This is a genomic window from Streptomyces sp. NPDC006872 (assembly GCF_040635845.1).
GTDB lineage: Bacteria > Actinomycetota > Actinomycetes > Streptomycetales > Streptomycetaceae > Streptomyces.
Genome location: NZ_JBEYIL010000012.1, coordinates 1 through 57033, shown reverse-complemented (window position 1 = coordinate 57033; position 57033 = coordinate 1). Strand labels below are relative to the sequence as shown.

General features: G+C 69.9%; 65 protein-coding genes and 2 pseudogenes (1 of these 67 only partly in view). 41 read left to right on the top strand and 26 right to left on the bottom strand.

Features of this window, described 5'->3' with window-relative positions:
* Together ABZ725_RS32000 and ABZ725_RS31995 are read left to right on the top strand one after the other, a co-directional pair.
* Positions 1-168: the 3' portion of a ThiF family adenylyltransferase gene (locus ABZ725_RS32000; protein ID WP_358805978.1), read on the top strand. The gene continues 1470 nt to the left of window position 1, outside the view; 168 of the gene's 1638 nt are visible here — the last part of the coding sequence; the start codon falls outside the window, past its left edge; it ends in the stop codon at positions 166-168.
* 142 nt (positions 169-310) lie between these two features.
* The gene (locus ABZ725_RS31995) at positions 311-1471 is read left to right on the top strand and encodes an HNH endonuclease (RefSeq protein ID WP_358805977.1); all 1161 of its coding nucleotides are present in this window, start codon (positions 311-313) and stop codon (positions 1469-1471) included.
* 397 nt (positions 1472-1868) lie between these two features.
* Here ABZ725_RS31995 and ABZ725_RS31990 read toward each other — a convergent pair whose 3' ends face one another.
* From ABZ725_RS31990 to ABZ725_RS31885, 22 genes are all read right to left on the bottom strand, one after another.
* Positions 1869-5033, bottom strand: coding sequence for a tetratricopeptide repeat protein (locus ABZ725_RS31990; RefSeq protein ID WP_358805976.1), 3165 nt, complete (start codon positions 5031-5033; stop codon positions 1869-1871).
* 691 nt (positions 5034-5724) lie between these two features.
* Positions 5725-6612 carry a hypothetical protein gene (locus ABZ725_RS31985; RefSeq protein ID WP_358805975.1) on the bottom strand — a complete coding sequence of 296 codons (888 nt, stop codon included), beginning with the start codon at positions 6610-6612 and terminating at the stop codon, positions 5725-5727.
* 43 nt (positions 6613-6655) lie between these two features.
* Positions 6656-7030 carry a DUF317 domain-containing protein gene (locus ABZ725_RS31980; protein ID WP_358806215.1) on the bottom strand — a complete coding sequence of 125 codons (375 nt, stop codon included), beginning with the start codon at positions 7028-7030 and terminating at the stop codon, positions 6656-6658.
* A 203-nt stretch (positions 7031-7233) separates the two neighbouring features.
* Positions 7234-8097, bottom strand: coding sequence for a DUF317 domain-containing protein (locus ABZ725_RS31975; RefSeq protein WP_358805974.1), 864 nt, complete (start codon positions 8095-8097; stop codon positions 7234-7236).
* Positions 8098-8142: 45 nt separating this feature from the next.
* A complete protein-coding gene (locus tag ABZ725_RS31970) occupies positions 8143-8826 on the bottom strand; it encodes an HAD family phosphatase (RefSeq protein WP_358805973.1) in 684 nt (227 codons plus the stop codon).
* Positions 8823-9989: an MFS transporter gene (locus ABZ725_RS31965; RefSeq protein WP_358805972.1), complete on the bottom strand. Its 1167-nt coding sequence runs from the start codon at positions 9987-9989 to the stop codon at positions 8823-8825. The genes ABZ725_RS31970 and ABZ725_RS31965 overlap by 4 nt, the downstream gene beginning before the upstream one ends.
* Positions 9986-11212 carry an ATP-grasp domain-containing protein gene (locus ABZ725_RS31960; protein WP_358806214.1) on the bottom strand — a complete coding sequence of 409 codons (1227 nt, stop codon included), beginning with the start codon at positions 11210-11212 and terminating at the stop codon, positions 9986-9988. The genes ABZ725_RS31965 and ABZ725_RS31960 overlap by 4 nt, the downstream gene beginning before the upstream one ends.
* Before the next feature lie 103 nt (positions 11213-11315).
* Positions 11316-11651, bottom strand: coding sequence for a hypothetical protein (locus ABZ725_RS31955; protein ID WP_358806213.1), 336 nt, complete (start codon positions 11649-11651; stop codon positions 11316-11318).
* A 54-nt stretch (positions 11652-11705) separates the two neighbouring features.
* Complete coding sequence (locus ABZ725_RS31950) at positions 11706-12869, bottom strand: MFS transporter (protein WP_358806212.1); 1164 nt, start codon at positions 12867-12869, stop codon at positions 11706-11708.
* A 74-nt stretch (positions 12870-12943) separates the two neighbouring features.
* Positions 12944-13465 (bottom strand): hypothetical protein, encoded by a 522-nt coding sequence (locus ABZ725_RS31945; RefSeq protein WP_358805971.1) that lies wholly within the window; start codon positions 13463-13465, stop codon positions 12944-12946.
* Entirely contained in the window at positions 13462-14349 is an 888-nt protein-coding gene (locus ABZ725_RS31940) for a helix-turn-helix domain-containing protein (protein WP_358805970.1), read from the bottom strand. Before ABZ725_RS31940 ends, ABZ725_RS31945 begins: the two co-directional genes overlap by 4 nt.
* Positions 14350-14377: 28 nt before the next feature.
* Positions 14378-14809, bottom strand: a complete 432-nt coding sequence (locus ABZ725_RS31935; protein ID WP_358805969.1) for a hypothetical protein — start codon at positions 14807-14809, stop codon at positions 14378-14380.
* 9 nt (positions 14810-14818) lie between these two features.
* Positions 14819-15262 carry a hypothetical protein gene (locus ABZ725_RS31930; RefSeq protein WP_358805968.1) on the bottom strand — a complete coding sequence of 148 codons (444 nt, stop codon included), beginning with the start codon at positions 15260-15262 and terminating at the stop codon, positions 14819-14821.
* Positions 15259-15732: a hypothetical protein gene (locus ABZ725_RS31925; RefSeq protein WP_358805967.1), complete on the bottom strand. Its 474-nt coding sequence runs from the start codon at positions 15730-15732 to the stop codon at positions 15259-15261. Before ABZ725_RS31925 ends, ABZ725_RS31930 begins: the two co-directional genes overlap by 4 nt.
* A 112-nt stretch (positions 15733-15844) precedes the next feature.
* A complete protein-coding gene (locus ABZ725_RS31920) occupies positions 15845-16204 on the bottom strand; it encodes an SH3 domain-containing protein (RefSeq protein WP_358805966.1) in 360 nt (119 codons plus the stop codon).
* A 187-nt stretch (positions 16205-16391) separates the two neighbouring features.
* Positions 16392-17114, bottom strand: coding sequence for a hypothetical protein (locus tag ABZ725_RS31915; RefSeq protein ID WP_358805965.1), 723 nt, complete (start codon positions 17112-17114; stop codon positions 16392-16394).
* Positions 17115-17162: 48 nt separating this feature from the next.
* Positions 17163-17861 carry a hypothetical protein gene (locus tag ABZ725_RS31910; RefSeq protein ID WP_358805964.1) on the bottom strand — a complete coding sequence of 233 codons (699 nt, stop codon included), beginning with the start codon at positions 17859-17861 and terminating at the stop codon, positions 17163-17165.
* Between the two features lie 30 nt (positions 17862-17891).
* Positions 17892-18380 (bottom strand): GNAT family N-acetyltransferase, encoded by a 489-nt coding sequence (locus ABZ725_RS31905; RefSeq protein ID WP_358805963.1) that lies wholly within the window; start codon positions 18378-18380, stop codon positions 17892-17894.
* Between the two features lie 127 nt (positions 18381-18507).
* The gene (locus tag ABZ725_RS31900; protein ID WP_358805962.1) at positions 18508-18966 is read right to left on the bottom strand and encodes a hypothetical protein; all 459 of its coding nucleotides are present in this window, start codon (positions 18964-18966) and stop codon (positions 18508-18510) included.
* Positions 18963-19457 carry a hypothetical protein gene (locus ABZ725_RS31895; RefSeq protein ID WP_358805961.1) on the bottom strand — a complete coding sequence of 165 codons (495 nt, stop codon included), beginning with the start codon at positions 19455-19457 and terminating at the stop codon, positions 18963-18965. Before ABZ725_RS31895 ends, ABZ725_RS31900 begins: the two co-directional genes overlap by 4 nt.
* Positions 19454-20098 (bottom strand): DUF4913 domain-containing protein, encoded by a 645-nt coding sequence (locus tag ABZ725_RS31890; protein WP_358805960.1) that lies wholly within the window; start codon positions 20096-20098, stop codon positions 19454-19456. The genes ABZ725_RS31895 and ABZ725_RS31890 overlap by 4 nt, the downstream gene beginning before the upstream one ends.
* 167 nt (positions 20099-20265) lie before the next feature.
* Entirely contained in the window at positions 20266-21021 is a 756-nt protein-coding gene (locus ABZ725_RS31885; RefSeq protein ID WP_358806211.1) for a site-specific DNA-methyltransferase, read from the bottom strand.
* A gap of 535 nt (positions 21022-21556) precedes the next feature.
* Between ABZ725_RS31885 and ABZ725_RS31880 the strand changes: the two genes are divergently transcribed.
* The 34 genes and pseudogenes from ABZ725_RS31880 (at position 21557) to ABZ725_RS31715 (ending at position 47078) form a co-directional block, all read left to right on the top strand.
* Positions 21557-22672 carry a C40 family peptidase gene (locus ABZ725_RS31880; protein ID WP_358805959.1) on the top strand — a complete coding sequence of 372 codons (1116 nt, stop codon included), beginning with the start codon at positions 21557-21559 and terminating at the stop codon, positions 22670-22672.
* A gap of 354 nt (positions 22673-23026) precedes the next feature.
* Positions 23027-23335 (top strand): DUF6112 family protein, encoded by a 309-nt coding sequence (locus ABZ725_RS31875; protein ID WP_358805958.1) that lies wholly within the window; start codon positions 23027-23029, stop codon positions 23333-23335.
* Entirely contained in the window at positions 23335-24018 is a 684-nt protein-coding gene (locus tag ABZ725_RS31870) for a hypothetical protein (protein ID WP_358805957.1), read from the top strand. The genes ABZ725_RS31875 and ABZ725_RS31870 overlap by 1 nt, the downstream gene beginning before the upstream one ends.
* A gap of 42 nt (positions 24019-24060) precedes the next feature.
* Complete coding sequence (locus ABZ725_RS31865; protein WP_358805956.1) at positions 24061-25425, top strand: ATP-binding protein; 1365 nt, start codon at positions 24061-24063, stop codon at positions 25423-25425.
* Between the two features lie 80 nt (positions 25426-25505).
* On the top strand, positions 25506-26978 hold the full coding sequence (locus tag ABZ725_RS31860) for an SCO6880 family protein (protein ID WP_358805955.1): 1473 nt from the start codon (positions 25506-25508) through the stop codon (positions 26976-26978).
* Between the two features lie 255 nt (positions 26979-27233).
* Positions 27234-27722 carry a DUF6238 family protein gene (locus tag ABZ725_RS31855; RefSeq protein ID WP_358805954.1) on the top strand — a complete coding sequence of 163 codons (489 nt, stop codon included), beginning with the start codon at positions 27234-27236 and terminating at the stop codon, positions 27720-27722.
* The gene (locus ABZ725_RS31850; RefSeq protein WP_358805953.1) at positions 27719-29224 is read left to right on the top strand and encodes an ATP-binding protein; all 1506 of its coding nucleotides are present in this window, start codon (positions 27719-27721) and stop codon (positions 29222-29224) included. Before ABZ725_RS31855 ends, ABZ725_RS31850 begins: the two co-directional genes overlap by 4 nt.
* A gap of 767 nt (positions 29225-29991) precedes the next feature.
* Positions 29992-30642: a hypothetical protein gene (locus ABZ725_RS31845; RefSeq protein ID WP_358805952.1), complete on the top strand. Its 651-nt coding sequence runs from the start codon at positions 29992-29994 to the stop codon at positions 30640-30642.
* A gap of 28 nt (positions 30643-30670) precedes the next feature.
* Positions 30671-31195, top strand: coding sequence for a hypothetical protein (locus ABZ725_RS31840; protein ID WP_358805951.1), 525 nt, complete (start codon positions 30671-30673; stop codon positions 31193-31195).
* A gap of 26 nt (positions 31196-31221) precedes the next feature.
* Positions 31222-31392, top strand: coding sequence for a hypothetical protein (locus ABZ725_RS31835; protein WP_358805950.1), 171 nt, complete (start codon positions 31222-31224; stop codon positions 31390-31392).
* A 40-nt stretch (positions 31393-31432) separates the two neighbouring features.
* The gene (locus tag ABZ725_RS31830; RefSeq protein ID WP_358805949.1) at positions 31433-32128 is read left to right on the top strand and encodes a hypothetical protein; all 696 of its coding nucleotides are present in this window, start codon (positions 31433-31435) and stop codon (positions 32126-32128) included.
* Positions 32125-32670, top strand: coding sequence for a hypothetical protein (locus tag ABZ725_RS31825; RefSeq protein WP_358805948.1), 546 nt, complete (start codon positions 32125-32127; stop codon positions 32668-32670). The genes ABZ725_RS31830 and ABZ725_RS31825 overlap by 4 nt, the downstream gene beginning before the upstream one ends.
* Before the next feature lie 5 nt (positions 32671-32675).
* Positions 32676-33302, top strand: coding sequence for a hypothetical protein (locus tag ABZ725_RS31820; RefSeq protein ID WP_358805947.1), 627 nt, complete (start codon positions 32676-32678; stop codon positions 33300-33302).
* 54 nt (positions 33303-33356) lie between these two features.
* Positions 33357-34106: a glycosyltransferase gene (locus ABZ725_RS31815; protein ID WP_358806210.1), complete on the top strand. Its 750-nt coding sequence runs from the start codon at positions 33357-33359 to the stop codon at positions 34104-34106.
* Positions 34106-34633 carry a hypothetical protein gene (locus ABZ725_RS31810; protein ID WP_358805946.1) on the top strand — a complete coding sequence of 176 codons (528 nt, stop codon included), beginning with the start codon at positions 34106-34108 and terminating at the stop codon, positions 34631-34633. The genes ABZ725_RS31815 and ABZ725_RS31810 overlap by 1 nt, the downstream gene beginning before the upstream one ends.
* Positions 34634-34654: 21 nt before the next feature.
* A complete protein-coding gene (locus tag ABZ725_RS31805) occupies positions 34655-34942 on the top strand; it encodes a hypothetical protein (protein ID WP_358805945.1) in 288 nt (95 codons plus the stop codon).
* A gap of 102 nt (positions 34943-35044) precedes the next feature.
* Positions 35045-35830: a hypothetical protein gene (locus ABZ725_RS31800; protein ID WP_358805944.1), complete on the top strand. Its 786-nt coding sequence runs from the start codon at positions 35045-35047 to the stop codon at positions 35828-35830.
* 442 nt (positions 35831-36272) lie between these two features.
* Complete coding sequence (locus ABZ725_RS31795) at positions 36273-36629, top strand: hypothetical protein (protein WP_358805943.1); 357 nt, start codon at positions 36273-36275, stop codon at positions 36627-36629.
* A 119-nt stretch (positions 36630-36748) separates the two neighbouring features.
* Positions 36749-37246, top strand: a complete 498-nt coding sequence (locus tag ABZ725_RS31790; RefSeq protein WP_358805942.1) for a hypothetical protein — start codon at positions 36749-36751, stop codon at positions 37244-37246.
* 158 nt (positions 37247-37404) lie between these two features.
* Positions 37405-37791, top strand: a complete 387-nt coding sequence (locus ABZ725_RS31785; protein WP_358805941.1) for a hypothetical protein — start codon at positions 37405-37407, stop codon at positions 37789-37791.
* A 274-nt stretch (positions 37792-38065) separates the two neighbouring features.
* Positions 38066-38815, top strand: coding sequence for a hypothetical protein (locus ABZ725_RS31780; RefSeq protein WP_358805940.1), 750 nt, complete (start codon positions 38066-38068; stop codon positions 38813-38815).
* Positions 38812-39471 carry a hypothetical protein gene (locus tag ABZ725_RS31775; protein WP_358805939.1) on the top strand — a complete coding sequence of 220 codons (660 nt, stop codon included), beginning with the start codon at positions 38812-38814 and terminating at the stop codon, positions 39469-39471. The genes ABZ725_RS31780 and ABZ725_RS31775 overlap by 4 nt, the downstream gene beginning before the upstream one ends.
* A 33-nt stretch (positions 39472-39504) precedes the next feature.
* On the top strand, positions 39505-39906 hold the full coding sequence (locus ABZ725_RS31770; protein WP_358805938.1) for a hypothetical protein: 402 nt from the start codon (positions 39505-39507) through the stop codon (positions 39904-39906).
* A gap of 43 nt (positions 39907-39949) precedes the next feature.
* Positions 39950-40726, top strand: a complete 777-nt coding sequence (locus ABZ725_RS31765; RefSeq protein ID WP_358805937.1) for a DUF317 domain-containing protein — start codon at positions 39950-39952, stop codon at positions 40724-40726.
* A gap of 271 nt (positions 40727-40997) precedes the next feature.
* The gene (locus ABZ725_RS31760; protein WP_358805936.1) at positions 40998-41387 is read left to right on the top strand and encodes a hypothetical protein; all 390 of its coding nucleotides are present in this window, start codon (positions 40998-41000) and stop codon (positions 41385-41387) included.
* Positions 41384-42199, top strand: coding sequence for a DUF317 domain-containing protein (locus ABZ725_RS31755; RefSeq protein WP_358805935.1), 816 nt, complete (start codon positions 41384-41386; stop codon positions 42197-42199). Before ABZ725_RS31760 ends, ABZ725_RS31755 begins: the two co-directional genes overlap by 4 nt.
* Positions 42200-42257: 58 nt before the next feature.
* Entirely contained in the window at positions 42258-42638 is a 381-nt protein-coding gene (locus tag ABZ725_RS31750; RefSeq protein ID WP_358805934.1) for a hypothetical protein, read from the top strand.
* Complete coding sequence (locus ABZ725_RS31745) at positions 42629-42796, top strand: hypothetical protein (RefSeq protein ID WP_358805933.1); 168 nt, start codon at positions 42629-42631, stop codon at positions 42794-42796. Before ABZ725_RS31750 ends, ABZ725_RS31745 begins: the two co-directional genes overlap by 10 nt.
* Positions 42797-42817: 21 nt before the next feature.
* Positions 42818-42973: pseudogene (locus tag ABZ725_RS31740) on the top strand (DUF317 domain-containing protein); the annotation flags it as partial.
* A gap of 291 nt (positions 42974-43264) precedes the next feature.
* Positions 43265-43495 (top strand): hypothetical protein, encoded by a 231-nt coding sequence (locus ABZ725_RS31735; RefSeq protein WP_358805932.1) that lies wholly within the window; start codon positions 43265-43267, stop codon positions 43493-43495.
* Between the two features lie 17 nt (positions 43496-43512).
* Positions 43513-44106 (top strand): hypothetical protein, encoded by a 594-nt coding sequence (locus ABZ725_RS31730; RefSeq protein WP_358805931.1) that lies wholly within the window; start codon positions 43513-43515, stop codon positions 44104-44106.
* Positions 44107-44111: 5 nt separating this feature from the next.
* On the top strand, positions 44112-44882 hold the full coding sequence (locus ABZ725_RS31725) for a DUF317 domain-containing protein (protein WP_358805930.1): 771 nt from the start codon (positions 44112-44114) through the stop codon (positions 44880-44882).
* Between the two features lie 33 nt (positions 44883-44915).
* Positions 44916-46715: a TraM recognition domain-containing protein gene (locus ABZ725_RS31720; RefSeq protein WP_358805929.1), complete on the top strand. Its 1800-nt coding sequence runs from the start codon at positions 44916-44918 to the stop codon at positions 46713-46715.
* 57 nt (positions 46716-46772) lie between these two features.
* The gene (locus tag ABZ725_RS31715) at positions 46773-47078 is read left to right on the top strand and encodes a hypothetical protein (protein ID WP_358805928.1); all 306 of its coding nucleotides are present in this window, start codon (positions 46773-46775) and stop codon (positions 47076-47078) included.
* A gap of 77 nt (positions 47079-47155) precedes the next feature.
* Here the strand turns inward: ABZ725_RS31715 and ABZ725_RS31710 are convergent, their stop codons facing one another.
* The gene (locus ABZ725_RS31710) at positions 47156-47641 is read right to left on the bottom strand and encodes an NUDIX domain-containing protein (protein WP_358805927.1); all 486 of its coding nucleotides are present in this window, start codon (positions 47639-47641) and stop codon (positions 47156-47158) included.
* A 182-nt stretch (positions 47642-47823) separates the two neighbouring features.
* On the opposite strand from ABZ725_RS31710, the gene ABZ725_RS31705 reads away from it, so the two are divergent.
* From ABZ725_RS31705 to ABZ725_RS31685, 5 genes and pseudogenes are all read left to right on the top strand, one after another.
* Positions 47824-48111 carry a hypothetical protein gene (locus tag ABZ725_RS31705; RefSeq protein WP_358805926.1) on the top strand — a complete coding sequence of 96 codons (288 nt, stop codon included), beginning with the start codon at positions 47824-47826 and terminating at the stop codon, positions 48109-48111.
* A 5-nt stretch (positions 48112-48116) separates the two neighbouring features.
* On the top strand, positions 48117-49376 hold the full coding sequence (locus tag ABZ725_RS31700; protein ID WP_358806209.1) for a DNA cytosine methyltransferase: 1260 nt from the start codon (positions 48117-48119) through the stop codon (positions 49374-49376).
* Complete coding sequence (locus ABZ725_RS31695; protein ID WP_358805925.1) at positions 49376-50500, top strand: DnaB-like helicase N-terminal domain-containing protein; 1125 nt, start codon at positions 49376-49378, stop codon at positions 50498-50500. Before ABZ725_RS31700 ends, ABZ725_RS31695 begins: the two co-directional genes overlap by 1 nt.
* Before the next feature lie 62 nt (positions 50501-50562).
* Positions 50563-51945: a DUF317 domain-containing protein gene (locus ABZ725_RS31690; RefSeq protein WP_358805924.1), complete on the top strand. Its 1383-nt coding sequence runs from the start codon at positions 50563-50565 to the stop codon at positions 51943-51945.
* Positions 51946-52437: 492 nt separating this feature from the next.
* A pseudogene (locus ABZ725_RS31685) lies at positions 52438-53858 on the top strand (NF041680 family putative transposase).
* A 23-nt stretch (positions 53859-53881) separates the two neighbouring features.
* Here ABZ725_RS31685 and ABZ725_RS31680 read toward each other — a convergent pair.
* The 3 genes from ABZ725_RS31680 to ABZ725_RS31670 form a co-directional block, all read right to left on the bottom strand.
* On the bottom strand, positions 53882-54169 hold the full coding sequence (locus tag ABZ725_RS31680) for a hypothetical protein (protein WP_358806208.1): 288 nt from the start codon (positions 54167-54169) through the stop codon (positions 53882-53884).
* A 66-nt stretch (positions 54170-54235) separates the two neighbouring features.
* On the bottom strand, positions 54236-55942 hold the full coding sequence (locus ABZ725_RS31675) for an ISL3 family transposase (RefSeq protein WP_358805923.1): 1707 nt from the start codon (positions 55940-55942) through the stop codon (positions 54236-54238).
* Positions 55943-56093: 151 nt separating this feature from the next.
* On the bottom strand, positions 56094-56705 hold the full coding sequence (locus tag ABZ725_RS31670; RefSeq protein ID WP_358805922.1) for a hypothetical protein: 612 nt from the start codon (positions 56703-56705) through the stop codon (positions 56094-56096).
* Positions 56706-57033 lie beyond the last annotated feature (328 nt).

Genomic DNA, 57033 nt, shown 5'->3' with positions numbered 1-57033 from the left:
TCCGTCCCGACCTTCCACGGCTCCTCAGCGGACCTCGCGGCCGTGGCCGCCACCCTCACAACGTTTCTCGGCATGCACCTCGCCGCGCCGACGTCAGGAACTCACTTGGTCGCTCTTCCGCACGCTCACAGCGGGCCCCATCATCACTTCGTACCCCAAGAGCCGTAGTCTCGGGAACCGCGGGGCGATCGAGTCGAGCTCCCGTACGCCGACGGCAAAGCACGATGGCATCGGAGAAGCGGCATCTTAACGATGAGGCTGTCGAGGACAACCCCGCCCGGGCCGACGCAAACCAGAAAGGACTCCAACCGTGGTGCGCAAGTCCATCCCTGACGTGGAGCGGCTCAAGGTCTGGGTCCGTGCCGGCGGACGCTGCGAACTGTGCGGCACCTACCTCCTTGAGGGCAAACTCACCTACCAGGACTTCACCCTTGGAGAACTCGCCCACATCGTCGGACAGGATGCAACGCCGAATTCGCCTCGCGGCATGAACCCCTTGCCCAAGAACCAGCGTGACTTGGCCGACAACCTGATGCTGCTGTGCCGCGGCGAGCACAACGAAATCGACCGTAAGGGCTCTCTGGATATCATGACAGTTGAGCGGCTGCGACGCATCAAACGCGAACGGGAGGCCTGGATCCGACGGCTGACAGGCCTGAACACCGAAGCCGGCACAGTGGTAATCCGGCTGATCGGACAGGTGCGCGGCCAAGAGGTCGAGCTTACGAAACCCACTGCCACCGATGCCGTCATCCGCTCCGAAGAGCGATTCCCAGAATTTCCGCTCAGCCTGCACGGCGACGGCTTCGAGATCGATCTACGCCATGTGTCCGGCGAGAAGACGGGCGGTCCCGCCTACTGGGAGCAATGCCGGCAGCAGATCGACCGGGTCCTTGAACACAAGCTCGCCGACGCCCTGCGCGAGGACTCGGTGCAGCACGTCAGTGCCTTCGCCTTCGCCCGCTTGCCGCTGCTGGTCCATTTCGGCTCTCGCCTCGACGACACATTCCACGTCTCCATCTACCAGCGGCATCGCAGCACTGAATCCTGGTACTGGCCGAGCACTGCGGAAACGACCGTACACTTCACCACTGAATCTCCCCTCGCCCCTTCGCCCAACACGTCGGAGGGCGTGCTGCTGCTGAACGTCTCCGGCTCCATTCAGGTAGGAGAACTCCCCGGACCGCTCACCACGCTGCCCCGCTGGACGATCAGCCCGCAAAACCTCACTCCGTCTGTCGATGTCATCAATTCGCTCTCCGCACTCGACGATTTCACCTCAGCGCTCCGGCTGCTCCTGTCCGAACTGGAAGCCACCCACAAGGACCTGCAGCGGCTGCACGTACTGGCCGCCGTGCCCGTTTCCGCGGCGGTGGCCCTCGGCCGGGTACACGATGCCAACGTCCACCCCGCCCTCGTAATCTACGACCGCACTGGCGGCCAATACAGTGCGGCGTTGGAAATCGCGTAGATCCGGACCGAGACGAGATCTATGGCCATCTCGAACAGCGGTCGCGCCAGTCCTCGCCGGGGGCAGCCCTGACAGGACAAGTCTCCAACGCGATTTCGACGGCTGGCCCCCCGACCTCACCGCCCTGATCACCGAAAGCGACACCACGCCGGTCCCGCGCCGGACTTTCGCCATCGGCCTTGACGTATGTGCTGCTCGTCCAGGATGGACCTTAACGTGTAGAGACCGGACTTGCGGCCGGTGCCCGCGACGGGGTGCCGGATGGACCCCCACGTGTGGGGACTCGACGTGCGGCTCGCGGACCGGGGGGTCTCGGCCTGCGATGGACCCCCACGGATAGGGACTGGACTCTTGTCGAACTGCATTGCCAGTGCCATACGGTGGCAGGTGGCGATGGTCACAGCTGTGAGCCGGGAGCGGGGCTGGCGTGCTGAGCGCGTAGTCGGTGTACATGTGAGGCGGCCACATCGGCCGGGACTCCGGCGGCTTGCAGCCACCCGAAGATGTTGTTTGCGGTGATCGGGATGAGGGGGTCGTCGGGGCTGAGGAGCCGGCCCGCGTCGCGGAGCATCGTGGTGAGGACCTGGACTGCACCGGCTGGGTCGCCGGCGCGCCCCTGCCACATCGCGAGCCTGTCCTGCACGGCAAGGATGAGCGGGTTGTCGTGGTCGGGGTGACGCCGGATGTGGGTCAGCAACTGCCGGTAGGTGTCGGCAGCGGATGAGGCATCTGTGCTTGTGCTCTGCCATTGATCGAGTGTGTTGAAGGCGGAGCGTGTGCGGGGGTGGCCGGGGCCGAGCACGCGTATCTGTTCGGCGAGGACTTCGTTAAGAGCGGACGTGGCTGCTGCCGTGTCTCCGGCCTGGTGACGCATGACCGCGAGCTGGTGGCGGACACTGAGGTTGTTCGGATGCCCGACGGGCAGATGCTGTTGCTGGTCACGCAGGAGTTGTTCCAGGTCCTGCACAGCTTCCCCGGGGAATCCCGCTTGGCCCCGTTGCAATGCCAGGCTGCAGCGGGAGCTGAAGGTGTCCGGGTGGTGCGGTCCGAAGATCCTCGCACGGTCGGCCACCACTTCCTCGAGGGCTGAGACCGCCTCCGCGTGGTGTCCGGCATTGCCTCGCAGGTGGGCGAAATTGTGGCGAGCGGTGATCACCTCGGGGTGGTCGGGGCCGAGTACCTCCCGCATGTCCGGGATGAGCTTGTTGTAGCCGTCGAAGGCGTTGTCGGATTCTTTCGCCTCTCCCTGCCAGCGGTGCAGGCTTTGCCGGGTGAACAGCACGCGTGGATGCCGCTGGCCGAGCGCGCGTTGTTGATCGGGCAGGAGGGCCTGAAGCGAGGTGACGGCGGCGCCGGCGTCACCCGACTCGCCCTGCCACCGCGCGAGGTTGTGACGGGCGGTGAGCGTGTGCTCGTTGTCGGCGCCGTACTCCTCCTCCATTTGCGGGATCAGCTCCTGGTAGATGCCGATCGCTCCCGTCGCGTCCTCGCATGCGCCCTTCCATTGGGCGAGGTTGTGAAGCGTCGCGAGGATCGCTGAGCGCGTTGCCTGCGTTCGCCTCCGGTCCGCGAGGACCTCCTCGAGTGCGCGGACCGCCCCGAGAACGTCTCCTGCCTCGCCGCGGGTGACGGCCAGATTGTGGCGGATCACCAGCGTGACAGGGTCGTCGGGGCCGTGCAGCTTCGTGTGGCGGTCCTCCAACTCCTCCAGGATTGCCACCGCGTCGCGATGACTCCCGGCCGTGCTCGTCCAGCGGGCGTGCTCCATACGGACGACCACGGTGGACGGGTGATCGCGGCCGAGCCGCTCGTGCGCGAGGTGAGCGAGGGCCGCGAAGTGGCTGACTGCCGAGAGGATGCCGCCGGATTCACCGATGCTGACGCCGTGACGGTGGAAGAGACTGTGCACGGTCTCTTCCTGCCACAGAGGACTCGGCTCGTCGACGTCATGCCCGCTCAGCACATGCGCGCTGGCTCGGAGCCGTAGCGCGTGCTCCTGGTCCTGCTCGACCTCCGGCCAGATGTCCAGCAGAGCATCGGCGCAATCCGGGAGGACGGCCGCCCTGCGCGCTGCACGTGCGTCGTGGGTTTCGGAGGGCGGCTGGTACTCGCGCACGGCACGCTGGATGAGCTGGTGCACGCGTACCAGCCAGTCCGTACGGCCGGCGCCGGCGGACGTGTGGTCGAGAAGATGGAGACGGTCCAGGGTGGCCAATGTGTGTTCGGCGTCGAGTTCATCGGTGTCCCGGCCGGAACCGCTGCCATCGGTGAGGTAGGCGCGGGCGGATTCGGTGGTGAACAGGGCGTCGGGGATGCCGGCCGTGCCGTCGAGGACGGCGGCGAGTTCCATCATCGGGCGGGCCATGCCATGGGTGTGCTCGTCGGCCTGCTCGATGGAGATGTCCCACAGGGCGGCAAGCGAGCGATCGGTGACGCTGCCGCGCACGGCCGGTGTGAGCCGGTCCAGGGTCAGCCGCCGGTCGGCGAGCAACTGCCGGTAGCGGGGGACGGTGCAGGAAGAGTTGTAGTCGAGGTAAGCGGCGGCCCGTGACAGCGCCAGAGGCAAGTGGCCGAGGTCGCCGGCGAGTTCTGCCAAATCGTCGTCGGAGTCAGTCAGGACCGACCGGCGCAGCGTGCCGCGGAGGTGGTGCAAAGCCTCCTGGGGGCTGAAGAGTCCGATCGGCAGGAAGGTGTGACCACTGAGGACGGCGAGATCACTCTCACGGCTTCGCGTGGTGATGACCACCCTGCCCCTGCCGTCTGTCTGCCTGGGCGGCCACAGCCCTTCCAGAACTCCGGGGGAGGGGACGTCGTCCAGCACGATCAGCCAGTCGCACGTGGTGGTACGCAGCCAGTTCACGAACTGCTGCGCCGCGACCAGGGTGTCTTCGCCGTCGGCGGCGAGGCCGAGCGCGCGGGCCGCTTGAGCGTAGGAGCCGACCACGGCCTGGGCCGTGCCGGCCGCCACCCACATCACCACGTCCACCCCTTCGGCAGCGACGGCGTGGCAGTAGTGGGCGGCCAGCGAGGACTTGCCGACACCCCCGGTGCCCGTGACCACCCGCCCCTGCACACGCTGACTGCCGCCCCGAGCGGCGGCACGCTGGTCTGCCTCCAGCGCCCGCGCCAAGCTGTCACCCTCCTCGCGTTCGATGAAGCCGCTGCCCGTTTCGGGCACCAGCCCGAGCCGCAAAGGCGTGCCACGGACCGATCCGTTCCGTGCGCCGGTCAGAGCCTCCCGTATCACCGGGACCGACGCCTCACTTCGTGCAGCCTTGCTGCGCTCGGCGTTGCGGCGCAACACCTCCCACTGCTCAGAAGAACGCGAAGAGCCCGCAGGAGCACGGCTTTCGAGAAACGTGATCAGGAAACGGAAGGGCCGGCCGGCACGCGGAACGCTGCGCCCGCTGAACCATTCGCTGAGTGTGCTCTTGGACAGGGTGATCGCAGGCGTCTGCCGCTTGGCCTGAAGGGAGATCTGCCCGAACGTGAGCTGGGCCGCTTCCCGCAGCGCATCCAACTCCTCGCCCAGGCGCGATGCCGCGGCCGGCCTGTCGACCATGCTGCTCCTCGAGTTCGTTCCGAACGTTCTCCGAACCCTATTACTCGTGCACTTGACCACGGCGTACCTGCTGTTCGGGGCTCAGCACCGTCGCCGAACACCCCGCCGAGCGGGCTGAGTGGTCACTGTCGGCCGCCCGGTCGACGTCGTACCACGAGGGGATACAAACGTGCGTGATCTGTATCGGAAGGCGCGGACCGCTTGGCGGTCACCGCGAACGCGACGGAAGGCGACTGCGGCTGCGTTGAGGTTCGCGACGCAAACCGCGCTGAGGATGATCCTGGAGCACCTACTGGGTTAACCCTCCCAAGTCCCGGCCGGAAGACCGGCCCTGGCGCGTTCTCCCGCACACCGAAATCCGCAGAGCGGCAGAACCTGACAGAGGTGTACCGATTCGCTAGCCACAGTCCAGACCGTTGTGGCCAAGAGCATCGACAGCAAGCCGCTCGTTGAGGCAGCAGCACAGCGGCAACGTCCCCGCCTTTCCGGCCGCGCCAAGGCCAGGCCCTTCAGGAGGCTTGTCGCTGGACATCCGGCCCTCGAAGATGCCGACATGATCCAACTCGTCCACACACCCAACGCCGAGACAGGCCTCCTTGGAGCCAACTTCAGCCGCCGCAACCGCCAAGCAACCGGGTGTGGCCCAGAGGACGGAGCCGCCTCTTGCCGTGTGCCGGGGACAGTGAGTTGCTCACCGTCCCCGGCTCGGCCGCGCCGGATGGGAGGACCGTGGTGGGGCGATGGCTGGCCGGAGGCTCGTGGGGACCGGAGTGGTGAGAGCGCAGCGGCGGGCGGCGGTCTTGACGAGTTGCTGTTGCTGTTCGGCGGGTAGCCCGGCGATGTGGTCGATGCCAGCGGCGAGGGCCGGGCCGAAAGGTGAGCCGACGGGCAGGCCGGCTGCCTGGACGATCTGGGCGGCGGCCTCGGCTTCGATCAGGAGGCCGAATGCCGGTGGGATGCCGAGCAGTTGGGCGGCGTGCTCGCGGGTTCCGGTCAGGGCCTCAGTGAGGGGAAGGTCGTCGTCGAGGACGCTGTCAACGATGTCCAGCCAGAGCGGCATGGCACGGTGGAGGCGGGTGAGGAAGTCGGCGTCGGTGAGCCAGCATCCTCGCGACGGCGCAGGATCGGTGTCGTGCTGCACCGACCGATCCCGTTCAGCGGCGGCCGTAGTGGTCGGGGCGAGTCCGGGAACCCATACGTTTAGGTAGTCCTGGATGGCATGACTCAGGGGCGTGAGGGCCGCGCCGATCCAGGGTGAGATGTCGTCGTGGTGCCAGTCCCGTACGACGCCGTACCCGTCGTGTCCGGGCTGTCTGCCGATGCGGGAGTCCCGCACTGTGAAGGTGCTGTGGTCGGCGAAGGACAGGTACGCGTTGTCGAGGACGCCTTGATCCGGGTGGAGGATGCCCAGGCGCAGTCCGCCGTACTCGCGGTGTCGGATGGTCTGGGCGAATTCGATGCGCAGGCGCAGCGGGGAGTCGGGCGAGATCACCGCGTAGCAGGCGTCGCCGATCACCCGTCGTTCGTGGACGGGCAGGTCGAGGAGTTCGGTGAAGAAGTGTTGGGCGTGCAGGGACAAATACGGTGGTGCTCCTCAACAGCAGAAGGGGGCGCAGGGGCGGTCACCTGTGGCGGTCGGCAGGATGTCCGGAACCCGACAGGCGCATTGGGCCGGTGCTCGGTGCCGAGGCCCCGACGTTCGTGCGCGACGAGGTGGCCAGCGAAGGTGCTCCGCTGAGCGGCAGTCCCGGCTTGTGTCCGACTGAGTCGGTCCGGGCCTCGGGAAGGGTGAGGTGCAGGCGGGCCTCGGCCGGAACGCTCCACACGGCGCGCGCGAGCGGCACGGTGGAGGCCAGGGACGAGGCGAACGCTGCGATCAGGGAGGCGGGGACGGCGGAGGAGAACGTGGACTTCCACAGAGGGTTGTCCGGTGGTCTACCCCAGGCGGACCAGACGGGCGCGGCCGGGTTCTTGCGAAGGTAGGCGTGTTCGAGCACACCATGGCGTCCGAACTGCGGAAACACTGGGTGCCGTCCGTCTTGGCTGTGTGTCTCCACCCGGCGCCGAGCAGTGGCAGGTATACGTCTTGGGGGCGAACGTCGTCTGGCCGCAGCAGGTCGCGTTCGCCCCGAGGGCTGAGCGACACAAGGTCCTTTTGGAGGGCGGGGATTGAAGATCACGAGCAGTGTGCAGCGATGGGTCAGCAGCGAGCGGGGGAACGCGGGGCGACGGCTGCAGCAGGCGGACTGCTGGTGCTCCAGCGCGGCACACTGCGGGCGGTGGGGGCCGGTCTGCGGCGGGTGGCGGCGCGGTGCACGTCGAGTGGGGTCGGCATCGGGGGCCCGGGAGGGGTCACGGGTGTGAGTTGGGCGCGGTCGGTGAGGTAGTGGAGCATCGAGTCCTTCCAGCGCGGCAGGGGCTCGGGGTCGGAGACGCAGGTGGTGAGCGCCGTGACGAGGTGGACGGGGGTGTGGGTGGAGGCGGTGGCGTACCAGCCGGCGGCAGCAGGTCCGCCCTGCAGGTACCAGCGGGCCTGAAGGGTGGTCAGTTCCAGGTCGGCGTCGAGGCGGCCGGTGGTGTACTCCAGGCTCACCAGGCCGTCGGGCGTGCGCACCTCCAGCACGCCCCACCTCGGGTGCTGGATCGCCCAGCCACGCTGGATGAGAGGGGCAACGGCCCGGAAGGCGTCCAGTTCCCCGTCGTCGGCGGGTTCGGGGAGGTAGGCGGCCGGGCCGGTCGTGTAAGCCTCGGCGAGGGCGGTGGTGAAGGCCGTGACAAATTCCGTGGGGCACATGTTGTTGAAGGACGCACCCCACTTCGGCTGGGCGAAGGGGTCCTCGTACGCGGTGATCCGCCAAAGGCCGTCGTCGGGGCCTTCAGGCAGGTAGCCGAGGCGGACCTTGCGGTCGGGGGCCGTGACGTAGACGTTGCCGTTCTCGTCATGCTGCAGGTCCCAGCCCAGGGCGAGCAGCGGGGCCAGGGCGGGGTCACCGGTCCAGGTGGTTCCGGCGAGGTAGCGGGGGGTCACGTAGACGTCGCCGTCGATCTCTTCGGTGTCGGGCACGAAGGTCCTGGGGGTCGGAGTGGGGGGCGAGCGGAGGGGAGGCAGTCAGCAGCTGGTGCCGCGCGGGTATGCGGGTGCGCGGAAGGCCGCAGTTGGGCCGGGGCGGAGCAACTGTGCCTCCAACTGGGCGGGGTGGCCGGTGTAGTGCAGGGTGCGCAGGCCCAGCTCGGCGGCGGCCTGACAGTTGTCCTCGCGGTCGTCGATGAACAGGACACGTGCGGGGTCGTCGATGCCGGTGGCGGCCAGGGCGTGTTTGTAGGCGGCCGGGTCTGGCTTGCACAGACCCAGGCGGGCCGAGTACAGGGCGTCGGTCATCAGTTCGCGCCGCCAGTCGGTGGCGTCAAGGACGTCACTCAGGAAGTGCGGGGCATTGGAGAGGAGCACCATGGGCAGTCCCGGCTGGCGGGCGCGGTGCAGGATGTCGAGGACGCGGTTGTCGGTACGGATCCACATGGCGGTGTCGGTGTCTCGGAGGGTACGCAGCCTGCGTGCGCCGGGGTGGTGGCCGAGGACCTTGGCCCAGTAGGCGAGATCGCTCAGTTCTCCGGCGTCGTAGGCATTCCGGGGAGTCCAGAAGGCGTCCTGGAAGGAGGTGAGTTGGCCGTCGGGCCAGTCGGCGAGGTCGGCGAGCCGGGTCCACATGGGGGTGGTGGGCTGCAGTCCGGCGACGCCGTTGTAGTCGATGATCACGGCGTCCACACGGGCCGGTGTGAGGGGAGTGCTGGTCAAGGGGTGGGGTTCTCCAGGGCTTTGCGGGACAGGACGGCGACGACTGCCGCAAGCAGGGCGGGCAGCATCAGGGCTGTGGTGAGGGAGGTGATGGTGGCGAGTGCGCCGATGAGGGCAGGGCCGGCGAGCAGGCCGGCGTAGCCGGTGACCGAGACGGTGGCGACCGCGCGAGGTCCGCCGTGTCCGGCGGCGGTGATCAGGCTGGGGATGGTGACGGACAGGCCCAGGCCCAATGCCGCCCAGCCGGCCAAAGCCGCCGGGACGGTGGCCAGGGTCACGCCCGCCCCGAGACCGGTCGCGGCAAGAACGGCGCCCGTGCGTACGACCATCGGCGCGCCGAAGCGGGTAGTGAGGCGGTCCCCAGCGAGCCTTCCGGCAGCCATGGCCCCGCTGTAGGTGGCGAACGCGGCGGCGCTGACCGCCGTTGAGGCATCCAGGCTGTGCAGGTGCACGGCTGCCCAGTCCGCGGCAGCCCCCTCCCCCAGCAGGCACGCTGCGGCCAGCGCGCCCAGCAGCCACAAGCGAGCCCGGGGAAGGCACGGCGAGCCCTTCGGGTCCGGCGAACGCCGGGACGTGGCGGGGGTAGTGGGCTCGAGCATGCTGAGGGTGCGGGACGCTGGAGCCATGGCCAGAGCAGCCAAGGCAAGGGCAACGCCGGTAGCAGCGAAGAGCCAGCTGTGGGAGGCGTTGGTGCTGACAGCGGCGAGTGCGGCTCCGCCGAGCGCACCGAGGCTGTAGGAGGCGTGCAAGGACGCCATGATGAAACGTCCAAGACGGTCCTGGCACCGGACCGCCGCGGCGTTCAGAGCCACGTCCAGCACACCGTGCGCGATACCGAACACGAACGCCCCCAGAGCGAGGGTGAGCGGCGTGCGACAGACGCCGATCACCGCCAGGGCGGCGGCGAGGCCGACAGCGCCGCTGGTCAGCAGCAGCGGCTCCCGGGCAGGAGCGGCAAGACGCCCGCCGACGTGAAGGCCGGTGACCATGCCGACGGCGGCGGCGAGCAGGACCAGGGCGAGACCTGCGGTGCTCAGGTCGGCCGCCTGCTGGACGGCCGGCATCCGCGCGCCCCAGACGGCCATCACGACCCCGAGCGCGGCGAAGTACCCCGTCAGCAGCCGGCGGCCATGGACCGGGGCGTGAGCAGTCGTCGTGCTCACGTGGCCGAGTCCTGTGCGGGGACGGCGGTCGGGTGCGGGTCGACCTGGACGGTGAGGTGGCGGTATGCCTCCTGGGAACGGTCCTGGGCCACGTCGGCGGTCGGGCCGGTGGTGATCAGGAACCCGATGCGGGCGGTGAACAGGTCGCCGTCCGGCGGCAGCATCAGCTGGTCGCCGACGTCGCGGTGGAAGTGGGCCCGCTCCAGCCACGGCGTCTGCTCGGCGAAGCCGTCGGTGAGGTGGCGGGCGGTGAGGGTGCCCGGGTGGGCGGGGTAGATCATGCGGATCGCCGCTGCCCGGCTGTGCGTCCGGGTGAGGTCCGGGGCACGTCCGCAGGCGATGTCCGCCGCCACCCGGGCGAGGTCGACGCCGGTGGCGAGGTGCACGAGGTGACCGATCATGTCCCCGCCGAGGCGGGCGTTGACCTCGATCAGCCGGGGGCGGCCGTCGACGAGGCGGAGTTCGACGTGGCTGACGCCGTCGGTGACGCCGAGAGCCTGCACGGCAGCCTGGGCAGTTGGGGCAACAGTGGCCAGCAGCGGGTCGGCGGCGTCGACAGCCTGCGCGATCTCCTCGAAGTACGGCGGGAGTCCTACCGTCTTGCGGGTGACGGCGACCACGGTGGTGGTGCCTTGGTAGGTGACGCATTCGACGCTCACCTCCGGACCGTCGAGGTATTCCTCGACCAGCACCTCGGTGCCCTCGGCCCCGAGGCGGGCGGCCTGGGCAGAGAAGGCGTAGGCGTCCGGCAGTTCTTCGGGGGTGTCGACGCGGATCACGCCGGCGCTCGCTGCACGCGCAGCGGGCTTGAGGACGATTGGGTAGCCGATGTGCTGTGCAGCGCGGGCCGCCTCGTCACCGGTGCGGACGCCGTTCGAGGTTGCCGAGGGCACCGCGTGCCGGGCGAACAGGGCACGGGAGGTGGCCTTGTTGCGGCAGCCCTGCATCACCTCCGGGCCGGGGGTGGGCAGGCCGAGGCGGCGGGCGAGGCGGGCCACGGGCACGAGGTACCACTCGGTCCACGTCATCACCCCGGCCACCGGGTGCCGCTCGGTCAGGGCCAGGGCGGCGGCGGTCAGGGCCGCCTGGTCCGTCGGGTCAGCGACCTCCCAGTCCAGAAGGTAGGGGCGTTCCCACGTCGGTTCGGCATCGGTGATCAGGACGACGTCGTAGTGGGCGGCTACGTTCTCAAGGCAATACGCGCGGTATGCCTCGGCCTCCATGTCAGCGGCGGCGACGATCAGGACGACGGGGCGAAACGGCAACAGAGTGCTCCAAATTGGCGTTGCGGTGAGGGGAGTTGGTCTGGTCTGGTTCGCCGTCGGGTCAGGGGGTACGTCGGCGGCGGAGTCCGAAAGCGCCAGCCCAGTCGGGGTGATCAGCGATCAGCTTGCGTGCGTACAAGGCCGTGAAGTCGTTGTTCAGCCCGCGCAAACCCTGCGGGAGTCGCCAACGCAACGCTTCGAAGAGGGCCTTCAGCCCGATGCGGGTAGCTCCCGCCGCTATCCGGTCTGCGGTGAGCCGCTCCAACGCGCGGTAGACGTAGGGGTGTTCAGTGTCCAAGTCGTGGAACTGCTCCGTGATCGTTCGCCTGTCGATACGAAGGCCAGCAGGCTCGGGAAGCGGCAGGACGTCCTGCTTGACGGCGTGGGACATGGGAATCGGGCAGCCCTCCAGGAAGTCGAACGGGTGGGCGAGGCGGGTGCAAGGTGGAGGTCAGGCAGCTGACGGGCGCAGGTCCGGGAGGGTGCCCAGCCGGGTGAAGGCGGTGGCCAGGCCGATTGCCTGCAGGACGGCGCAGGCCGTGATCGCATGGCCGAGCTGGCTGGGCGGGATGGCGGCAACGAGCAGGCCGGCGACCGGGAAGGGCGTAAGGAGCAGCAGGATCGTCACCGCGAGGGTGTTACCGAAGACGTCGGCGGGGATCAGGTGGGAGCGCAGGGTGCGCAGCACGACGGTCATGCCGCTTTCGCCGGCCATGAAGAGCGCGATCAGCGCCAGACAGGCGGGGTAGGTGTGCGTGAGCGCGAGGGTGAGGCAGGCCGAGGCCGTGATCGTCGCGCAGACGGCCCCGGCGGGCCACAGACCGTAGCGGTCGATGGCGTGGCGGCACAGGGAGATCGCGATCAGGGAGGCTGCGGCGGCGGCCGACCAGAGCAGGCCGACATCGGCGCTGGAGTGGCCGAACTGCTGGACGACGATCACCGGTGCGGCGGCCTGCAGGAGGCCGACAGCAAGGTTGGACAGCGTCAGCCCCGCGACGAGCCAGCCGAGTGCCGGCAGCGCGCGTAGGGTCTGCCAGCCCGTCTTCCATCCCTGCCGTACGGCCGCCGGGGTAGTGGCGTGCTGGTCGGTGTGCTGCTTGGGAGCGAGGGCGGCCGCGAGCAGGGAGAAGGCGGCGGTCGCGGCGAGCATGCCGGTGGCGCCGGTGTGGGCGAGGAGCAGTCCGGCGAGCGCGGGTCCGGCCAGGGTCGCCGTCTGATCGATGCCGAGGAGCACCGACTGCACGCGGTGAGCGCGCGTACCGGCGGCGCGGCTTGCCAGCCCGCCCGCGGTTTCGGCCGCGACGTAGCTGAACTCGGTGAGCACACCGGTGCCGGCGGCGAGCGCCATCACCGTGATGGTCTTCCCCAGCCCGCCCGTCTGGGCCCCAAGGAGCAGCGCGGCGGCCAGGACGAGGGTGGCCCGGGCGGTGGCCGCGAGGCGGAAGACGCGGGTGGTGCCGTGGCGGTCGACCAGGGCACCAGCCACGGCGAAGGCCATCAGCCTCGGCGCCCATTCCAGGGCGAAGGCCAGGCCCGTGAGGGCCGCGGATCCGGTGGTGGCGAGGACCAGCAGGGGGATGCCGTACGTCGTCATGGCGAACGCGGCGGCGTCCATGCTGCGCGGGAGATAGACACTGCGCAGCAGGGGGGAAACCGGTCGGTGGGAGGGCCGGTTTCCGGTACGGGCTCTCACGCAGCGTGCTCCGTCTCATCCGCCGCGTGGGAGGAGCGGGATGCCACGGCGTTAAGGACCTGCGGATGCGTCTGGAGCCAGTCGGCCAGAGTGGTCCGCAGCTGACCAAGCGCGAAGGCCGCCTCGGCGGGGAGGACGGCGCCGTTGTCCCCGAGCAGTTTCAGGGTGTGCTGGACACGGGTGACGAAGCCCCTCGCCGCGCTGGGGTATTGGTGAGTGCGGGACCAGCGGGCGACGGTGTCGTACACCGAGGCGAGGTCCTCGCCTGCTTCGGTGAGCCGGTAGCGGGCCGGTGCGTGGTCGGTGAAGTGCACCAGACCCAGTGCGCGGGCGACGTCGATGGCATAGCGCAGCTGGTGGCGGGTCAGGTCGCCGAAGGTGCCCTGGAGACTGCCGCGTCGGTGGCTGATGGGGCCGTTGTCGTCGATCTCGCTGACCAGCCGGATCAGGGATGGCAGAGACAGGGTGTTGATGACCTGACTGGTGTGCGGGCGGTTGAGGATCGCGGTGCTGGTCATCGTCGCGGGCCTCCTGCTGGAGAGATCGCCAGGGGGCGGGCGGGTACCGGGTGGGAGAAAAGGTTGCCGCGCTGCCACGGTGTGGCCGGGGCCTTGGCCATCTGGCCCAGGGCGGGCGCGGCCGGTGGCGCGAGCATTCGGGACTGGGTGGTCAGCCACGGTCCTGAGCGGGCTGAGGAAGACGGTGTCAGGGCCTGGCCCCACAGGGAGTGGGTAGCTTCGGCGACGGGGTATCCGGCCGCCCACGCGGAGAGGGCCTGGTAGACCGGGGCGAGGGCCCGCCCGCTGGCGGAGAGCTGGTAGTCGCCGGCCGGCGTGGTCGCGGCCAGCCCGTCGTCGATCACCCGGCGCAGCGGCGGGTAGACGCGGCTGAGGCTGTAGGTGGGCATGACCTCGGCGGCCAATGCCTTGGCGCTCGCCGGCCCGCGGGCTTTCAGCGCCCACACCAGCGGCGTGGAATGCCGCGGGCTGATCAGAGCGATCGTGTCCTCGATGTTCTGTGCCACCGCGACCGGCTGCGGCTGAAGCTCGCCGGTGGCCTTGTTCCGAACGAGAGGCTTCTCCAGATGCGTGTCCCCCCAGGCGGCGAGCACAGGCAGGACGGGCATCAGGTCGGCGCCGCGACGGGTCAGTCCATAGGTGACGTGCCGGGGGGTGTGCTCGGTCCGTGCGACAAGACCGGCGTCGACGAGCTTGCCCAGCTTCGGGTGGAGCTGGCCGTCCGCAAGCGGGGCGAGCTTGGCCTTGATCTCGCTGTAGCGCAGCGGCTGGGCGGCGAGGGTCATCAGCACCCACACGCTCCAGTTGGGGGCGAGCATCTGAAGGCTCTCGGTGACGCGGGACAGGTCATTCAGGGTGGTGCGGGACAGACCGGTGGCGGCCAAGGGGGAACTCCTCAGGCGGGGCAATGGGTCAGCGGGTGCGGGCGATGGCACGCGCGGGAGCGGGAACCGGTGCGGCATTGGGGGCGGCCGGCGCGGGCTCGGGCTTCGCGTCGTCCGGGGCGGGGACGCGGTGCAGGCTGGCCAGGACGCCGCTCAGGGCCTTGGCGTGGGCGTCGCGGGCGGCGACGGCGTCGGAGATCCGGCGCGCGCAGTCGAGGATGTGACCTGCCTCGAAGGTGCCGATCTCTCGTTCCGGATCGGCCAGTTGAAGCAGCCGCTGGCGTTGGAAGTCGATGTTGCGCTCGGCGAACTGCAGGTCGGCGAGGCCGGCGATCAGGGCGGCGAGCATGCTGCCATCGGGGTTGAGGCCAGCCAAGGTTTCGAGGTCGGCCAGCGGCTGGGCGTACAGGTCCTCGATGCGCTCGGCAATCGTTTGGGCCGTGACGTCAGGTGCAGGCAATCGGGGCTTTCACGGTCGGGGCCCTCGCACTGCCCCGGCTCGGATGTCAGCCGGGGCAGGCGGAAGGGCGGTGGTGGTCGTCGGCTGCGTGAGCCGTACGGGTCGGCGTGGCACCGGCCCGGGTGGAGGCATGGTGCGCATCAGCTGGCCGAGGGCGGCGACGTAGCCGTTGCGCCCGGCCAGGGCCGCTTCCATCCACTGGGCGTCGAAGCGCAGGTCGTCGGCGGACAGTTCGCTCATGTCGCGATCGGCGGCGGTGGCCTCGTGGACGCGGTCCCGTACCCAGGCCACCTGCTCCTCGGCCACCACGAGGAAGGAGCGCAGCTCCAGCGCCCGCCGCAGTGCCGCGGACGCGTCGCGGCCGAACGCCTGCGTGTACAGCTCACGCACGGGGGCGCCGAACGTCTGCTCCAGCAGGCTGTCCTGGCTGGAGGTCTTGTCGGTCACGCTCACCGGACCGCCCCGCGTACGGGTGCCTGCGCGGTGTCCGGCACAGACGGTGCGGTGGTGGGCAGGGCCGGTCCCCGGCGGGCGGCGGGCGCCGTCCCGCGCCACGCCGGGCTGCGGTTCCCGATCGCCTGAGGGTCAAGGAGGTGGCGCACCGTCATGGCGCGTCCCTCCCGCACGGTGTGCGCGCTGTTCACCGAGTCCGCGAGCCGCATGACGTGTTCGGGCAGCTCGACGAATTCGCCGTCGGGCACCGTGTCGACGTGGTGGGCCAGGGCTTGGGCAAGGGCGTCTTCGGCCCTGTTCAGCACCTGGTGGGCCTCGGTGAGCAGCCCGTGCCAGCGCACGATCGTGATGGCTTCCGGGTGGGCCTGCGGGGCGGCGACTACCGCGCGTCGCAACTCGGCAACCGGCATCTGGAAGCGGGACTGGATCTGCTCGGTCAGGACGCCCAGCACGTCGTCGGCGTCAGGCACAGCACAATTCCTTTCCGTTGGATTCGAGGAGACAGGGCGTGGCATTTCCACGGCCCAACCGCCTTACAGACGAGTGCGATTCAGGGCCGTCCGGGAGAGAGGGGCAGACTGGTTATTCCAGGCACATGCGGACGTCGCGATAGACGTAGGTCCCGGAAACCCAGCCCTTGACGCCGGTGGTCTTGTCGGTGATGTACACCCACTTCGCACCCTTGGTGGTCTTGTGCACCGTGAACTTGTGCGACTTGTAGAGGATGCCGACGGCGGTGGACTTGGTCGTCGCCTTCTTACGGATGGTCACGGCGTTGGTGCCGTGGACCGCCCACGGGAGGTACGGGTTGCTGGTGCAGGATGACGCGGGCACTGCAGTGGCGACGGACGTCGGCGCTGCGGTGGCCACAGAAGCCGACGCGAGGGGCAGGACGAGCGCGCCGAGCAGTGCGGCGGATATAGCAATTCGGGTTGAGCGCATGGGAAATTGAGCTCCATGCCAGCAAGAAGGAACAGAGAATGTAGGCCGGACAGTTGCCTGTGCGGGCCGGATTCAAGAGTCCGGAGAATCCCCGGTTTCACTAACCGGGGATGGAGTGCTATGTTTCGCCGCTGCCGGACGGGAGCGGCGTGAATCGCCCGGAAATCAACGGGCGTTGCTGCAGCCCTCAGCGGCCGGGCCGTCGCGATGGTTCAGATGACACGGCGCGTGCCGCAGCCACAGGCCAGGTGCTCCGGCGCGCGGGAGGCACGGTCGTGGGCAGCGGAACGTCTTCGCCGCTCCAGTGCGCTTCCCACCACGTCGTGGCGGCCTCGAAGGTGGCGAAGCCGCCTTCGCGCAGGGTTCGTGTCCAGGTGTCGGTGTCGACTTCTTCCAGCAGCACCCGGAAGGGCAGGGGGACTCGCTGGTCCAGCGCCCGCAGCAGCACCGTGGTCTGCAGGGGCGCGACGTCCTTGGTGTAGCTGGTCAGGAGGGCGAAGTGATCGCCGTCGCCGCGCAATCGCTCCTCCAGAGCACAAGTAGCGTCGTCGGCGGGCGTGCCGCCCAGGCCCTCGGGCAGCAGGATCTTGTCCTCGGAGCAGCCGCGGGCTATCAGCCAGGACTGGGCGATCGCCGGCAAGGGCAGCGTGGCGTGGTCGAAGCGGAAGGTCTTTGTGGCGGTGTCGCGCTGGAGGTGGAGGGCGACGAGTTGGGCGTCGCCCGGGATGCCCCAGGTGACGGCCCCGTTGTGGAGCACGAAGTAGCTGTGCCGGCCGTCGCTGGTGTGGTGCTTGGCCAGGACGGTGAGCTGGTCCTCGTCGATGCCGATGTGCTGCCAGAACTGTTCGTCGACGGAGTCGTTGACAGCCCTGTAGCCATCGAGACGGAAGTCCGGGGTGTCTTGGGCCATAGATGCTTTCGGATCGATCAGCGGTTGAAGTGGCGGTCGGCGCCCGGGTCAGCGGCGGGGAGCGGAAGAGGCTGACCAGGTTCCGGGACGCTGCGCGGGCGGTGCAGTCGGCGTGGCCGGCCGGTGCGGTGCGGCGAGGAGCGCACGGCCAGTGTCGGTGAGGGTGACGGGCTGCCCGGCGTGCAGCGGATGAGCGTCGTCGCGCACGACGAGACCGGCCGTCTCAAGTCGCTGAAACTGGCTGTAGGCGAGGCGGGTACCGGATGCGGTCACGACCGACAGGCGCTGGGTGAGCAGGTGTTCGCGCAACTTGGCGCCCTGGGCGATGGCCAGCAGGGCCGCGTGATCCGGCGCCGGCAACTCCACCGCCGGACCTGTTCCACCCGAACGAACGGCAGCCTCGATGGGTTCGAGCGCCGCCACGACCTGCTGCTCGCGCTCGTCGCGGGTGGCGGCGGCCTCTTCCAGCGTGGCGACGGTGCGGTTGATGCGCGAGAACAGGGCCTGGTCGACCGCGAACTCCCCGGAGGCCAGCCGTTGGAGCTGAACCCGGTAGAAGGTCACGCCGTGTTCGGCCTGGACCAGAGTCCGGTGGGCGTCGACCAGGCGGCTGCGCGGCTCATCGAGGAGGTCGCGGTCGCGGTGCTGCCACAGCTGGTCGATGCTGTGGCCGACGGCCGCCTCGATGCGGTGATCGAGCGCCGTGAGCGCCTTCTTCGCCGGCGCGGGCGCAGGAGTGGCAGGCATGAAGAGGACCGGTTTCTCGGTGGGGGGCGATCACGACGGCGCATGGCCGACAGGGGTGTCGCCGAGGGGAATGCGGACATCGAGGTGAGAGCCGTCGCGGGTGTGTACGGCGGGACCGAGCCGGGCGAGGAGGCGCAGCATCGGCGTATTGGCGGCGTGAAGGTACGCAGTCAGCGTGTGGGCGCCACTGCGGCGGGCGTGATCGGCGGCGTGCCGGGCCAGCAGGGTGCCAATGCCGCGGCGCTGGTGGGCGACGGCGACCTGCAGTCCGAGATCGACGACGCCCGCCTCGTGACTGACGAGCCCTGCCGAGACCATCGCGAGCGGACGACCCTCGGCGTCGAGGCCGATCCAGACATCGCAGTGGTCCAGCAGCCGGGTGAAGTCGCGATGGGTGACTCGGGTCCGGCCCCAGCGCAGGAGCAGGTTCGCCTCGGAGCAGTCCTGGTGGAGGGAATCAACCAGCGGCCCGTCCGCCTCGGTCGCCGGGTGGATCGTGGCGAGAGATGGCTGGTGCATCAGGGGGCGACGCCCTGCAAGGCGAACAGCACGGCACCGCGCCGGTACCCCTTGACTTCGCGGTCTTCGTCCATGGCGCAGGCGTACACGTTGTTCAGTGCCAGGAGCTTGGTGAGGCGGGTCTGGGTCAGTCCGGCGTACGGGCCGCGCCCGTCGGAGCCTGCCGAGAGGTCGCTGAGCAAGCCGATGAGGTCCGCCCCGTTAGGGCGGGCGGATCGCCAGCGGCGGCGAAGGCGTCACGGCAGGCGTGCAGGATCGTCTCGGGCTCACTCCCGCAGTGCAGCGCGAAGTCCTCCTGGGCTTCAGGAGCCTCGGAGACCGGCGCGCAGCAGCAGGGCTGGGACACCAGCCGGGTCAACTCCACTTCGAGCCGCAGGCGTTCGGCGAGCCGGTGGGCGAAGATGTCGGGTCGTTCGATGGCGAGGACGCTATCTGCGTGGTCGCCGACGAGGGCGTCGAGTGCCTCGTCGAGGTCGTAGCAGTCCCGGGCGATCTCCAAGATGGCCAGGTGATGCTGGTTGGCGGACGGGGGCTCGACAGCCAGCGCCTCGGCGACTCGGTCGAGGACGAAGGACAGGCGGGTCAACGGACAGGGCCTTTCAGGGGAGTGGGCGTGGGTGCGGCTGAGGGAAGGCCGGGCACCGCGTAGGGCGGCGGGCCGGGCTTGGGGATCGGCGGCCGTTGCGTGTCCAGCTGCGGGGAGCGGGCTCGGGCGGCGTGGGTGCGCGCGCCGGCCGGGCTCCGGGCGATACCGAGGCGGGCCCTCGCCGTTTCGTACACGTCGTGCCGGGCGCGCGGGCGTACGGCGACGACGTGGATCTCGGTGCGGTGCGTCGCGCCGGGTGGGGCCGGGCGCTGGGCGTAGACGATTCGCCAGGCGTTGCGGTGATCGAAGTAGAGCTTGCGGCACCCGGTCAGCTCCTCGGTCAGCTTGCCGCCGAACAACTGGGCGTTGACGACTTTCTGAAGCTGGTCGAGGGCCAAGTCGCGGATGTCGCCCGGGGCCTGGAGCAGGTCGGTCAGAGCTCTCGGGTCGAAAGACAGGCCGAAGGCCGGCCGGGGTTCGGGATCGCTCATGCGGCCTGGCCCGGCTCACCGACCGTGAGTGGCTCGTCGGACGGGGAACTCGCCGCCCGTGTGGAGGGTTCGGGGCCTGGCAGCAGGCGGTGGGAGGGCCGGTCCGGGTCGGTCATACACGCGGACAGCGGACCGTCGGGGGCGCGAACGGTGGTCATGGCGTGAGTGAGGAAGTCACGGTGCCACACGAACAGGCCACTGGGTCCGGCTTCGGAGTCCTTGTGCTGCTGGTAGGCCAGCCACAGGGCATGAAGCCAGGCGACGACACAGTCGTGTTCCTGCCACTGCCGGCACCACGGCGTGGCCGTCGTGACCTCCGCGCCGTAGATGGGCATGAGGAAGTCGTCCACCCAGTCGCTCAGACTGTCGAGCTCGTCTTCGTACTCCTCACCGTCCAGTTCCAGGATCGGGCGCGGCTCCGGTGGGACGGGCAGCGTGGGCAAGCCGGCGAACCCCGGCAGGCCGAAGCCGTCGAACGCCTGCGGTCCGGGCTCCGTAGACAGACTGTCGAGCTGCTTGGCCTGCTGCGCCGACTGCTTGAGCAGCTTGCGGACGCTGGCCTCGATGCTTTCCAGATCCGTATCTGGCAACCGGACCGGTTCCACTTCCCCGTCGTCGTTGCGGTCTATAGGTTCAGGCACGAAAGGGTTCTCCTTGAAGCCGCTTCCAATGGACTGGGATGTCGGATCCAACCATCCGGACAATCCCCGGTTTCGCTAACCGGGAATCCAGTGCTATAGCGCCTGAATGCGCATCCGGGAGGAATCGGGGAATTTTGCTTCTGGCTAGGGCAGGTAGCTCGTACGGGTCAGGAAGACAGGACGAAATCATCCTGGTTCAGGGCCTGTTGCAGGGTCTCGGTCAGCCGGTCGGCGGCGATCGTCGCGTAGTGCTCGGTCTTCTCGACGCCGATGAAGTCACGGCCTTCCAGAAGGGCAGCGACACCGGTCGATCCGGAACCGGCGCAGAAGTCGAGCACCGTGCCCTGTTCGGGGCAGATCTTGACGAGCTCACGCATCACCTCGACCGGCTTCTGGGTGATGTGCTGCCGGTTCTTGCCCGACGGCTGCGAGGCCGAGTACAGGCCAGGCAGGTAAACCGGGTTGCGGGAGGCGTCGATGGGCCCCTTGGAGGCCCAGACGATGAACTCGCAGTTCTGAGTGAAGCGACCCTTCTGCGGCCTGGCCTGCGGCTTGTGCCAGGCCAGCACACCGCGCCACAGCCATCCGGCAGCCTGGATCGCATCCGTCGTAGTGGGAAGCTGACGCCAGTCGGTGAACAGGAGAGCGGTGCCGCCGGTACGGGTGAGCCGGTGCGCTTCGGTCATGATCTGCGTCAGCCAGAACCCGTAACTGCGCTGGTCCATGTTCTCGCCGGTGAAGTCCGGCAGGTTGTGGTCGGCGTCGGCAGAGGTGTACTTCTGCTTGGCACTGCGGCTCGTGCGTTCCTTCGCCGTCCGGCCACCGGAGTTGTACGGGGGGTCTGTGATGACGGAATCGACGCAGTCATCCGGCAGTTCTGCGAGGACGCTGAGCGCGTCGCCCTGGTGAAGGGAAAAGGGCAAAGAGATACTCCGGTTTCGGGTCGTGTGAGACGAGGGGGAAGACCGCCGACTCACGCACGTAACCCCGGGTAGGTCGAATGCGGGCAGGACGGCACCGCTGACCTACGAAATCGGGGTGGCGAGAGGAGGAGCCAAAACTGTAAGGCATGATCCCAGGTTGAGACGCATCGCCGCCTCCCCGCCCTCGAAATCAGGGCTTGATCGCCCGCGATTTCGACAACCGGGGATCCGCCCTTACTGTTTTGGAACTGCCCGGCGAACACCGCCGATGGCTCAATCCCCTGTCCCTGCCCTCATGGAGATTTCCCTGTGCCCCGGCACGCATGAGATGACGCCCCGCGCCTCGCGAGCTGAAACCAGCGCTCACGACCTACATCCCCGACTCACCCACTCACATGCCGCGGCGCCCTTTCCACCTCTGCCGCCGCGCGGCCGAGAGCCTTGCTTCGAAGGACGCCCTTGTGACAGCTCCCTACCCTCCCCTGTCCGAACACCGGCTCCCGGACCCTGACTGCCGCTCGGGAGGCGTCCCCGGTTGAAGGGCGTAGCCGCCGGCATCGGCATCATCGTCCTCGCCCCCCTCCTCCTCGCCGGCACAGCCATGCTGATGGCCTCCTCCAGCGAGGCAGCCCAGACCACGTACTCATCCCTCGCTTGCGCGGGCGACGTCGACACCGACGCCGTCGTCGAGCAGGTGACCGAGATCCTCAACGGCGCGTCCGCCAAGCACGTCCGCGTCGAGGGCCTGAGCCTGCCCGAGGTGCAGATCCCCAACGCTCGAACCATCGTGGCCACCGGGATCAGCCTCCACGCGCCGAAGAAGGGCCAGATCATCGCGCTAGCCACCGCGATGCAGGAATCACGGCTGCGCAACCTGAACTCCGGCGACCGCGACTCACTCGGTCTGTTCCAGCAGCGCCCGAGTCAAGGCTGGGGCACCGCCGATCAGATACGCGATCCCGTCTACGCCTCCACCCAGTTCTACGAGCACCTCCTCGCAGTGGACGGCTGGCAGCAGCTGACCGTCACCCAGGCCGCGCAGAAGGTCCAGCTCTCCGCCTACCCCGACGCCTACGCGAAGTGGGAGGAGTTGGCGACCGTGCTGCAGAAGGCGATCGCCGCCACCTTCCCCGACGCCGACCAGGACGCCACGAAGACGGACATCGCCTCCAGCACCGCGTCCTGTACGACGGCCGGGGACGGCTCCGGTTACGGCGCCATCCCCGAAGGGTCCGTGCCGAAGGGCTACTCGATCCCCAAGGACGCCGATCCGAAGGCCCGCAAGGCGATCGCCTGGGCGCTGGCGCAGCTCGGCACGATGTACCAGTGGGGCGGCACCTGCACCGCACCGCACGGACCCGACCCGATGGGCCGCTGCGACTGCAGCTCGCTGACCCAGCAGGCGTACGCTCACGCCGGCATCCAGCTCACCCGCACCACGTACACCCAGATCGACGAAGGCAAGACCGTCTCCCCCAAGTCCCTGAAGCCCGGTGACCTGATCTTCTCCCGCGGCAGCGCCGCCCGCCCCGAACACGTCGGCATGTACATCGGGTCCGGACTTGCGATCGAGGCACCCCGGACCGGAAAGCCCGTTCGCATCACGCCCTTGGCGGACTGGGACATCCTCGCCGCCCGCCGCGTCACCTGACCCCCGGTCGAGGCGCGAACCCATGTGCCGTCGGCATCACCAGTCCAGCGGCGGGAACGCCCACGCGCGGCACGTGAGCCGAATCGACGCCCAGCGCATTGGCTTTCTTCGGCGGATCAGAGCCTGAGCCCAAGCGCCCGCCGAAGCGGGCACGGGCCCGTGCTGTGGCCTCTCACCCGCCTCGGCACGAGCGCTGCTGTGCCCTCATGCGTACGACGCTTCGCATGCGTCGACCAGCTCGGCCGGGCCCCGCATGGCTGCCGCTCCCCTCCCCGAGACCGCCGACTCGTACCGCCTCTTCTTCCCTTCATTGATTCCCGCGCGTCGGCCTCGGCGCGCGCAAGGAGCTTCCCTTTGCACCTGCTCTCCTCCGCCCAGTACCTGGCCTACGACCCCGGCATCACACCCTCGGGCGGTGGCCTGCCCGGCCTCGCCGTGCTCAAGAACGTGGTCAACAGCATCAATCTGTTCGCGATCGTCGCGGTGGTCGGCGCGCTCGCCGTCTCCCTCGGCGTGTGGGCCTGGGGCCACCACACCGGCGGCCACCAGGCGGAGGCCAACGGAAAGAAGGGCGCGGTCGTCTCGGCCGGCGCCGCGCTCGGTCTCGGCGCCGCGAACGGTGTGGTCGCGTTCTTCTCCGCTCTGGGGTCGCAAGTCCACTGATGCCGAAACGACTCCCCTCCCTGTACGGCTACGGCATCGGCTGGTCGACCCGGCAGCGCATCACGGTCAGTGTGATCGGCCTCGCCGTCCTCCTCACCCTCGCCGCCACCGTCGCTGTGTTCACCAGCCGTACCGGATCCAGCAACGGCCACACTGCCACTCCGTCCGCGCGGAGCAGCACCGCCTCTGCGTCCGCCGGCCCGACGGTGTCAGCAGGGGCCGGTTCGGTGGCGAAGCCGCCGCCGGTGGCCGACCCGCTCGCCTTCGCCAAGGCCGCCGCGGCCATGCTGTGGTCGTACGACACCCGCACCACCAGCCGTGATCAGCAGCTCGCCGGGATGAAGGCGTGGCTGACGTCGGAGACGAAGTACGCCGACTGGTCCTCCCTCGCCGCCCAGGTGCCGGATCCGGTCCTGTGGTCGCGGATGGCCGACCAGGACCAGTACGCCACCACCGCTGTAGACGAGGCCCACTACCCGTCCGCGTTCAAGCAGGCCCTGGCAGACGATCCGTCGGCGATCACCGAGGCGTACATCTACGCCGTCACGATCACCGGCAAGCAGCAGATCGTCTGGACGAAGGGCGGCGCCGGCTCCGAGGACCGCTCGATCACCCTCGCCGTGCAGTGTCGGCCCAATGCCGACTGCTACCTGGTCTCCATCTCCCCCCGCGTCGTGCCCTGACACACGCTCCGAGCCCATCGAAGAAAGGAAGGGTGACTCCCCTTGGCCTTCTGCGACCTCCCCCTCGCGGACAAAGTGTGCGCAGTCGGCGACGCGGTCTCCTTCGCCTCCGACCCGGGCGGGGCCATCGGTGACTGGATGGCCAAGAGCTCGGGCGAACTCGCCGCCGCCGGCGCCGACCTGGCCGCCGAAGCGGTCAACACCACCACCCGAGTCGACCTCAACGCCGCATGGTTCCGCGACAACTACGAGATGATCCTGCCGATCGGCCTGATCGTCCTCGTCGCCACCTTCTGCGCCCAGCTCGTCCGCGCCGCGATCCGCCGCGACGGCCAGGCACTCGCTCAGGCGTTCACCGGCACCGCCACGGGTGTGCTGTTCGCCTTCACCGCGATCGCCTTCACCACCGTCGCCGTCGAAGTGGTCGACGCCCTCTCCGACGGCCTCTTCAAAGCGGCGAACCTGTCCATCGACTCCGCCGTACGCCGCATCGTCAAGGTCGCCGCGATCCCTGGCCTGTCGGCGATGGGCTGGCTGGTCGCCGTCTTCGCCGGCATCGGCGCCGCCCTGGGCGCGTTCCTCTACTGGTGCGTGATGATGGTCCGCAAGGTCGGCATCCTGGTGATGGTGACCCTCGCCGTCTTCGCAGGAGCGGGCGGCGGCTGGGAAGTCGCCCGACGCTGGCGCAAGGGCTGGATCGAGGCCACCGCCACCCTCGTCGTCTCCAAGCTCCTGATGACCGTGATCTTCGTGCTCGGCATCGCGGCGATGGGCAAGACCGAGGCCAAGGACGGCGTCGCCGCCCTCGCCGACGTCATGGCCGGCGTCGTCATCATGGCGCTCGTCCTGCTCTGCCCCTACGCGACGTTCAAGTTCGTGCACTGGGCCGCCTCCGAAGGATCGGACGGCGAAACGCTGCACCGCTCTGGCGGAGCCGGCGCGCAGATCGCCCGCCAGCACGCCGAACGTGTCGGACGCAAGGGCGTCGCGATGGCCGCGACCGCTGGAACCGGCGGTTCAGCGGCCGGCGCGGGTGCCGCTCCCCAGGGCCCGGACGCCATTCCGGGTGGCTTCCCCGGAGACATCGCCACCAACTCCACGCCGGACACCGGCAAGGAAGGCGGCAGTCCGGATGCTCTGTCGTCCGGAGACGAGGGAATCACGAGCGGTCTGGAGAAGGCCGTGCAGCCAACGCCGACCAGCCCGCGCGACGACGCCACCGGACACCTCGGCGGAAGCTCTGGACCGGCCTCCGGCGGAGGATCTCCCAACGGCAGCGGCTTCATGTCCGCGTCCGCGTCTCCGGCCGACGCTTCCACACCTCCGCCGCAGGGCGCCCCGTCGGCTCCGCATTCCACGCCTTCGGCCGGAACCGGCACTCCACCGTCTCCGCCCGCCGGCCTCTGAACTGTCCCCACGCCGGGACGGCACACCCGCACTCCCCTTCAGGTGTGTCGTCCTGGCCCCGCGCTCCCGGAACCGGCTCCTTGTCTGAACTCTCCGTCTCCCCGATCACGGTCAAGTTCCCGCACCGCTCACGGCGCGGGATCCTCCTCGGTCTCTCCCTCCCCCAACTCGCCCTTGTCTCCACTGCGTTGGCTCTGCTGCTGATCACGGTGGTGACCACTGGGCTGCTCGGCGCCATCGCCCTGACCCCCCTATGGGCAGTCGTCGCTGCTCTGGTCACCGTCCGCCGCGACGGCAGATCCCTGATCGACTGGGCTCCGATCGTCTCCCGCTACGCCCACCGCCGCCGCACCGGCCAGACGCTGTGGCTGGCCCGGCCGGTCTCCCGTCCCCGCCAGGACGGCGTGCTCCAACTGCCCGGCACCGCTGCCTCCCTGAAGGTCGTCACCCCCGGCGACTCCGCCAACGGCGCAGCGGCTGTCCTCGACCCGCACCAACAGCGGCTCACCGCGATTGCCCGGGTCAGCAGCCGCGCGTACGCTCTGCTCGATCCGGCCACGCAGAACTCGAACGTGGCGGGCTGGGGCCGGGCTCTGGCCGGCATCGCCCGCACCGGACACGTCGCCACCGTGCAGGTGCTGGAACGCACCGTCCCCGACTCCGGCGACGCCCTCGCCCGTCACTGGGCCCAGCACGGCCGCCCCGACACCCCCGTCGCCGGGCAGGTGTACTCCGAACTGGTCGCCTCCGCCGGCCCAGCCGCCGCCCCGCACGAGGCGTACCTGGCCATCAGCCTGGACCTCAAGGCCGCCAAGCGCCTCATCAGCCAGGCCGGTGGCGGGCTCCCCGGCGCCTTCACGGTGCTAGAGCAGACAACTTCGGCCATCGCGCTCGCGGCGCGCAGCGCGGGGCTGACGGTGACGGGCTGGCTGACTGCGAGGGAGATCGCCGCGGTCATCCGCACCGCCTACGACCCGCACGCCCTGTCCGCCCTCCAGCAGTGGTCGCCGAACGGGCGGGCCGAGGCCGACCCTGCTGCTGCCGGGCCGGTTGTCCAGGTCGAGGAGTACGACCGCCTCGGCACCGACACCGCCCGCCACGCCACGTACTGGATCGAGAACTGGCCCCGCACCGAGACCACTCCCGGCTTCCTGCACGGGTTGATGTTCACCGCCGGTGTCCGCCGCAGCCTGTCCCTTATTTACGTGCCGCAGGGGCTTGAGTCCGCGCTGCGCGACGTCCAGCGCAAGAAGGCGGCGATCATCGCCGACGCCAACGAGCGTGCCCGCCGCGGACAGGTGGATTCCGAGGCCGACTCGGTCGAGTACGCGGACGTCAAGGTCCGTGAGCGGCAGCTGATCGCCGGCCATGCCGACGTCGCCCTGACCGGGCTGCTCACCGTCAGCGCCGAAACGGACGCCGCTCTCGACGCCGCGTGCGCGCAGATCGAGACCGCCGCGGTCACCGCCCAGGTCGACCTGCGAAGGCTCTTCTTCCAGCAGCCCGACGCATTCGCCCTCGCCGCTCTGCCGCTCGCCCGCACGGCGCTGTGAAAGTGGTGCCGGATGACGCTCCCGCCGCGACAGACGGCATGGCCCGGACATCGTCTTCCTGCCCCGGCAGAGCCGCCCCGGACTGAGCGCTCCCGGCGAGTACGTCGATTTTCGCCCCGCCCAGACACTCTCCGCCCGGGCCTCCACCAGCCGCTCCGCGCTCACCGGTATATGCCGCTGCCGACCACCACTTCGCTCTCCGGACCACGTTCCCGCCCTCGCTGACCTCGCCGTTCTGCGGCACCAAGGACTCCCTTGAACGCACCCCCCACCACCGACGCGCATCCCTACCTCCGCGCCGCCACCGCCGGCCTGCGCCAGCACACCCGTAGCCACGCCACCTCCTGCGCGCCGGCCGACCGCCTCCACCTGGACACGCTGCACGCCCACCTCACCGCAGCCCACCATCTGCTCGACCAGCTCACCGACACCACCCGGCCCCCGCATCCGGCCGCCGGGCGTCATCTGGCCGCCGCGCACCTACGGTTGTGGCAGGCGACCGCTGCCGTCCACGACGCCTTCCACACCGTGCCCGCTGGCACCGAAGGCTCAGGAACCGAGGAGTGCCAACCCGAGCGGCTCCCCGACGGCCTGCTGGTGCTCACGATCTGCCAGCGGCACCTGGCCGCGTCCCACGCGATCCGCCGCAAGACCACCCCCACCGACCTGGCCACGCCATTGCACGGCCACACCACCAGCTGCACCATCCAGAACCCGCGCCGAATCGAGCACGCCCTGCCATGACCCACCGGCCCGCCCGCCGCGCCTCGGCATCCCCCCTGTTCACCCCCCACGGCACCGACCGGGCCAGCCGCAAGACCGCTCGCCGTCAGCTCGCCGAAGCCGCCGCCAAGGCCCGCGCCGAAGCCACCGCCCACCCGGACGGCAGCGAGCCCGTCGAGCCCGAGATGCCGCCTCCGCTGTACCCACCCCGCGGCCGTCCCGGCCCCGGCTCTGCCCGCGGAGGACGGCTGAAGCTGCCGCAGCACCGCATGACCACCGCCACCGCCAGCGGGGCGTACCCCTTCCTCGCCGAAGGCGGTCTCGGCGCCGAGGGCATCTACATCGGCCGCGACGTCCACGCCGAAGCCAGCTTCACCTTCGACCCCTTCTCCCTGTACGGGCGCCTCGAAGGGTTCACCAACCCCAACATCCTGCTCGCCGGAGTGATCGGCCAGGGCAAGAGCGCGCTGGCCAAGTCCTTCGCCCTGCGCTCCATCGCCCACGGCTACCGCGTCTACGTGCCCTGCGACCCCAAGGGCGAATGGACCCCTGTCGCCTCCGCGCTCGGCGGCACCTCCATCGCCCTCGGCCCCGGCCTGCCCGGCAAACTCAACCCGCTGGACGCCGCCCCACGGCCGGACAGTGTGCCGGAGGCCGACTGGGCAGGGGAGATCCGCAAGCGCCGCCTGCTCCTGCTCGGCTCCCTCGCGCGCACCGTTCTCGGCCGCAACCTGCTGCCGATGGAGCACACCGCGCTCGATGTCGCCCTCGACGCGGTCGTCTCCCAGGCTGCCACCGTCCACCGCACTCCGCTGTTGGGCGACATCGCGGCCACCCTCAATCATCCCGACCAGCTAGATGCCGCCGCTGGGCTCATGTCCGGACGGCTCGGCGAAGCCGCCCGTGACCTCGCCCACGCTATGCGGAGACTGGTCCACGGCGACCTGGCCGGCATGTTCGACGCCCCTTCCACCGTGCGATTCGATCCCACCTCGCCGATGCTGACCATCGACCTGTCCCGGCTCGGCGGCTCCGGCGACGACACCGCCCTCGTCCTCGCCATGACCTGCGCCAGTGCCTGGATGGAATCCGCCCTCACCGACCCGCACGGAGGTCGGCGCTGGATCGTCTACGACGAAGCCTGGCGCCTGATGCGCCACCCCGGACTCCTCCAGCGCATGCAGTCCCAGTGGAAACTCTCCCGCGGCCTGGGCATCGCCAACCTCATGGTCATCCACCGGCTGTCCGACCTGCTCACCGCCGGCGACGCCGGATCACAAGGCCGCGCCCTCGCCGAGGGTCTCCTGGCCGACTGCTCCACCCGCATCATCTACCGCCAGGAAACCGACCAACTCCACGCCGCAGCCTCCCTACTGGGACTGACCACCGTCGAAACCGAGGCCATCGCCCACCTCAACCGCGGCCGCGGGCTCTGGCGGGTCGCCGGACGATCTTTCATCGTCCAACATCAACTCCATCCCCACGAGCTGGCGCTGTTCGATACCGACGCCCGCATGCACTGAAACGCCCCGCCGCTCCGGCAAAAGGAATCCACACTGAACCCTGACTTCGAGCTGTACGACAACGTCGGCCGCACCGGCGAACAGATCGCCGCCTACCACACCCGGTCCGCCACGTCGGACGACCTGCATCGATGGGCCGAGCGCGACGCTCACTCCTTTCGCGCCCAGCACCCCCTGCTGCAGGAGCCCTTTCCCGCCCCGGACCTGAGCCCCTACAGCGCAGCGCTGGCAGCCGCTGAAAGCCCGGCCCAGTTCAGCACGATTCTCAACGGTTTCCTGGACGCCGTCGAGCCATTCCTCAACGAGGTCATCGACCACCTGACGGCAACCGCCAATTGGCGTGCCCAGAACCGCGGAGCCGCCCCGGGCTCACCGCCCCGGCTGCTGAGGGACGCCGCCAGCCGCATCTCGGCCGCAATCGCCATGGCCTCCGACGCCGACCTGCAGATTCTCCGCGCGCACTACGATCCGCCTCCGGACCTCGACGTGCTGACGAAGCAGGCCCGTACTGCCCACAACACTCCGTCGACTCCGCCACCGCCCGGCCCGAAGCCTGGCCCCGGACGGCCACAACGTTGACCACTGCCTCAACTGGATAGTCACCGATCGGTCCCTCCCGCCCCTTCCCTCTGTCGCAAGGAGGCACCCGCCTGTCACGCAACCCCAGTACTTTCGCCACTGCGCTCGCCCAGCACCTGCCCGGGCAGTGGTACCGCAAGTACGAAGGCTTCCCTGCTCCCAAAGACCAACGGCTGCTCGCCGACCGCGTGTGGGATTGCGGCACCCCCAATTCGGCCCTCCAGGACTTCCCCAATGCCCCCATCGCACTCCTCGACGGACCTGAAGAAGAACAGCTCTGCATCATCGAGCGCCCCCGCTACCCCCGCCGGTACCTGGTCGCCCCGCTCGAGCCCGAAGGGTTCAAGCCGCACCACTTCCGCAGAGTCGATGAGCCGAACGGCATCGCTGTCCCGGACGATCCGGTCCGCGCCGCCGCTGCCGTCGCGCGCCGTGTCCTTCCCCGCTACCGCCAGGCCCTGGAGACAGTCCGGGACAACGCGCGAACACAGCCAGAACCCCCACACCGGCCGCACGCCGCCGAAGCCAACCAGACACTCACCCTGATCTGGTACCCAGACGGCGCCGTCGGAGCACCGTACGCGAGCGTCCCGGATGATGCCCGCAGCGTCCTGTACAGCCACCGCTTCCACTACAGCCCGCACGAGTCAGCGTTCCTGCTGCCCGCCTCCCACAGCGACGCCGACCGGGCCATGCTCATCCAGTCCGCCGTCCGGAAGCTCACCGCCCAGGGCATCGGCGTCAACCTCCGCCGCGCCGCACCCGCAGCGCCCACCACCAACCGGCCCTCTGCCCTGCCCGGTCTCCCGCAACCGTCGCAGCCGCCCCGCAGCCGTTGACAACGTCCGCAACCGACCGGAGCCACCCGTGTCCGAACCTGACCAGCGGATGCTCCTGCACGACGTCGCCGACCGCCTCAACGGCGTGTCCGACTGCCTGCCGCTGCCCGACCAACTCGGCCCCCATCCTGCCGTCGGCGAAGTCCTGGACGACGAAGTCCGCAATCTGGCCCGACTGCTGACCTTTCTCTCCGGAGAGACGGCCTTCCGACACCGCGCCACTGCCCGCTCACTGCGCCGACCGCAGACTCCCAACCGCCGCGTGGCACTGGCCCTCGCACGAGCCGCCCAGCCCACGGGCGCAGCGCTTGCCGCCCTCGGCGACGCTGTCCACCGCCTCGGTGTCCTGATCGACCTCACCCATCACGCAGCCGGCCCCGGCCATGCCCAGGCGACAGAGGTTGCCCGGCAAGCGCTCGTCGACAGTGTTGCCTCCGCGCGTGGGCACCTCGCCCACGCGGCCCGGCAACTGCGCACCACCGCCGACGCCCCGACGGCATCCGCCGCAGCGGCCTTGCCCGCACCGTCCCCGGCCTCATCCCGTACCCGCTGACGGTCACCTACTCCGGGCTCGAGATCGTGCCGGAGAAGAAGGACCGCGCCTGGCTCGGCACAGCCAACAGCCCGTCATTCACGTACACGTTCACCTGCTCCGATGTCGCCACCGTCCCCACCACGCCGGGCAGGTCGACGCTGATCGGCTACACCTGTCGCCGCACCGATGCCCACGGCATGACCACCTCCTCGTGACCACGGCCCCCTCAACACCCCACCACATGAGGAACCGCCCTTGCGCATAACCGAGTTCACCCACGCGCTCGCCGACCGTCTGCCCGGCTGGCAGCCCTCCCCCACCTCGGTGCCCACCACCGACGACCCGGCCAGCAACCGAATCTGGGACAGCGGCCCCTTGCCCTACGCCGCGTTCCAAACGGACGACGTCCAGCGCAGCGTCCTGACGCACCACTGGGGCCTGCAGCTGTACGTCATGCCGCGCCCCCACCGCCCGGAGCAGTACCTCGTCCTGCCGATGTTGCCCGCCAACACCAGCCACCAGCACGTCCAGGGTCTCAAAGCTCCGCGCGGCATCGCCGTCCCCGCCGATCCCATCCGGGCCGCAGCCAGGATGCACCGCCGGCTGCTGGCCGACTACCGCTTCGCGTCCCCCACCCCGATCCGGCGCAGCAGCCCCGGCCATCTCCAGGTCCACGTCACCCTCGACGCCCAGCGGCGTCCACGGATCCGCACCGGCTACATCACCGTCTTCATCGAACTGCTCGCACACGGCGGCTTTCTGCTCGACCCCGCCACCGGCGAATGCCACCTGCCGGACACCCTCACCCCCGAGCAGACCCGGCGTCAGCTGATCAAGAGCCTCCAGCGCCTGCGGCACCGCGACTTCCACATCACCGTGCACTCCATCGAGGGCCCGCGCTCCCACCCGCCCCTTCCACGGGGCGACCCGCGCAAGGGAAACCGCCGATGAGCGAGAGCCACGACGCCTTCGTCCACGCCCGCCTGACCACCTGGCGGCGCCGCATCAACGAGACCGCCGTCGGCCTGCTCCCGCCGCAGACCGGCAGCGCGCAAGCTGCACTCGTACCCGTACTGGACCAGCTGGTCGCCGTGTACAACCTGTCCTCCGGCCTCGTCGCCGATCTGCGGCAGTCCACCGACAGCTCCCTCGCAAAGACCGACGCGGGACGTGAGTACCTGACCCAGCTGGCCACCGCCCTCGCGCACAGCAACCGCGCCGCCACCCACCTGAGCACAACGGTGACCGGGCTCGCCGACACCCACCGGCTCACTCCTCGCCCCGGCACCGCTACCCCGGTCGAGAGCCAGCTGAGCATCACCCTCGGCCACGCCGCCGCGCTGCGCAGCCTCCAGCGTGCTCTCGAAGCCGTCACCAACGCGCTCGCTGAGGCTCAACCCGGTTCGGCGTCCTCCCCGATGCCGACTGTCAGCGAGCAGCACCGCCGGGCCGCCGACGCCGGAGGCGCCCATCCCGCACGCCGCCGCCCCTGAAGCACTTGCGTCAACCACCCATCATCCGCACGTCCTTGGAGAACTCCCTGGCCACCCGTTCCTTCATCGCCCGCCCCACCGACACCGGATATGCCCGCGTCTACGTCCACTGGGACGGCTACCCCAGCCACCACCTCCCGCTGCTGCTCGGCGCCCACCAGTACCGTTTCGACGGTGACCTCGACGCCCTGTGCCGGCACCTGATCGACGAGGCACCCGAGGGCTGGTCCCAGCTGGGCACCGACCTCCTCGACGGCGCCCCCGAACCCCTGCGCGCCGAACTCGTCGGCAGCGACGAACACCCCAGCAGGAAGAACGACAACGCCCACGTCATCACCGTCGGCGCAACCGAGCCTGTGCCGTGGACCGTCACCGACAAGTCCCACGGGGGCCTGGACTGGGGGTACGTCCTGCACCCGCATGGCATCGAGGTCATCTCCCTCCACGCGGAAGACCGCGGCCCCGTCGTGGCCTGGGCCACCGACCCGCGGGCCCGGTTCAGCAACGGCACCTACCGCTGGCGCCCCGGCCACCCGATCCCGGCCACCCTGCCACCCCGGGCGACCGCCCCCAGCACACCAGCCACAGCTCCAGCGCCGACCGGCACACCTCGTACCGCGCCCCGCCGCTGACCCCTTCTCGCCCCCTCTGCCGCGGAGAACCTCCTGCACTCCCCCACCGCCAAGATCAGCGTCGTCATCGCCACCCAACTGCGCCCCGACCGGCTCGAACACCTGACGGCCATGTACGAGAGCCTCACCCGGCAGAGTGTGCCCTGGGAGGCCGTGATCGCGCTCGACGGCGCCGACCGCAGACACCTGCCGACGCCCCTCGCCGAGGACTCGCGCGTACGCATCCTCTCGCTACCCCGGCAAGTCGGCGCGGCCTGCGCCCGCAACCTCGCCCTGGGCAGCGTGCGCACCGAGTTCGTCAACTGGGCGGACGACGATGACGAGTTCACCGACGATGCCATGGCCGTACGGTTGCGCACCCTGGAGATGACCGGCCTGGGCTGGTGCGCGGGATACAGCGAGGACCTTCACCCGGACGGCACGACCTCGCTGTGGCGGTGCCCGACACCGCCCGGTCGGCACGAGGCCGGAGACGTGTGGACCTACTGGACGAGGCCCGAGGACACCATCCCGATCGGGCCGACCACGATCCTGGCGCGTACCGATCTCGTACGCGCAGCCCCGATGGGCGGGCTCGTCCAGGGCGAGGACTACATGGCGGCGATCGGCGTCACCTGTCTCGCGCCGGGCATCCTGCTGCCCGTCCCGGTCTACCGCTACCGCAAACACCCAGGTCAGATGACCCGCCAGGACGGCTACGACGTCCTGGAGCCGGGGGCTCGGCGGCATGCGTGGAACTACGGACGCAGCCTGCGAGCCACCGTCTCCGGCCGGGAAACGAGCAATGCAGTTGGGGTGGTCTGATGTCTTCCTCCGTCACCCCAGCCACGCTCGATTATCTGGCCCAGCGTCTGGACGAGCTGGCAGTCCAATTCCCCACCAGCCCGGACGCTGTCGACCTGGTCACACTTACCGACGACATCGGCACGCTGGGCCACCATCTACAGCACGCCATCGAACGCGCGCAGGAACGGTTCACCGCGCCAGAGACGGTCTATCCGCCCGAACGCGTCGCCCTGGTCCGGCTCGCCAGGGCCACCGCCGGTATCGCGCAAGCTCTGGACACACTCGCCGAGGCCCTGACCTATGCCACGACCGGCTTCCAGCGCGCGGCCGTGGAGGACCTCGCCCACTCGCCTCTGCGCAACGACCCCGAGGTCCTGCGGATCATGACGGCCGAGAAATACGTCGCGGCCCGCGCCCGCCTGCGCCACTCCGCCGCCGCCCTGCGCACGACATCCACACCGGCTGGGTCATCCACGCCTCGAACGACCGGGCTACAGACCCAGCCTGCTGCTGCGCCACAGCCACGGCAGCCGAACCGCCACTGAGCCCGTCGAAGGACCCCCGAGATGTCCCCGAACCCTCCTGCCGAGATCCGGCTTGCCTACAGCCGTGCCGCCAGCCTGGTCGCCATCGCCCACGGCGAGCAGTACCGGTGGGCCCACACCGCCCTGGAACAGGCCGGATTCACCAAACGAGACGACGGAAGCTACAGCACGCCAGGCCCCGACGTCCGCGCTGCCACCGCGAAGCTGCTGCCCCTCGCCCACCGCCACCACGCCACCGTGGACGTCAGCCCCCGTCCGTTCCTCGGCGACATCGCCGACCGAATCGCCGCGCAGCTGCCCGGGACGTGAACCGCGCAGGTCGAGATCTACGCCCACCCCGTCTGGCAGGGCGATCTGCTGCCCTGGCTGTGGGACCGCGGTGAACTCGTCCGGACGGTGGAGGACCAGCGGGTGCCATACGCGGCGACGCTCACCAGCGACACCGGCGTCGAACTGCTGCTCGCGGAACGGGGCGAGGATCCCCAGCGCGGCTATCTGGTCGGGGCGCTCGCCTCCCCCCGGGAGTTCGACGACAGCTACGACAACCCCTACGCACCGACCAGCATCGTGCTCCCCTCCCAGCCGGACCTGGCGGCCGAAGCCATCACGGATGCGTTCCTGCCTGCCTACCACCGGGCCCTGCACTCGCGGCGTCTGGACGCCGTGATCACCGCACTGGACGAACTGCGCGCCGCATACGACGGCGTGACGGCGATCTGGGTATCCGGCCGTTCCAGCGACGGCACCCTCCTCGACGGCCACGGACGAAGGGAGGCGAACAGGGTCTTCGCCGAGCGCGCCTGGCGCACCTTCCGTTCCGTCCTCACCCACGCGCCCGGCCTGCTGCAACAGTGCGGTGCCGCGGCCACCGGCCGTTCTGCCGACGCCGATATCGTGGTCCAGCTGAGCGAGGCTCTCGCCTCCAGCCAGGCGGCACTTGATGCCTGGCGGCACGGCCAGAACCCCGCCTCCGTCCAGCCTTCCGCCCGCCTCCTGCCGCCGGCCGAGGTACGGACCCGGCTCGGACTTGAGGCCGTGCCGGCCATCGAGACCTGGCTCGCCCAGCGCGACGCGTTCGTGCGCATCGCCCGCTCGGCCGAGCCCAGCGGCCCCGCCCGGCCGCCCGTCGGCGGGCCCGTTCCCTGCGCCCAGCCCGCCGTACCACGCCCCTCCCATCCACCGGCCCCTCGCCGCTGACCAGCAGAAGGGATCCGTCTCTGTCCGACCACTTCCGCTTCCGTCACCATCCCGAACACGGCTTCGTCGCCACCGCCGCTCCGAGCTTCACCCCCCACCTGGCCGAATGGTTCCTCGTCCGCGAGCAGTTCGAGCCCGTCCCCTTCTCGCCGGGCCTGTACCGGCTCACCGAACCGGAACGGGACGGGCTGCGCCGCACCCAACAGGCCATCCACGACCTGCGCCGCCTCGGCTACCGCGTGCGGGTCGACAGCACCCTCGATCCCGCCCACGCATCAGCTCCACCCCGGCCGACGGCCAGCAACGCCCTGGCCGAACGGCGCTCCCGCATCGCACGGGCCGCCGCCGTACGCCCCTCCCGGATCACAGCCCTGGCCAACGCCGCACCGTCGGCGCCGCCCGCCGCCGGTAAAGCCCCGGCTGCCGGTCAAGGACGGAGCCGGTGAACCTGACCAGCGAGCCGATCCGCATCACCCGCGGCGAAGGCGGAGAGGTCGAAGTCGAAGGACCGTACGACGAGTTCGCCGCAGGCATCCTGGCCCGCGCCGGATTCATGACCTTTCCGACGCTGCGCGGGCAGTGGGTCCGGCTGCCCTTCGACCTCGGCCGCGCCTGGGAGAACGAACACGCCAGCTGGGCGGCCGACATGCTCACCGCCGCCCGCTACCGCGTAGACCTCGACCCGGACCTGCGCCCCGCACCGCCCGCCGCCTCCGAGCCGCCCGCGGCACGCCGCGCGAAGACCGCGATGACCGCCCAGCCCGCTCCACCGGCCGGCGTACGACGACAGCACCGCTGACTCAACGCCCGCGACACGAAGGATGCCGCCCGGACGCTCTTCGCCGAGCAGCACGCATCCACCTGCCGCACCCCCTGACCCACCAGCCCTCGCCCCCGACACAAGGAGAATTCCCGTCCATGGCCGTCCAGAAGATCTGGACCGTTGTCCACGCCTGTGGACACGAGATCACGCACAACCTGTCCGACCGCCCTGCCGACCGGCGCGCCAGTTTCGCCCGCTGGCTCACCGAACGCGACTGCACCGACTGTTGGAAGGCCGCCCGCGACGGCGACAGCGCCGGCAAGGAGGAGTGGCTGGCCGCCAAGCGAATCGAAGAACAGCAGGCCGCTACCGTATGGGCCGAGCAGTTCGAGATGCCGCCGCTGGAGGGCACCGAACGCGCCCAAGGCTGGGGCGAGCGCTCCCGCCACCAGCTGGTCACCCGCGCATACGCCGCCCTGGTCACCGAGGGCACCTGGGACGAGACCGACTGGACCGTCCTGGAGGAGAAGGTCCGTACCGTCACCAGGGCCGGATGGTGGATCGACCAGCGCGATGGCGAGGGCACCGATTTGCCCGAACTCCTCGACGCCGCAACCGAGAACGACCGCCTCACCGAGAACCCGTACCGGTAGCCGACCAGCGGTTGTACCCGACGATCGCCGGTTATCGAAACCGGGGATCCTCCGGAGCATTGACCTTCCACCGCCACCCTGTGCCGCTCGTGGAAGGACCCCCTGCTGTGCCCGACGCTCCCGGCCCCTCGCACATACCAGCCGCTTGGAGACCGTCCTTGGAGCCGCTGACCGCCCGACGGGACATCACCCATGCCCACTTCGCCCCTGGCGACTCCGTCGTGATCCCCACCGGCGTCGCCGACGGCAGGCTGTCGGGCGACGTCATGATGATCGTCGCTCCTTCCTGGCACCTGCCGACGGACGAGGACGGCTGGCGGCTGCGCAACCCCAAGGGCGGCGAGCGCACCTTCATCACCGCTCATCCCCGCTACATGATCCACCTCTCCCGCCACTGCCCCGACTGCCTGATCTACCGGCGCGCCTTGGAGGACTACGTCCTGCCCAAGGTGCCCGTCGGGAGCGGGTCCTTCGACTGCGGCTGGTACTCCCTCACCCACCTCAACCAGCTCGTCCACCTCGCCGACGCCCGAGGTGGCCGGTGACTCTCCCCACCCGCCGCCCCAGAAGGTCCGTGACCCTGCTGCGTGCCGGTGTCGAAGACGCCTCGGCCATCCCGGCACCCCACTGGCCCGCGCAGCTGGCCTCCCGGCCGGCCGGCGGCCGTGTACGACCGAGACCGGCCCGGGCGAGACGGAAGCCTCCGCCGTCTGCGCCTGCCCGCCACCCCGCATCCCCACCAGCCCCGGTCCCCTCCCTACCGCGCCGGTCCCCACCAGCCGCCGGAGATGACCCGCCTGTCCCTTCCCGAGGAGACTTTTGCACGCCCCCGATGACTCTCTCGTCTCATTCGCCGCCGTCCTCGCCGGCGAACTGCCCGGCCAGTGGAGCAGCCAGTACCACCCCGACCGCGGAGACAACGACCACGACGAACTGGCCGTCGATGTCTGGGACATGGACCAGGTCGCCGATGCCATGGCCGAGTACAGTCTCGACCACTGCGCGGTCCTGACCCGGCGCGTGGACGGCACGCGGCTGTTCGTCATGGACCGCGAGGGCCACGACGACGGCTTCCTCATCGCCGCCATGGCGCCCAAGGACCTGCCCATCGAGGCGTTCCGCGACGTTCGCGAGCCCGACGGTATTGCCGTCGACGCGGACCCCTTCCACGCTGCCAAGCACGTCCGGCTGCGCCTGCTGCCCCGCTACGACCAGGCTCTCGCCCAGGTACGGGACAACGCCTCCCGCCTTGCTGCGGCCCTGGCCGACGAGCAGCGCGTCGTGATGACCTGGTCCGGCGAGGACCTCGTCGTCGCCAAGCCCGATCGCGACGACATCGCCCGGGCACTGACCGAGTACGGCTTCACCTTCGACACAAGCCGGAACGTGTTTGTACTGTCCGACGGCGACTCAGCCCGGGTGGCCGCGTCCGTCCGCGCAGCCGGCCACCGTCTGTCCGAGCTGGGTGTCGGCGTCCTCCTGTCCCGCCCGACAGGCCGGGCCGCGCTGGACATCACACCTGCCCAGCGGCCCGCCCCGCCGATTCCGGCCCCGCACCGAACCCGGTGACAGGCCGGGCCCCTGGTGGCGCGCCGGAGTTCTTCGTCCTCAGCTACATCACCATCACCCGCGATCCGCGCACACAGCTCGTCGTCGCCATCGGCGGCGACGAACGCGCGGCCGGCATTCTCCAGACGGCCGGAGGATTCATCGAGGCCCCCGGCCCTCGCGGCCCCTACCACCACCAGCCCCACACCATGGCTGTCGACGAGCAGCGCACCGGCGCCACCGCCGCAGCCCTGGCCCTGCTGCAGGCCGGATACAGCGTCCACCTCGACCCCGCCCTCAACACCCTGAGCAGGCGGGACGAGGACCGGCAGGCCGCCCACCGCTACCTGGACCACCTCGCCGAACGCGCCCGCAACGCCAGCGGCGGCCACGAACTGGCCTCCATCCTCACCGAGATCGTCGCTCCCGACGACGGTGTGCTGCCCCGCCTGCGCGACATCCTGGTGTCTCTCTGGACGCGTCGGAACGACCGCCTCCACGATGCCGGACGCCCAGCGGCCCCCGCCGAGCAGCTGATCGACACGGTCAACGCCCTGTCCCGCCACACCCAGCGGCTCCAAGACATCCGCAACCAGGCCGCCCGTATCCCGGCATCTGCTCCATCCCCCGGCACCACGGCCAAGCCCGTCCCCGCGGCGCCCGGCCGGAGCCGCTGACCGCCCCTCTTCCGCCACAAAAGCATCCACCCGATGGGTAACCGTGCCGACGACGAAGGCACCGACGTCGAGATCTACCGCAAGCCCCTGACCGACACCGTCCACGCCGACACCCCCACCGGCGCCCCCGAACAACTCCTCGCCCTGCTCGACCGGCTCAGCTTCGAACGCAAGACCGTCTCGCCCGCAGGCACCGCGGGCCCGACCTACGCCTGGCACGAGGCCCCGAGCCACCTCAGCGAGGACGAGAAGAAGCGACTGGCCACCCTCGCCGTCCCCCCACTGCTCGCGGCCGGATACGTCGTCCACATCCCCGACTACCTCTTCGACCAAGCCACCCACCTCAGCGCCACGGACGAACTCCGCACCCAGCGAGCGGCACCGGCCACCGCCTCGCCCGCGGCGACCGCCCGGCCCCGCCATACGCGTGGCTGAATCACCCCGGCCCTCGGCCCGTCCCACAGGAGTCCACGCCCCGGTGCCCCAACGTCCGCCGCAGGCCGTCCCGTATGTCCTGGCCTCGCCCGGCTACCTCGCCGGCGGCGGCGACTGGGAACACCTGACCGAGCTGCTGCTGCACGGCCACGGCTGGCGCAACGTGTCCACGATCGACCAGCACACCGCCCTGGCCAGCCCCGACGGACGCCTCCACGTCATCCTCAACCGACGCGCGGACTGGACCTGGACCCTGCACTCCACCTCCCCTGACGGGCAGGACTGGGCAGCGCTCCTCGGCGCGCACATACCCGTCGAGTACATCACCGCCATGGTCAACGCCCTGCTCCAGCCGCCGCCCACCGGCGACCGGGCGGTCCTCGACCCGTTGCGTACAGCGGGCTGGACCGAGCAGGCCACCGGTCCCGGGGCCTCGGCCGTGTCACCGGACGGCCTGGTCCACTTCACCGAGGAACCCGCTCACCCCAGCGCACCAAGACCCTGGCGCGCCACCTGCACCGCCAACGGGTACCGCTGGTGGACAGCCACCTTCAGCACTCACACGCCGCCCGGCATCGTCACCGCGTTCACCCGCAGCCTCGCCAGCGACGATCCGCTGCCGCGAATGGCCATCGGAACACCGCTGTACGGCTGCGGGCCCTACACCCGTCTCACCCCGACACCACACACGTATGAAGACGAGCAGGCGCTGCTCAAGGCCCGGATCGCCGACGTCCGCAGCCGCCACGTCACCGGACCGAGCCCCGCCACACCGCCGCCGAACCCCATCGGACGCACGCAGGCCACCCGCACGCGGTGAGCCTCACCCCTCTCGTCGACGTGCACCGCACCACCACTTTCAGGAGATTTCCGTACCCCGCACCTCCCCTCGCCCCACGCCACCACCGATCACCGTCGAGCGCCGGCCTCGTCTGGCCGTCTTCCTCTTCCGCCGCTACCTGCGCGCCTGCATCGTGCGCGCCCCCGCCCAGGCCCATCAGCTTGCCGGAGGGCGGCCCGAGGCCGCGCTGGATGAATACCGGCGCCTCGGCCACCACACCTGACCCCACCCGTCTGCCTCCAGGAGGCACGTGACCGACCCGACCCTCCACTCAGTCCCCCACGCCCGCGCGATCGCCAAACAGCTCGGCCAGCTCACCAGGCAGCTCGCGCTCGCCCCACCGCGCGAGGCCGCCCACATCCTCGCCACCGTCCTCGACCGCGACGTCGGCATCCTCGGCCACTTCACCCAACTGATGGCCACCGGCTCCCAGTTCGCCAAACGCACCTCCGAGCAAGGCATCCTCCCGCCCGAGGTCTGGCTCGCTGTCGGCCGCGCCGCCAACGAACTCCACGACATCGGCCTCGACCTCGACGAACACACCGAAGCCCTCGACGCCCTCGCCAGCGCCGTGGCACCAGCTCCCACAACGGCGCCGAAGCCGGTGCCGACCGCCATGGTCGTGAGGAGACGCCGGTGAGCAGGAAACAGTGGACCGGCTGGCGCACACCACGCGCCGGAGGCGAACAGGCCGAGCAGCACTACCTCATCGAACCCCGTCATCTCGCCGGCGGCGGCAACCTCGGCCACGTCACCGAGTTCCTGCGCGCCTCCGGCTGGAAGGACTCCTCCCGCCAAGGCGGCCCGTTCGTCTTCGACAGCCCCGACCGCACGATCCGTATCGGCTATGACCCGCACACGCAGCCTGGCGGCTGGACCATCTCCGGCAAGGCCGCCGGTGCTCAGCCGGCGTGGCATGCCACCTTCGGCCGGCAGACCCCGGTGGAGATCGTGGCCGGCGTCACCGACGCCCTCACCCGCCCCCGCTCCGCACACGCGCCCAACGCCTGGGCTCCGCTGGAGCAACAGGGCTGGACCAGTGAGCGCAGCGAGGACCAGTCGTTCACCGCCGTCCATCCCGGCCGGGACACCTGGCTGCAGTACCGTCCCAGCGAGCGTGGCCAGGACCTGTGGTGGGCCGGGGCCCGCGCGGAACACGGGCAGACCTGGGACGCGGTGTTCACTCCCACCACCCCGCTGCAACTCATCGAGGCATTCGCCACGGCGCTGGCCGACCCGCAGCCGGTGATGCGACCGCGCGGACATGTCCCGCCCACGAGCCGGGTGCGCACCACGTCCGTCTCGGTGCTGCCCTCCCAGCTCTCCGCCTGGCAGCAGGCCCGTATCACCGCCGCCCGCGCCGCTACCTGGGCCCGCTTCGCCACCACCGGCGCCCGCAAGCCGTCCCGGACCGCAGGCCCGTACGCCACCGCCGGTGGCCGACGCCGCTGACCCGCCTCGGGCAGCCCTCGCCAGGCGCCCGTTTCCCACCCCCACGCACGAGGAAGTTATGACCGACCTGACCTTTGACGACGCCCTCACCGCCGAAGATATCCACAGGGCTGTCCACAGCCTGGACCGGCTCACCGACCATCTGTGCACCGGCCCGGAGAACACCGAAGCCGCCGCTCTGCTCGGCCCGCTCGTCCACGCCGCCCCCGCCCTCATCGACACCGTCGCCCAGGTCCTGCGTGAGGTCTCCCGGCTCCTGGCCCAGCACGCCGACGTCCCGTGGGACGCGACCGTGACCGACCTGGTGCGCGAGTATCTCGATGCCGCCACGGCCGTCGATCAGCTGCGCAACCCGCTCAGCAAGACACTGAGCCTGCTGGGACCGGCCCCGATCCGTACCGTGCACGGCGATGGCGGGGGGAGCGGTACATGCCGGTGACCGAGCGACAGTTGGCCGGCTTCCGACGCGACCACGAGTCGACGATCCCGCATTCCACCAGTCCCCGGCACCTCGCGGGTCCCGGTGACGCCCGCCACGTCACCCACGCCCTGCTCGCCGCCGGCTGGACCATCACCTCCGACCCGGCTTCCCCCTAGACCGAGGTCACCAGCCCCGACCTGCACGCCCGGCTGCAAGCCGCACCCCAGTTCAACCCGTCCGGCAGCTGGTGGCGCCTCACGGTCGAGCCGCCCAACTCCCGTAGTTGGTATGCCTCGTTCACCCGGCAGGTCCCGGCCGAGATCCTGGCCGGACTCACCGACACGCTCCTCACTCCTGCCCCTGCGAACCCGCCCGATCCGTGGGACCTCTTCCGCACAGCGGGCTGGAACGTCACCCCGAGCGAGAACGGAACCGGCTTCGAGGCCCGCTCGCTCGACCGGCGGGCGGTCGTTGAATACAGCCGCCCCTACGACGACGAGATCTCCTCCTCGTTCTCCTGGCGGATCCGCACCCGGGAGTACCCCGCCGACGCCGCCGAGTCCGCTTTCGACGGTCGCCCGGTCTGGAGCGGCTGGCTCGACGGACACGCCCCCGCGCAGGCCATCGCCGGCTTCGTCGCCGCCTTGACCAGCGCCGAACCGCTGCTGCGCGGCTGGGGCCGGCACAACTGGCACCACGACGTCCAGCACGAGCGAACCAGCCGGACCGGCACGGATGTCGCCGACGCTCACCAGCAGCGCCTCAAGCACATCCAGGCCCAGGCCCGCGCCCCTCGACGCCGTCAGCGACTGGACACCGCCCCCTCCCCGGCTCACGTCGGCGCCTCCAACTCCTCGGCGGCTCGCACCCGATGACTGATGAAAGACCCCCTGTGCCCTCCCCACCCTCCCCTCCGAGCGTCATCCATCAGCAGCGCCTCGACCAGCTCGCCGCGTTCCTCCACACCGGCGAACAGATCCTGGCCGCGTGGGACGCCTACTCCGACCAGCACACCGACCCCGACAGCTGGCCGTACGACGACGAGACCTACGGGCGGCGCGCCGCCCGCCGCGACGCCGACACCTGGAACGCCGCCGCACAGATCCGCCCCTTCGCCCGCGAGCTTGTCTCCACCGCCGAAGTCCAGCTCCAGCAGCTCCCCTCCCGGGCCGTCCAGTCCCACTGGCCGTGGCACCTGGCGAGCGCCGAAGACGCCCTCGACCAGCTCGACGCCTTCGAAAAGGACTACCGCGCCCGCCTCGACGACCTGCCGCCCTCCGCCCGGCCTGGGACAGAGGCGTACGACGACCTCATCGACGCCCGCAACGCCGAAGCATGGCACGCACTCAGCGAACTGACCCTGCACGCCCCCGTGATCCTCGCCATCCACTCGACGACCCAACGCACCCCGCCTCGTCTGGAGGCCGTCGCGCCTCGACCCGCTCCGACGGCCTCCGCTGCTGCGGCGCCCGTGGCACGGAGGTGAGCCGCATGCGTTTCCTGCCTCACGATGCGGCCGACGAACTCCTCGTCACCCCGCCCTGCCTGGCCGGGGGCGGGGACCCGCGCTGGGTCACCGTGGCCCTCCACCAGGCCAGCGAGTGGCGCTACGACCACACTCCGCTCTCCCCGATCGTCCATCTGGTCCGGCCCGACCAGCAGGCCGAATTGAGCCTGTACCCGGACCCGGACGAGCCGTGGTGGACGATCCTCCACGCCCCCACCGACGAACAACCCGCCTGGTACGCCAGGTTCGGGGCGCGCATCCCGGTGGAGATCCTCGCCACGTTCACCGACGCCCTCACCGAGCCCTCCCCCGACGCAGCGGCGGTGAGCGATCCCTTCGAGATCCTGTACGCGGCCGGCTGGCTGGAACACTCCGACGTCTCGGCCTCGTCCCCCGACAGCCCCGTCCGTGTCGAGCGCGCCGGCCAGGGGCAGGGCAGCTGGTTCGTCACCACCTCCCTGCCCGGCGACCCCGACACGGTGATCTGGCACGCCCACCTCGGCGCCGACACCCCGCTCTACCTGGTCGCCGCCTTCACCAGCGCCCTCACCGACCCCGCACCGCTGCGCCGCGACCCGCTCGCCCTCCCCTTCCAGGCCCGTCCCCACCTCCAGACGGCCCCCGCGCCGACGGGCCCGCCGGGCGGGCTGGATCCACTGGAGCAGCGCGTCCAGGACCTCGCCGCCCGCCGCCGGCGTGGCGCGCCCTCGCTGCCGCCGCGCCGGCCGCAGCCGCCACCACGCCGTACGCGCTGACCCGGCCACACCCCTCACTCCGGAATCCCGCCCTTGCCCCACGCCACCCCCGCCTCCTCCAGCAGCGACGGCTACGACCTCGCCTTCAAGGTGCTCCTCGGCGCCCTCGCGATCGCCGTCCCCCTGTCCAACCTCGCCTGGCTGTGCGGCAACCTCGCCACCTGGGCCACCCACTCCGGCCCCTGGGCGCCGTACCAGCCCATCAACGCCCTCCTGCACCCCGACCAGCTCTGGCCCACCGCCGGAGAAACGACCCTGCTCATCGGTGCCCGCATCATCCCCGTCACCGTGATGATCGCCCTCGTCCTCACCGCCGCAGTCGTCTGGTCACGACACAAGAACTCCGGCAGCGGCCGGAAGAAGAAGATCGCCGGCATGGCCAAGGCGAAGGACATCGAGCCGCTGATGGCCCGGGCGATCACCGCCAAGGCCCGCTCCCTGCGCCCCAGCCTGAAGGACACCAAGCACATCGATGCCGCCGACACCGGCATCCTCCTCGGCAACCTCCAGGGCAGCCGCCACGAGGTCCGCATGGGGTACGAGGACGTCGCCGTCGCCATCATGGCGCCCCGCTCCGGCAAGACCACCTCGCTCGCGATCCCCTCAATCCTCGCCGCGCCAGGCCCCGTCCTGCTGACCTCCAACAAGGCCGCCGGCGACGCCTACACCGCCACCCTCGACGCACGGCAAAGGACCGGCCGGACGTGGTCGATGGACCCGCAGCAGATCGCCCACGCCGAACGGGAGATGTGGTGGAACCCGCTCGCCGACGCCAGAACCCTCGACGGCGCAGGCCGACTGGCCGGCCACTTCCTCGCCGCTTCCGTGGACGCCAGCCAGCAAGGCGACTTCTGGTCCAAGGCCGGCAGCAACATCCTGTCGCAGCTGTTCCTCGCCACGGCTCTCGACGAACGGCCCATCACCGACGTCATGCAGTGGCTGGCCTTCCCCGCCGACCGCACCCCTCTCGACATCCTGCGCGACCACCAGTTCACCGCGGTGGCCGCCCAGCTCAAGGGCAGCGTCGAAGGACCGCCCGAAACCCGGGACGGCATCTACGAAACCGCCCGACAGTACGCCGCAGCCCTCCTCAACAGCGACATCGCGGCGTGGGTCACCCCGCAGAAGGCCGTGCCCGAGTTCCGGCCGTCGGAGTTCGTCTCGTCCACGGACACCCTTTACCTCCTGTCGAAGGACGGTGGCGGCGGCGCCAGTGCCCTGATCGCGGCGTGCGCGGACTCCGTCATGCGCGCGGCCACCGCGCAGGCCGAGCGCGCCGGCGGACGGCTCGACCCGCCGATGCTCGCGATCCTCGACGAGGCCGCCAACGTCTGCAAGATCTCCGATCTGCCCGACCTGTACAGCCACTTGGGCTCGCGCGGCATCATCCCCATCACGATCCTGCAGTCCTACCGCCAGGGCCAGAAAGTCTGGGGCGACGCGGGCATGGACGCCATGTGGTCCGCGAGCACCGTCAAGGTGATCGGCTCCGGCATCGACGATCCCGACTTCGCCGACAAGCTCTCCCGACTCATCGGCGACCACGACGTGGAGACCACCTCGACCTCCATCTCCGACTCGGGGAAGTCGACCTCCGTGTCGATGCGGCAGGAACGGATCCTGCCCGCGGACGCGATCCGCGCCCTGTCCAAGGGCACCGCACTGTGCTTCGCCACCGGCATGCGCGCCGCCATGCTCGACCTGCGCCCCTGGTACACGGAACCCGACGCCGACGCACTGACTGCCGCCTCTGCCCGCGCATCGAAGGCCATCACCGCCCGCGCCATCGCCAAGCACGCCCCGCAGCAAAGCGACTACGGCCCCGCCGCCTGACCACCCACCAACGCCCGAGCACTCCGCCGGGCTGCCGCCCTGTACCCAGCCACCGGTATGACCGATAGCCCTCACCGACCACCACACTGTCCGTTCTACGTCCCCAAGCAGTCCACGCGGGGCCAGCTCCTGGCCGTCAAGGACGGCATCGACCAGATGCTCGAACGGCTCGACCTGACCGACGACGCACGCGAAGCCCTTGAAGGAGACCGCGAAGCGGTCACTGCCCTGGCCGAGCGTCTAGCCGACACTCCCACGCCAGCCGGCCCCACACCCAGGCAACTCGACACCACGGACAGCTTCATACCTCTGACCCAGCTGATGGACACCATGTCCCACCCAGCGCAAGAAGACGCCGAATGACGCCCCCCGAAATTCAACCAGCCGCGCCGAACGGCCTCACTGCTGACACGGGTGCAGTCATCAACGGGCGACCAGACTTACAGACCAAGCTCCAGTGGCCGATCGGGGACTCCGTCCTTGATCAAACCGGCTAACAGACCGGCAAGATCACGCGGCCCAAAGATGTCCGACCCTTGGTAGTCGGCGATCTCTGACAGCTGCCACCAGCGGAAACCCGTGATTCCTTCAGCGGCCAACTCGTCACTCGACAACGCTCCGTCCGGCCGGAAGGCAGCAGTGCGGATGAGGAAGTAGTCCTCAATCGCGCCGTCATACCCGCTCACATAGCCGGGCCCGACGACTCTCCGATGCCACACGTGCGGCGGCGTTCCGTCAATCACAAGCCCGATCTCCTCATGCAGCTCGCGGCGCAGCGCCTCCTGAGGTGACTCGCCAGCCTCGATCCCTCCTCCCGGAGCTGCCCAAACCACCATCTCCGACAGCATGAACCTGCACAGCAGGATGCGGTCCTCCCCATCCAGAACGATCGCACGGGCCGCGTGACGCTGGTTCAGCAAAGGCATCGGAGCACCCTACGGGCCGGTCCAAGACCGCCGCAACGCCCCTCGACGGACCGCCTCCAGGCGTCCCCGCCCTCACCCACCGAAAGGTCACGCTCCTGTCTCGATTCTCAATAACTTGTCCATTCCATGGAAACGCGCAGTGGAGGAATATCCGGGACAGCAGTCCGGCGGAATGGGCGGACGTGGTCGCGTTCGACGCAGACATCCGCCAGGGCGACGCCCGCGCGAACGCCTCCGGGAACCGGCTGCTGGGCCAGGCGTTCCTGCACTGCTCCCGTGTCCCGCTCGGCCAAACCCCCATCGACCACATCACCGCCGCGGCGTGGGCTGCGCGCCAGCAAGAACTCGACGACGGTGCCGCCATGGTGGAGGAGCTGGAGCACGGCGTGGTCGACGGCTGCTCTCCCTGGGCCTGCCGCGGAGCCTCCGAGCACGAGCCGGTGCAGGACGACTTCGGACTGGCCTCGTGAGGCGGATCATCCTCGATCTGTTCGCCGGGCCCGGCGGCTGGAGCCACGCCCTCACCGTCCTCGGCGCGCGGGACATCGGCCTGGAGTGGGACGAGTGGGCCTGCAAGACCCGGGCCATGGCGGGGCAGTTGACGATCCGCGCCGACGTCGCCCGCTATCCGACGTGGATCTTCTCCGGCCGGATCCTCGGGCTGATCGCCTCCCCTCCGTGCCAGGCATGGAGCATGGCGGGCAAGCGCCTCGGTCTGGTCGACCAGCCGCTCGTCCACCAGGCCGTCGCCGACCTCGCGGCCGGACGCGACACCCGCGACCAGCTGCTCGGCGCGTGCGCGGACGAACGTTCTCTCCTGGCGGCCGAGCCCATGCGCTACCTGCACGCCCTGAACACCGTGGGCGAGCCCGAGTGGGTGGTCATGGAAGAGGTTCCCGACGTTCTGCCGTTGTGGAAGCAGTACGCGGCCATCTTGCGCGCTTGGGGCTTCTCGGTGTGGGTCGGCATTCTCAACGCCGCTGACTATGGTGTCCCGCAGACCAGGCGGAGGGCGATCTTGCTCGCCTCCCGGGTACGGACCGCTGAGCCGCCACCCCCCACGCATGCACAACTGGCCGAGCCGGAAAGCCTGTTCGGGCCCGGCCGCGCTCGCTGGTTGTCCATGGCGGAGGCTCTCGGCTGGGGCGCCACCGACCGGCCCGTGCCCACTGTGTGCGCGGGCGGCGGACCAAGCGGAGGCCCAGAGCCCTTCCCCTCCGGCTCCCGCAAGACCCTCACCGACGCCCGCGCCCGCGGCACCTGGGCACCTCGCCCCGGCTCCGAGATCGTCCTGGCCTCCCGGCGAGAGGGCTCCGGCTGGACCGCCCGGCACGGCGCCCGCGAGAACCGCCCCGCAGACGCTCCAGCCCCCACGTTCACAGCCGAGGCACACCGCTGGTCGTGGTCACTGCGCAGCAACAACCAGACCAACGCCACCATCCGCCGGTCCGACGAACCCGCCGGCACGCTCTTCTTCGGCCACCGAGCCAGCGAGTGCACCTGGGTCGCCGAGCCCGCCGTCGAGGCAGCGGGGTCGGCACCGGAGCCCATCAAGATCACCGCCCAGGAAGCGGGCGTGCTGCAGAGCTTCCCCGCCGACTATCCGTGGCAAGGCAACAAGGGCCAGATGTTCTCGCAGATCGGCAACGCCGTACCCCCGCGCCTGGCCGCACACCTGCTCGCCCCGCACCTCAACAAGCCCTTCAACCCTGCTGACTTCACCCTCGCCGCCTGATGCTCCACACCCCCGATCCCCATGACGACGACGGCCTCGACCGCGTCCCGGCGCCGAAGCCCGTGCACTACGCCGAGCAGGCCCTGCTCGGCGCCCTCCTCCTCGAGCCTGCGCGTCTGGCCGACACCGAGCCGCTGATCGCCCACCACTTCGACAGCCACACCCATGCCGCGTTGTTCACCGCGATCCGCACGCTCCCGCCGCCCGACCCCGCCGACCACGCCAAGGACGCCGCCTGGCTCAACGCGGTGCTGGACCACGCCCGTCCTCACGCTCGCGGCCTGAGTGCCTCCTACGTCCACGGCCTCATCCAGTTCTGCCCGCAGCCCAAGCACGCTGCGGCCTACGCCAGGATGATCCGCACCGACAACGCTCGCCGGATTCTGCGCAGGCACGCCGAGCGCCTCGCGTCCACCGCAACCGACCCGGGCCTTCCCAACCCGGTAGCCGCGACGCTCGGCCTGGCCGACGACATCGGCCGCGTCCTGGATTCCATCGCCGAACAGTTCGCCCCGCACCCCGGCTCCTTCCCCCGCACCGCACTCCCCCCGGATGTCCCACGGCAGGCCGGCGAGGAGGACCTCGACGAAGAGCGCCTCCTCCTGGCGACCGCCACCGCCTATCCGGCAGAGGTCCAGCAGATGCGGTGGCTGACCGAGGCGGACTTCCTGCTGCCGCTGCACGCCGCGCTCTGGCAGTCCATCACGGCGCTGGTCCACCGCGGCGACATGGTCGACCCGGTCACGCTCCTTGGCGAGGCCCAGCACCGCGGACTGCTCACCGGCTCCCTCACCCCCAAAGACCTGATGGCCCTGGTCTCCACGCCCGCCGGTTCCCCCGAGTACTGGGGCGAGAGAATCCTCCAGCGTGCCCTCCTCGCCCGCGCCCGCGCGGTTGCCGACCGGATCGCCGTCTACACCGACGACCCCGCGAACACTCCCCACCAGCTCATCACCGGCAGCCGCCGCGCCCTGGCCGAGCTCAACTCCCTGCGCACCCGTTGGAACCGCGCCACCGCACCCACCCCCGCGTCCGCCACCAGTACCCCCGCACGATCCACGTCGCGCCCCCGGGCCGGGCCGTCACACCGGCCGGCCGTCACGGCCGCACGCGCCCGCAGATGACCTCAACCACCTGGCCCGGCTGGCCTCAGGGCCGAGCCCAGCCTTGAATCGAGCCTGCCTCCATGCCCCACAGCCCCCTCGACGCCCACGTCCGGTTCGACACCCACCCCGCCCACTCCAGCGCCGTGACCGCCACCCTCACCGGCACCCACCAGCGCACTGCCCAGGCACTACTGGCCGCCCGCGGCTTCGAGACCCTCGACACACATGCCATGGTCCTGGCCCGCATTGATCACGAAGAGCCGCACTGGGCCGACCGAGCCGCCCAGGCCCTGAACGCCCAAGGGATCACCACCGAGACCACCCCCAGTCTGCGCGAGGCGATCGCCGAGGAGTGGACCTGGGCGAACTACCCGATGCACTGGTGCACCCGCGCCGAGATCCGCGAGGTCTCCAACGAAGCCCAGAAGATCTACGACGACATCCGCCACGGACGGCTCATCATCCACGCCCACGCCGAAGACGGCTGGACCATCGTGGCCGTCGGCACCTACCGCGATAGCGGGAAGAGCGTGTACCTCCACGGCGAAAACCACCTGCGGCAAATCGCCGACACCTTCGACTCCCCCGCCCAAGCCATCGCCGCATTCGAACGCGCACACGGCGACTCCCTACGCCCCGGTCCTGCCCCCATGACCGAAACCGAACGCCAGACCACCCAAGCCCGCGCCACCCTGACCTCACCCGACACCATGCCGGCCCCGGCCGCACTGCCCGTCGAGAGCATGCCCGTCTACGCCGCCGACCCCGGCGACCACGAAGCCATACTGAACGACTTCCTCACCGAGAACGGCGACTGGGAGAAGTACCGCACCTGGGGTGACAACACCACCATCGTCAACCACGAATCGCTCACTCTGCGCGCCCTCATCGATCACGACGCCGAATGCCGTGACATGAAGTGGACCATCGCCGCCTACGAATCCCCCGTCAGCGAGCGCCTCTGGCACGCCACGGCCACCGCCACCACCCCGGTGGAGATCGTGCGCACCCTGCTCAACTCCCTGGCCTCCGACTACGTACGGGACGCCGGACCTGCGACCGGCGTCTCCGAGACGGAGATCGCCGAGGCGACCCGGCCGCTCACGGACGCGGGCTGGAAGCACACAGTCGAAGGCCGCTGGATCCGGTGGGAGGCACCAGGCGAGGACGCCGCTGGCGTCCAGTTCGACGCCTTCGCCGCCCAGAAGCCCAACAGCCCGCTGCCGACCTGGACCGCATGGGGCGGCAACACCATCCATCAGCCAACCTGGGCACTCCACTTCTCCCCGCACACCCCGGCGGCCGTCCTGCAGGACCTCACCTGCGAACTCGCGGAGGGGCAAGGACGACGCAAGGTCCCCGCAGCTACCACTCCGCGAGTAGCGATGCTGACTCCGACGCCCGCTCCTCCCAGGCCGGCGTCAGCAGCCGTTTCTACCCAGACCAGCTGGCCGCGCGCCTGATCGTCACCGTCCGAGCCCTTGTCAAACCACGTAGCCACAACAGACGTTGGCGTTCGGAGGCGCTGCCAGAGTGGCGGTCCATGATTCCCGCGCACGCGACCGCCCGGCCCCCGACTACACCGACAGTGTCGATATTTCGGTGCTGCTTCGCGACGTGCCGGGCGTCCGGCCCTTCAAGTGGCGGTGACGTCGTTCGTGGGTCTGTCACCGCCACTTCAAGCCGCGGCAAACAGTTCAGCACCGTCTATGGACCTCATCCGCAGCGCCCCCACTCAACTGTCGTCCGTAGAAAGCCGCGCACCGGAGGTACGGCCCTAGCTTGATCTTTAACGTCCGGCGTCGAATGACCCGTCGAACTTGATCACTCGGTCCGGTAACTGCCGTACATGGAGGCGGCCTTCGTCTGAACATGTGCTCCGACCAAGGAACACACACATTCAGAACGAAGGCCGTGAGGATGAGTCTGCTGCATCACGACGCCCAATCGAGGCGTTGGCACAACTGTCATGCTTCCGGGGCGAGTTCTACTCCTGCCTGACCGCTCGTTCGGACGCGCTGTTCGAGCTGGCTGATGCCGTTCTGTGCGGCGACGGGCCGGTGAGGTCGCTGGCCGAGCTGTCGCTGGTGGGTGAACACCGCCGCGGCCATGGCGGGCTCTACGCCGCAGTGGCCCGTGGCCGCATCGATGCAGGCCGGCTGCAGCGGGCCCTGGCCGAAGCGCCACTGCCGCGGGCTGCCGACGGCCGGCTGGTCCTGGCCGTCGACGTCACCTGCTGGCTGCGGCCCGACGCCCACACTCGCCGCAGCGGATCCTGTGCCACACCTACGGCCGGGGCAAGGACCAGCACATCCCCGTCCCCGGCTGGCCCTACTCGATCATCTGCGCACTGGAGCCGGGCCGCAGCTCATGGACCGCACCGCTGGACGCCCTGCGTCTGACACCTGACGACGACACCGCCACGGTCACCTCCCGCCAACTGCGCGATCTGCTTCAGCGACTGATCGCAGCGGTGCAGTGGCAGACCGGCGACCCCGACGTCCTCATCGTCGCGGACGCCGGATACGACGCACCCCGCCTCGGCTTCCTCCTCAAAGACCTGCCGGTCCAGGTGCTGGCCCGGATGCGCTCGGACCGCGTCCTGCGCAGGGCCGTCCCACCCCGGCTGCCGCACACCCAGGGCCGCCCGCCCCGGCACGGCGGCGAGTTCGTCTTCGGGCAGCCCGGCACCTGGGGCACCCCGGACACCGAAACTGTCACCGACACCCGCCTCTACGGCACCGCCCAGGCCCGCTCCTGGGACCGGCTGCACCCCAAACTGACCCACCGCTCCTCCTGGGCCACGGCCGACGGCACCCTCCCCATCGTCGAAGGGACGGTGATCCGTCTGGACATCGACCGCCTGCCCAGCGGAGCAACACCGAAGCCGGTCTGGCTGTGGTGGTCAGGCACCGACGCCACTGCGTCAGACGCCGACCGACTTTGGCAGGCATACCTGCGACGCTTCGACATCGAGCACACCTTCCGCCTCTTCAAACAGACCCTCGGCTGGACCTCACCGAAGATCCGCACCCCCGAGGCAGCCGACCGATGGACCTGGCTGATCCTCGCCGCCTACACCCAACTGCGGCTCGCCCGCCCGCTCGCAGCCGACCTACGCCACCCCTGGGAAAGACCCGTCTCACCGGAACGGCTCACCCCCGCCCGGGTCCGCCGCGACTTCCGGCACATCCGCCCGAAGACTGCCTGCCCGGCCCAAGCGCCGAAACCCTTCCGACCCGGCCCCGGACGACCCCCAGGCCGAAAGAACACCCGACCCACACCCCGCCACGACGTCCACACACCCCGCAAAACACCGGCGGCGAAACAACGAACGAAGACGTCAACCACACCACGCCCACGCCGCACAGGTTAAAGATCAAGCTAGTGCTGGGTTCCTCAAACGGTGTATACATACCGGCGCCGCAGTCGGCGGGTCGGCGGTGCGGGTCTGCCCCAGATCCAGGGGTTGGCAAGGGCGTTGAGCTGGTCGGTCGCCAGGGTGGTGGCGTATTCGATGTCGTCGCGGTTGGCGAATGACCGGCCGGCCAGGGCGGCCTTGCGGAAGATGCGCCACCAGCCTTCCTGCAGGTTGAGCCAGCAGGCGCCCACAGGGATGAAGGCATGGTGGATGCGGGGATGGTCCTCGAGCCAGGTCCGGGTGGACGCGTTGTTATGACTGGACAGGTTGTCGGTGGCGTTAACGGCTTCGGTTGGGCTCTGGCACAGATCTTGGGGAGTGGTCGCAGAGCGTCACTGGAGCAGGATCATCTTGCGAAGCAGTTCGAATCCGGCCCGTCCGTAGAGCTGCCTTTTGATCTTTTTCACCCTGTTCACGGCGCCTTCGGTACCGCCGGAGCTCCAGTGCACGGTGAGTCCGGCAATCACGGCTTCCAGGTCGGTGGTGAGTCCGTGAGCGAATCCGGTGATCCCGGGCAGCCGTGTGGCGCGGGCGGAGCTGATCCAGTCCGGCAGGTCAGCGCCGGTGCGTCGGGCGAGCATCTGGGCGAAGTCACGTACGAGTTCGTGGGTTTGATCCAGCTCGGGGCAGGCGTCGAGAACGGCCTTGAGCTGGGTGGTTTCCTCTTCGGTGAGGGTGTCGGGGTGGCGGGTTATCCAGCCGACGACGGTCCGTACGGACGGCCCCGCGGCGGCCGGAGCGGGTGCGTCGGGCCATTCCAGGCGGCTGCGGGCCCAGTCCCGCAGGCTGCTGTAGGGCACCTGGTCACCACGGCCGGCGAGTTCTTCGCGCAGTTCCCTGATGGTGATCGTGCCACTGGTTTCGGCGATGCGTCGTTGCAGGTAGGGCTGGTGCACATCGAGGCGGCTGGAACGAGTTCGGCGTCCGGTGACCATGTCCTGCCAGCGGGCCGCCCGTGCGTACCGCTGGACGGTATGGCGTCCCCAGCCCAAGTGGCGGGCGATGGCCCGCAAGCCCATACCCTCACTCAACAGGCCGTGGACCAGGGCATGATGGGCCCGAATCCGCTCCGCTCGACGGCCGGTCGGCACCACGGTGAAGGGCAGCCCCGCTTCGCTGTCACCGGTCAGTGTGCCGGTGGCAGCACGGTCCGGTGGAGGGGCGGCGGTGCGCAGGCAGTCGCGATGCGCCGCGACGCACTTCTCGACGGCCTGGCCGAGGTTCTGAAGGATATGAAACCGGTCCGCGACTTGCAGTGCGTCCGGGGCACCGAGCGCGGCGCCCTCGGCATACGCACCCGCACGGTCCCTGCAGATCACTTCTACTCCTGGATGTGCCCTCAGCCAGGCGGCCAGCGGTGCGGCTTCGCGTCCGGGCAGGACATCGATGGGGTTGTGCCGTTCGCCGTCCGTGATCACGGTGGCGTACGAGTGGCCGCGGCGGGTGGCGAAGTCGTCGACCCCAAGGACCCGCGGCGTGCTGAACTGCGGGTCCGGCAAAGCCATCACCCGGCGCAGGAGCGTCATCCGCCCGGCACCAAGGCCCAGTTGGGCCGCCAGCCTCGCGCCGGCCCGTCCGGCCAGTGCGAGCCCGATACGCACCAAGACGCGGTCGAGCCGGGTGGTGAAACGCGCGTACGGGCAGGTCAGCCGCGCGAACCGTTCGACGAACGTGCGTCGAGGACAGGCCCTCGCGTCACAGACGAAGCACCGGACCTTCAGCAGGATCACGACACTCCGCTCGCCGAGCGGGAGATCCCGCAGTCTGCGCTGATAGGAGCCGTGCACTCGCTCGGAATAGTGGCCGCAGTCGGGGCAGGCCGCACCGGCCTTGCTGCCTCTGGCCACGATCTCGACCGTCCCGAAGGCGGTGGCTACCTGCTCGACGTCCACCTCGTCGATCCCGTCGAACACGAGCGCTTTCCAGAACGGTGCGTCGGACTGCATGAACGGAACCGTCACTGACGGCCGCTCCAAAGTACGGAGCCCCGCACCTACTTGATGGAGCGTCAGCAACCACTGTTCGGCGGCACGGCGCACGCCGTCTCACGCACGAGCAGCCCACCACATTCGAATTGCGGGGTGAGCGGATGGATCCAGCTGCCGGGGCGAGACGGCGGATCAGCACGGGCCAGGCGAGGTCATGGCCGTGGTCCAGGCGGACGACGAGCCACTCCTGCATCTCGGACACTCACGCCCGGTTGGAGAGAGGAGCTCGAAGCTCCACGCGCAGTCGGATCGAGGTGTCGATGGCCAGTCCCATGCTGGAGTACCGAAGATCTTTCGAGTAGTTCGCAATGAGGTCGAGGTCCCGCAGCTGCCGCTGCAACTCAGAGGTCAGCGCTTCGTCCGAATCAGGGACGAGCTCGTCTTCTTCCTGCTCAGCCAGGAACTCAAGATGTTGATCAACGGCCTCCACCGCCCGGCGACTGGTCCAGCTGGCGAAGGCGTGGCAGCCGAACAGATAGGCGTGCGCGGCATACAGCGTCGCCGCTGCGGCAGACTCATCTGCATCATCGGGCCCGTCCTGGCCGTCGTTATGGCAGTACTCGCTGAGCATGTACTCGGCGACACCGCGCTTCACCGCCGAGAAGGCCGTTGAGTCACCGAGAACGCCCTCCCACAGGGAGTTCAACAGGGGACGAAGGCCCACGGTGAACGGCGCCCGCTCGTCAGCGGGTAGTCCCTCGTGCCAGCTCATGAGCCGTTCCGCGACACCAGCGGCAAACACGCCGCGTTCCCCAGGCGAGATGGCCTTCAGCCGCTCCTCCACCAGCGCTGAAAGCTCCTGCCACGTGTCCATATGAGCCATCCCCGAGTCGTGAAACCAGCGTGCTCACGCCAGCAACGGCGATCATTGCATCCACCAGCGACAACGCATCGGGCGAGGCTCCCTGGCTCTGAGCGCGGGGATACAGCCCGCGTAGCTTCCCCGCCCCGCCCCGGGACCAGATCGCTTGAGACGGGAGACGTGGTGACGCTTTGCGACCACTCCCCAAGATCTGTGCCAGAGCCCAGTTCAAACCGTTAACGCCAGTCGGTGACGATCCAGATTTCCCCGTCCGGGTTGGCGTCCTCGATCAGTTGCAGGAACTGCTGATAGAACACGCTGTTGCGGGAGGACGCAGTCA

Bases quoted from the DNA above. Each gene is read 5' to 3' on its own strand.
- ABZ725_RS31990 (WP_358805976.1), bottom strand. From the start codon at position 5,033: ATGGTCGACAGGCCGGCCGCGGCATCGCGCCTGGGCGAGGAGTTGGAT.
- ABZ725_RS31960 (WP_358806214.1), bottom strand. From the start codon at position 11,212: ATGGAGGCCGAGGCATACCGCGCGTATTGCCTTGAGAACGTAGCCGCC.
- ABZ725_RS31950 (WP_358806212.1), bottom strand. From the start codon at position 12,869: ATGGACGCCGCCGCGTTCGCCATGACGACGTACGGCATCCCCCTGCTG.
- ABZ725_RS31945 (WP_358805971.1), bottom strand. From the start codon at position 13,465: ATGACCAGCACCGCGATCCTCAACCGCCCGCACACCAGTCAGGTCATC.
- ABZ725_RS31920 (WP_358805966.1), bottom strand. From the start codon at position 16,204: ATGCGCTCAACCCGAATTGCTATATCCGCCGCACTGCTCGGCGCGCTC.
- ABZ725_RS31915 (WP_358805965.1), bottom strand. From the start codon at position 17,114: ATGGCCCAAGACACCCCGGACTTCCGTCTCGATGGCTACAGGGCTGTC.
- ABZ725_RS31910 (WP_358805964.1), bottom strand. From the start codon at position 17,861: ATGCCTGCCACTCCTGCGCCCGCGCCGGCGAAGAAGGCGCTCACGGCG.
- ABZ725_RS31905 (WP_358805963.1), bottom strand. From the start codon at position 18,380: ATGCACCAGCCATCTCTCGCCACGATCCACCCGGCGACCGAGGCGGAC.
- ABZ725_RS31895 (WP_358805961.1), bottom strand. From the start codon at position 19,457: ATGAGCGATCCCGAACCCCGGCCGGCCTTCGGCCTGTCTTTCGACCCG.
- ABZ725_RS31870 (WP_358805957.1), top strand. From the start codon at position 23,335: ATGCCGAAACGACTCCCCTCCCTGTACGGCTACGGCATCGGCTGGTCG.
- ABZ725_RS31850 (WP_358805953.1), top strand. From the start codon at position 27,719: ATGACCCACCGGCCCGCCCGCCGCGCCTCGGCATCCCCCCTGTTCACC.
- ABZ725_RS31825 (WP_358805948.1), top strand. From the start codon at position 32,125: ATGAGCGAGAGCCACGACGCCTTCGTCCACGCCCGCCTGACCACCTGG.
- ABZ725_RS31810 (WP_358805946.1), top strand. From the start codon at position 34,106: ATGTCTTCCTCCGTCACCCCAGCCACGCTCGATTATCTGGCCCAGCGT.
- ABZ725_RS31805 (WP_358805945.1), top strand. From the start codon at position 34,655: ATGTCCCCGAACCCTCCTGCCGAGATCCGGCTTGCCTACAGCCGTGCC.
- ABZ725_RS31790 (WP_358805942.1), top strand. From the start codon at position 36,749: ATGGCCGTCCAGAAGATCTGGACCGTTGTCCACGCCTGTGGACACGAG.
- ABZ725_RS31770 (WP_358805938.1), top strand. From the start codon at position 39,505: ATGGGTAACCGTGCCGACGACGAAGGCACCGACGTCGAGATCTACCGC.
- ABZ725_RS31750 (WP_358805934.1), top strand. From the start codon at position 42,258: ATGACCGACCTGACCTTTGACGACGCCCTCACCGCCGAAGATATCCAC.
- ABZ725_RS31745 (WP_358805933.1), top strand. From the start codon at position 42,629: ATGCCGGTGACCGAGCGACAGTTGGCCGGCTTCCGACGCGACCACGAG.
- ABZ725_RS31725 (WP_358805930.1), top strand. From the start codon at position 44,112: ATGCGTTTCCTGCCTCACGATGCGGCCGACGAACTCCTCGTCACCCCG.
- ABZ725_RS31715 (WP_358805928.1), top strand. From the start codon at position 46,773: ATGACCGATAGCCCTCACCGACCACCACACTGTCCGTTCTACGTCCCC.
- ABZ725_RS31710 (WP_358805927.1), bottom strand. From the start codon at position 47,641: ATGCCTTTGCTGAACCAGCGTCACGCGGCCCGTGCGATCGTTCTGGAT.
- ABZ725_RS31695 (WP_358805925.1), top strand. From the start codon at position 49,376: ATGCTCCACACCCCCGATCCCCATGACGACGACGGCCTCGACCGCGTC.
- ABZ725_RS31690 (WP_358805924.1), top strand. From the start codon at position 50,563: ATGCCCCACAGCCCCCTCGACGCCCACGTCCGGTTCGACACCCACCCC.
- ABZ725_RS31670 (WP_358805922.1), bottom strand. From the start codon at position 56,705: ATGGACACGTGGCAGGAGCTTTCAGCGCTGGTGGAGGAGCGGCTGAAG.